Origin of the sequence: Exiguobacterium sp. UBA6309 (assembly GCF_002439205.1) — a bacterium.
Classification (GTDB): domain Bacteria; phylum Bacillota; class Bacilli; order Exiguobacteriales; family Exiguobacteriaceae; genus Exiguobacterium_A.
In genome coordinates this window covers 403,700-444,433 of sequence record NZ_DJTL01000025.1, presented here as the reverse complement: position 1 = coordinate 444,433, position 40,734 = coordinate 403,700, and the positions used below count along the sequence as shown (strand labels likewise).

The window sequence follows — 40,734 nt, the reverse complement described above, 5'->3', positions numbered from 1 at the left end:
GCTGTCAGAGACAAACAAGACCTGATTTCCTGCTTGAATGAAGCAGGAAAACTGGCTTGTGTCTCGCCTGAGGAAAGGGCGTGAAAAGACGCGTCATTCTTTTTTTGAGTCAGCCCCTTTTTTTAGGAAGGAAGTGTTAGGTTGGAACAACAGTTGAATCAACGCATCGTTTATTTAGATGTGTTACGGGGTTTTGCATTATGCGGAATCCTATTCGTCAATATGCCAAGTTTTCTTGGGGATCGATCACATGCGATGATGGGGGAAGCGGACCAATGGATTCGTCTGTTTTTTGATCTCTTCATCCAGACGAAATTCTATACGCTGTTTAGTGTCTTGTTCGGAGCAGGATTCTATTTGTTCATCCAGCGTTTGCGACAAAAAGGATTATCGAAGATGATTTTTGCGCGTCGTCTGGGGATTCTTTTTCTCATTGGACTAGTGCATTTATGCTTGTGGCAGGGCGATATTTTACATACGTATGCGTTGACTGGTTTCATCTTGTTATTATTTACGAAAGCAAAGCCGATTACGAAAATGTTAGTTGCAGTCGTCGGTCAAGTGTATACTTTCCTGATTTACATATCGATTTACCAATATGCTAACGAATTCGGAGATGAATCGAGTATCGAAGAGAATGATTTCTTGCAATCGTTGGTCGCTTCCCGGGATATTGTCGGCTTCATTCACGATGAGATAACCGTTCAACTACCGCAATCCTTTCTGAACACCGGTATCATATGGCCGCAAATCCTGTCGCTGTTCTTAATCGGGGCGTTGTTGATGGAACGTTTCAGCACACGACCGCCGACGAATCGTTTTCTCTGGTGGACGTTCGGAATCAGCCTGTTGCTGACGGTGCCATCATTCGTAGGAATCATTCATTCACATATGGACGTACCAGACGGTTCATCTAATCTCTTTTATGTCTGGTTATCAGGTCGGACGCTTGCTATCACCTATGCTTGTGCTGTCGCATTACTCGTCCGTGCTGGACGGATGCGGTGGTTTGCTGGACTGGGGCGGATGGCATTGACGAACTATTTAATGCACACACTCGTCTTTACATGTTTCATCTTCCTGAGCGGTCAGTTTGAAACGACGCCTTTATGGCAAGGTCTGTTACTTGTATTCCTGCTTTTGATTACGCAAGGTATCGCATCAAACAGATATCTAAAACATCATGCACAAGGTCCTATGGAGAAATTGTGGCGAAAGGGAACATACGGGAAGAAAAATTATTGAAGTTCACGAGAACTTAACAATTTTTATGTAAAATGAAAGATGGAGGTGAAACATGCATCGTTTAATCGAAATCTTTCTAGTGTCGTTTAAGCTCGGATGGACGTCGTTCGGTGGTCCGGTCGCCCATCTCGGGTATTTTTATGAAGAATATGTCAAACGGAAAAAATGGATCGACGAGAAAGCCTATGCTGACTTAGTCGCGCTCTGTCAATTCTTACCCGGTCCAGCCTCGAGTCAGGTTGGAATGGGCATCGGACTGATCCGTGGTGGGGTAGCAGGAGCAATTATTTCCTTCATCGGCTTCACGTTGCCGTCGAGTATCGCCTTGATTCTGTTCGCGCTTCTTGCGACACGGTTCGACGTTGCAGAAGCTGGATTCATTCACGGATTAAAACTGGTTGCGGTCGCGATTGTCGCTGACGCCGTTCTGGGTATGGGAATGAAGCTTGCGACAGGTGCCAAACGCCTGACCTTGATGTTACTGGCGCTCGCAGCCGTGCTCTTGATCGCCCATCCATTGGTGCAAGTCGGAGTCTTACTACTCGCAGGTCTTATTGCTTTCTTCTGGTTCAAAGAAGAGACAGAGACAGGTGGTTCGTTGTCAATTCGCGTACCACGAATGTTTAGCGTCATCGCACTCGTCTTGTTTTTCGTCTTACTCGCTATCACACCGCTTCTCGCTCAAGCGACAACTGGAAACATTCAGCTGACGAGTATCATGTACAGTGCCGGAGCTCTCGTCTTTGGTGGCGGGCACGTCGTCTTGCCGTTTCTTGAGCAATTGCTCGTACCTGGACTCATGAATACGGATACGTTCCTTGCCGGATATGCAGCGGCACAAGCAGTACCGGGACCTCTCTTCACATTCGCGACGTATCTCGGTACGATCGTCTCTGGTATTTCTGGAGGCATCCTTGCGACGCTTGCGATTTTCTTTCCCGGTTTCTTACTCGTCATCGGTGTTTTGCCGTACTGGGATCGCATCCGAAAAAATCAGTCGGTTGGTCGGATGTTGATCGGGGTCAACGCTGCCGTCGTCGGTATCTTACTCGCGGCATTGTACGATCCGATTTTTACATCGAGTATTAAAAGTGGACTCGACTTCTTGATGGCTTTCGGATTATTTTGTCTGTTACGTTTTTACAAGCAGTCACCGCTTCGCATCGTTCTGATCGGTGCAGTGCTTGGGTTTCTTTTCTTCTAAATAACAAAGCATAATAACAAAGCAGCAGCGGACATTTGTCCACTGCTGCTTTGTTATTAGACGTCACATGCGCGTCAAGAAGACGAGTTCAATCTCATCGCGGAATACGCGTCGAACTTCCGTGAAGCCGAAGCGAGCATAAAGAGCGAGCGCGGGAAGATTACGCGCTCCGGTCATGACATGTTTTGCGTGACTGTGTTCGAATAGATGTTGCAACAAGGATTGTGCAATCCCTTGCCGGAAGTATGCCGGATCAACGACGAGACGGGTGATTGTCAGAGCATCAACCGTGACGGCACCAGTGATGTTATCGTCGATAACATAAACAAAACCAGTCGGTGCCTCTATGTTGATGTCATCAATCGTTTCTCGCAATGGCGGGAAATCAGCAGTTTCGAGTAATCGTGCTTCAATCTTGTAAGCGCGGCGCTGAACGTCTAATAGTGACGTATGATCAGTTGGTTGAAGTGACCGAATCATCTGCAGCCTCCGTCATAGTGCCGTCCGTTGTCTCATCAGTCGGTAGATTGAGCTGTTCCTTCAACGTCGTTTTTGCATCCGCAAGTGAAGTCGGATCAAGTTGGTAGTAGTAGACGCCGTTGATTTTCGTATCCGTTCCTTTTAAATCAATCCGGTTGACCGAACCGATTTTTTTGATGAATGGTTGCAATTGGAATGCTTCCGTCAACGACATGTTCGTTTTGAAGTTATCACCGGTCGCATCCATCAGACTGTTCAATTTCGTGATGGAACCGAATGAGGTGGATTGATCGACGATCGCTTCGACGATTTGTTGTTGGCGTTTTGTTCGACCGATATCACCTTCAGGATCTTGATAACGCATTCGGGCATAAGCGAGTGCTTCCTCTCCGTTCAACGTTTGTTTCCCCGGCTCCAATTTGACGCCATTGCGCTTATCGGATGAGTCGAGCGTATCGATCGGTAATTTGACGTCGACATCGATGCCACCTAAGGCGTCAACGATCGCGACGACACCGTTGAAGTTGATCGAGGCATAATAGTCGATTGGGATATCGAGTAACGTCTCGACGGTTTCAATCGTTGAATCGATGCCACCAAAGGCATAAGAGTGATTGATTTTATCTTCGTAACCGACAGAAGGGATCTCGACGAGTGAATCACGGGGGATGCTGACCATATCAACGGTCTGATCGTCCTTGTTGAATGTCGCGACAATCATCGTGTCAGCACGTGAGGAAGTGTCACCAGGTCGTTCATCCGTTCCGACGAGCAGAACGGAAAAGTGATCTTTCGTCAAATCAATGGCAGCTTCTCGTTTCTCGGACTTGTCACCACGAGCTAAATCGAGTTTTGAGTCGTTTGCGGTCTGAAATGTCTTGTACGCGACATACGCGAAGGTCGCCCCTCCGCCAATAAGCACGATAAGAAAACTGATCACGAACACTTTGAACCAAGAACGTTTTTTCTTTATCTTTTTTTTATTGCTTCGGGTTCGCTCTTCCACGTTCATTAACTCCTAACTTTTTCTGAATTTTTGAAAAACTTTAAAATTCTTTATAATCAGTATAGCAGTTCAGGAAATAATGTCACGTTCGAGGTAGCGTGTAGAGCCGCTTGACAACTCAGCTTGACCATTCGTCATATTCGTCATCCAGTCGAGAAAATCCGGAACATCGGCTGTCTTGACGAGGACGTCGATCTGGACTTGATCGAGGTAATGGATCTGATCAATTGGATGGACGCTTGCCCGCAGTTCGTTCTCGAGTTTACCAAGCCATGTATAATCGACATTGACAGAAACGACGGTATGCTCGATCCGTTCGACCACACCGACTGCGTTCAATGCTTCAGAGACACTCGAACCATATGCGCGAATCAATCCACCACCACCGAGCTTGATGCCGCCGAAATACCGTGTCACGACGACGACCGTATCGCGCAAGTCACGCTTTTTCAATACTTCGAGCATCGGAACACCAGCTGTTCCGCTCGGTTCACCGTCATCATTCGCTTTTTGGATCTCATTGCGTTCACCGATGACGTAGGCGGAACAATTATGGTTCGCATCGTGGTGTTTTTTTTTCAGCTCGGAAATGAACGCCTGGGCTTGTTCTTCCGTCGTTGCACGCGCTAAATAGGTGATGAATCGTGACTTTTGGATAATGATTTCGTGGAAACCGTTTTCTTTTACTGTATAATAATTAGATAATGTCATAATCAAAAATGTCCTCCTCGTTAACTAGTTCTCTCTAGCATAACGACGTTCCAAGAGAGAGACAACCGTAGACGACTGGCAAGGAATGGAGGGAGTACCATGACGAATGAGATGAGGGAGCGGCTATCCTTGAATGATATCGTACAGAACATCATCGGCGTCGTAGAAGAGAGTCGGGAAGAAATCGTCCGGATCACGGAAAATTCTCGCGAGCAATATGCCGAAATTCAGCAAGAACTACGCGACCTGAAGATTCGGGTGCACGACTATATAAAAGAAGCAGAACGACTTGAACGGCATATCAAGGATGCGAAGGCGCGACTCGTCGTCGTCAGTAAGAACTTCGACAGCTACTCGGAACAGGATGTCCGGTCGGCCTATGAGACTGCAAACGCGTTGCAGCTCGAATCGTTCATCAATCAACGAGACGAGATGAATTGCCGAAAACGACGTGATGAGCTCGAGCGCCGACTGATTCAGCTCGATGAGACGATAGAACGAGCAGATCAATTGATTGGACGTGTCTCGGTCGTCTTGAACTTCTTGACGGACGATATGCAGATGATGAATGAAAAATATGAAAAGGCGATGCAAAAGCAGGAGATGGGTCTAAAAGTCTTCCAGTCCGCCGAAAATGAACGCCGCCGGCTGTCGCGCGATATGCATGATGGTCCGGCACAGACGCTTGCCCATGTCTTGATCCGAGCAGATTTGATTGAAAAGATTCACCAGCACAATGGGGCAGAGGCAGCTTTTGAAGAAATTCACCGTTTACGGACGTTGATTCGGGATGGGCTTGCTGATATCCGTCGTATCATATACGATTTACGTCCGATGACGCTTGACGATCTCGGATTCGTTCCGACGCTCGAACGTTATCTTCGTCATATTCAAGAAATTTCGAATATTCCGGTTCACTTCAACTATCTTGGAGGCGGTGAACGAATCGATTCGACGTATGAAGTTGCTGTCTTCCGAATCGTGCAAGAAGCCGTCCAAAATGCAGTTAAGCATTCCAAAGCGAGTGACATTCGTATTATCATAGAACAATATCAACATTCCGTACGAATCCATGTAAAGGATAATGGCGTTGGATTTGATTTTGATTCCATCGTCGCGTCGTGTGACGAGTCATTCGGACTCGTCGGTATGCGTGAGCGGATCGAATTGATCGATGGTGAATTCGAAATCGAGACGCAACCCGGAAAAGGTACGGTCATCAAGGTAAAGATTCCGATCGAGGAATCTGAAGCGAGAGGGGAAACACTGTGAACAACGAGCAAGTGAAAGTAGTCATCGTCGACGATCATCAGTTATTCCGCGAAGGCGTTAAACGAATTCTTGATTTCGAAGAAGAGTTCGTCGTCGTAGCGGAGGGGGAAAGCGGAGCGGAAGTCATCTCGCTCGTCGAAACCCACCAACCGGATATCGTCTTAATGGATATCAACATGCCGCAAGTCAATGGTGTCGAAGCAACAAAACGTCTGATGGAAGTCTATCCGGACGTCCGTGTCATCATCTTATCGATTCATGATGATGAGACGTATGTCATGCACGCACTCGGTGCGGGCGCGGTCGGTTATCTCTTAAAAGAAATGGCAACCGATGAGCTCGTCAATGCGATTCGTTCCGTATACCGCGAAGGTGGCTACGTCCATCCGAAGGTCACACCGAACTTGTTACAGGAATATCGTCGTTTGATGAAGATGAAACAAACGATGGCATCACAGCCTGTTGAAAAACGAGTCGCGGAAGCACCGCTCCACGTTCTAACACGTCGCGAATGCGAAGTCTTACAGTTACTGGCGGACGGCTTCTCAAACCGCGCGATCAGCGATACGTTATACATCAGTGAAAAGACGGTCAAGAACCACGTCTCATCGATCCTTCGGAAGATGAATGTACCGGACCGTACTGGTGCCGTCGTCGAATCAATCCGCCGTGGATGGGTCGTCGTCTAATATCTCGAAAGACAGGAGCCGGGGCTCCCGTCTTTCTTTTTTTATCCAAGGAAAAATGCTACACTTAAAAACGATTGTGGCGTGTCACATTCGGCAGCGTCACGACGGAACTATAAAAGCGAGGAAATTCACGGATGAGCCAGATTGTGATCTTAACGGATAGCACAGCCTATCTGCCAACTACCTATTGTGAAGAACATCAAGTGCACGTCGCACCACTTAGTGTCATCTTCGACGGTGACGCCTATCGAGAAGGGTTTGACATCTCAGTAGCTGAATTTTATGAACGCATCCAGACGGGCAGCCTCCCAACGACATCACAACCGAACATCGGTGATTTCGTTGCGTCGTTCGAGCAATTGCCGGAAGGAACGGATATCATCGGTATCACACTATCGAGTGGGATCAGTGGAACGTATCAAGCGTTACATACGATCAACATGATGGTGGAGCATGTCAACGTCCATCCAATCGATTCACGTATTTCCTGTATGCCGCAAGCGTTTCTCGTCCAAGAAGCCGTTCGTTTGCGAGATGCAGGAGCGACGGCAGAGACGATCGTTGATCGTCTGGAGACATTAAAAAAACAGATTCGAGCCTACTTCGTCGTCGACGATCTAGCCCATCTCCAGCGCGGTGGACGTCTGAGTGTCGCACAGGCATTCGTCGGCTCGTTTCTGAAGATAAAACCGGTCCTTCACTTCATCGACGGGAAAATCGTTCCGTTCGAAAAAATCCGGACGTTCAAGCGAGCGGTCAATCGGATCGAGGAAATGATGAAGGATGACATCAAAGGAGACGGAGCAGGATATGTCATCGGTGTCATCCATGCTGAGGATTCTATGAAAGCAGAAGCAGAAATTGCCGAACTAACGGCACTTTTCCCGCAGGCGCGCATCGAGATGAGCTTCTTCGGACCCGTCATCGGGACCCACCTCGGACCTGGTGCAATTGGTATCACATGGTATCATGCAGCGGAATGAACAATATATCCGAGAAAACAGATGAGCAACAGGAATTCTCTTACATTGAGAATACCTGTTGCTTTTGTTTTGTCAAAATCCTCGATTTTCATGAATGATTCTACTTACGACAACTTTTAGAGACATAACATACACTATTTTCTTAATTTGACTGAGGAAAAAAGCGATGGAGCAGGAACGAATGCGGACAAGGAGATACCAGGCATATGCGAGAAAGGAACGTCACAGAAAGGAGAGGTCATGATGATGGATCTTCGAGGACGACTCGTACCTGCTGAATGGATAGATACACCAAACGAAACATATCGATACATTCCAGCCGTGACATGGCGTTGTCAACGGTGTGGCGCACTACCAGTACGAGGTGCCTGTACATGTGGAACAGCCTGTTATTATTGCCGAAAATGTCTCGCTTATGGCAAATTGCGAAGCTGCGGGAGGCTTGTGACGGATTTGGAGGCGCTTGATCCAGTGATCCCGTCGCAACACGGACCATTGTTGTTGACGCCGGCGCAACTGCGCATCGCACAAGCAATCCAGCAGACCGTCTTGCGTCCGAAACGACTTCTTGTCCATGCCGTGTGTGGTGCCGGAAAAACGCCGATGCTCTTTCCAGGAATCGCCGACGCCCTTACAAACGGACGACGTGTTCTTGTCGCAGCACCTCGGGCGGATGTCGTCCGGGAATTGACAGGGCATTTAAAGCGAGCATTCGCAAATACGTCCATTGTCTCTTTATACGGTGGTTCATCGGAGCGTCTCGAGTTAGGTGACATCACGGTCAGTACGACACACCAATTGATTCATTACCGGCATTGTTTCGATGTCGTCTTCTTGGATGAGGTCGATGCCTTCCCTTACCGGATGGACCGGACGTTGCACCGGTACGTCAAACGAGCAATGACGAAAGACGCTGCCTTGATTTTATTAAGCGCCACCCCTTCGTTTTGGCATCGACGCTTTCCGATAGTCCGACTGATGCGGCGCTATCACGGGTATCCGTTACCGGTACCAAAGCTCGTCGTACCTTATACCGAACAGATCGTATTCGATTGGTTGGCGCGTCATGCTGCTGTACCACGGCTCGTGTTCGTCTCGCGTATTGCGGAGCTTGAGCGATGGCAGAACCGATTCGCAGATGCAGGCTATACCGTCGAGACGGTCCATGCCGCGGATTCAGAACGAGTCGAGAAGGTCCGACGCTTTCGACAATCGACAGGAATCTTACTGACAACGACGATTCTAGAGCGGGGTGTGACGATCGAAAACGTCCAGGTTGCGATTCTTGATGCCGATCACGGATTCAGTACGGCAGCCTTGATTCAAATCAGCGGACGTGTCGGACGATCGTCGGCGTATCCGGATGGTGACATTTTATTTTGCGCGAATGACCGAAGTGATGCGATGTATGAAGCGATCCATCACATTAAAAAAGCGAATGCCGTGCAACCATGAATCGATGTTTATTCTGTCAAGAGGTCTATCTACCTAGTTGGGAACTCGGAAATCTCTGGACTAGGCAAGTGACCTGTCCGACCTGTAAAATAAAGTTTGTAAAAAGAGGGGAATGCGTCGATTGTGGAAAGCCGGGTTCGCCATGCTGTTCAGATTGTACGGTGTGGCGGCAACAAGGGCTGCCCCTCCAGACGACACCTCTTTATCTGTACAATGATGCAGCCAAGGAATTCATGCGTCGGTTCAAGTTTCTCGGAGATACTGCGTTGCTTGAGATGTTTACCGATGACTTGAAGAAGGTAAAAATCAAACAAGCTGTTCTTGTTCCGATACCGTTAAGCACCGAGCGTCTCGCAGACCGTCGTTTCAATCAAGCGGAGTTGATCGCACGCCAGATGCGTGGGAAAATCGCGCCGTATTTGAATCGTTTGGAGGGTCCTGCCCAAAGTAAGGCAGGACGACAGGCTCGGCTTGCGCGAAGTAATCCGTTTTGCGTGACAAATGACGTCAAAGGGAAGAACATTGTGCTCGTCGATGACGTCTACACGACAGGTGTGACTCTTCGGCAGGCAATGTTTCGACTGAAGGAGGCAGGCGCAAAAGAAATTTCTGCTGTAACTTTATTTCGAAGTGTTTAAGAAAGCGACAATCCTGCCGATACTCTGTATGAGGTGAAAGAAATGGATGTCATCAATTGTAAATCTTGCGGAAAGTTAGTCGTGCGTCAATCTTCAGAACTGTGTATTGATTGCATACGAAAGGATCATACGGATTTTGAGAAGGTGCGCGAATTTCTGCGAGAACGACGAAAAATCCGGACTTCACCTAAAGATGTCGAGATCGGAACGGGTGTCAGTCGAGATACCGTCTTCCGTTACATCAAGGAAGGGCGCTTATTGATCTCCGAGATTTCCCAAATGGAAATCATGTGTGAGAATTGCGGGAAGCCCTCCCGTGAAGGCACGATTTGTGCCGCATGTCGTGATCGTTTACGACGTGACCTCGCCCAGGCGATGCTTGACTCTTCTGACTCTTCGAAACCAAGGACGTATCGGACTTGAACTAAGAATCTTGTAGTCTAGAAAGCAGGTGTTCACATGCGAATTGATTCTACGAAATGGGTGAACATGCCCAAAACGTACGAAAGAACTCAATCAGTAGAAGGAACAAAAAACCAACGCACGAACCGTCCGGACGAAGTCAGTATCTCAACAGAAGCGCGCGCGCGTTTTAATGAGACACAGACGTCACGGACTGAAAAGATTGAATCCCTCAAGCAGGCGATCCAGGATGGAACCTATAAACCGGACGCGAAAAAAATCGCGGAACGTTTCTTGAACCTGTAAGCGGAACATCGTAGAAAATGGAGGCGACTCGGGGCACGGATGCGCGGGTCGTTTTTTATATGAATGGAACCTTTTTAATTCGGAAGGAGAAACCGAATGCAACTCATCAATCAACTCAACGAGGCGCACGCTCAATTGCTCGCGCTCGCAGAAGAAAAGAAGCACGTCTTGATTGCAAACGACATGCGTCGCTTGTCTGAAATCGTCAAGGAAGAACCGGTACATATCAAGCGGATTGAAGCATTAGAGCAAGAACGACTTGCACTCATGGGTAGCGTGACGATGACCGAATGGATCGAGACGCACCCGGAAGATATCGACTCACTCCGGACATTATTGCAGACGATCGGTCAGTTGCGGCAGCTCAACACACTAAACGCGGAGTTGCTAGAGCAATCGTTGCACTATTTGGATTGGCATCTTCAACTCTTGATTCCAGAAGCAGACGACTTCACATATGGGCAGTCCGCACTGAACCAGACACACTTTAACCGAAACGCGTAAGGAGGAATACGGATGGGATCGACTTTCATGGGGCTTGAGACAGGACGTCGGGCATTAACGACGAACCAGTGGGCCCTGCAATCGACTGGAAATAACATTGCGAACGCCGGTACGGAAGGATTCTCTCGTCAGCGTCTCGTCATGGGAACGACAGAACAGCTTTCGATATCGCTTGGATCTGGCCGAAATGGTCAAGTCGGAACGGGTGTCCGCGGAGAAATGATCGAGCGGATTCGTGACATCATGCTCGATAAGCAATACCGGGATGAAGTGACGAAGGTTTCCTATTACGGCACGAAGGAAGCGGCGTTCGGACGGATGGAAGATATCATCAATGAACCGTCGGATACGGGTCTTGCGAAGGCATTCGACGGATTCTGGGAATCACTTCAGACCTTGTCGACGAACCCGCAGGACTCAGGTGCGCGCAGTGTCGTCCGGCAAAAAGCAGAGACACTCGCACAGACCTTCAACTACATGTCGAAGGCAATCAATCAAGTCAAATCAGACTTAAAAAGTGAAATCGATGTCTCGACGAAAAAAGTCAACGATCTCTTGCAAAAAATCCATAACATCAATACGGAAATCCATGTCGTCGAACCGCTCGGTACCTTGCCGAACGCGCTCTATGATGAACGTGATCGCTACTTTGATGAACTTGCTCAATATGTCGATTTCGAAAAAGTGACGGTAGACGCTCAGGCGATTGAAACAGGGAAGATGGGGAATGCGTTACGCAATGCAGAAGGACGTATTGACGTCAACATCAAGTTTCCGAATGGGGACAAGCTGCTTGCGGTCGACTCCGACTTACCGAAAGCAGGGACACTAACCTTCACGACGAACGATCAAGGACTATACACAGGCTTCAAATCGGAGACACAAACTTACACGTTCGATCAGCTAGGCGGTTTCTCAACAGGTCGTTTGACAGGATTGATCGAGATGTACGGGCAAGACCGAAACGGTCAAGCTGTCGGTGAATACGTCAAGATGGAGAGTCAACTTGATGAGATGGCGAAGACCTTCGCCGATGCGTTCAACGCCGCGCACGCGACGAACTTGAAAAAAGACGGGACAGCGGGATCGAATGCGTTCTTTGCTTCGACAAGTGGCGACATCACGGCAGCAACGATTTCTGTCGGTACGGACATCAAAGCGAGTCTCGATAACATTGCGACGTCGACGGATGGAAACATCGGTGACAGTCAAGGAGCGCTGAAACTAGCGAAAATGAAGACGGCAAGCATTACGTTTACGAAGTCGGACACGACGACGACGATCGGCTCGTTCTATCAAAACGTCATCGGCAACATGGCAGTTTCGACCGAACAAGTCGCGCGCCTCGGGAAGAGTGCCGCTGTCTTGATGGAGAGTGCGGATCAACGCCGTATGTCGATGTCTGCCGTCTCGATCGATGAAGAGATGACGATGATGATTCAGTATCAACACGCTTATAATGCGGCAGCACGAAATATTACGACCGTCGATGAGATGCTCGATAAAATCATCAACGGTATGGGACTCGTAGGACGGTGATGAATAGATGAGAGTAACACAAACGATGTTGACGAAAACGAATATCGGGCACTTATCCTCTAGCTATCAGCGCTTGAGCACGCTTCAAGAGCAATTGATCAGCGGGAAGAAAATTCAGCGTCCATCCGATGATCCGGTCGTCGCGATGCAGGGCGTGCGTTACCGGACGGAAGTACGAGAAGTCGAACAGTTCAAGAAAAATGCCAGTGAAGCAACGGGCTGGATGGACTTGACGGATTCGGCCCTTAACGAAGTCACGTCGGCGATGAGCCGGATTCGTGAGTTGACGACACAGGCGGCGACGGATACGTATGATGCGACACAGCGTAAAGCGATCCAGAGCGAGGTCGGTCAATTGATCGAACACATCGGGACGCTCGCGAATACGAAATACAATGAAAAAGGGATCTTCAACGGGACGAAGACGGATACGGAATTCGTCTCGATGGACGGATTGCGTGATTACTTAGCAAGTGCTTCAGGTCCTGTTGACGGTGTCTTCACGGATGGAGATCCAACAGGTAAGGAGACGGAGTCGATTCAATATGAAGTCTCTTCCGGTATCGAAGTCCAAGTCAACATCTCGCCGCTTAGCGTCTTTGGACCGGGAACGTTCCAAACGTTGAAAAAAGTCTACGATGCCCTAGGGACGAATGCTGACAATAATGGAGCTGCTTTATCCGGTATGTTGAAGGATATCGATGAGATGGTGAACGGCACGGTCGAGACGCGTGCGGATCTCGGGGCACGGGTTAACCGGATGGATTTGAACACGTCACGGCTCGAGGATCAGGAAATCATCGCAAAGACGGTCATGTCGGATAACGAAGACATCGAGGCGGAAAAAGTCATCATGGAACTGAAGTCGTACGAAACATTACACCGAGCGGCTCTCAGCGCCGGAGCACGAATCATTCAACCGACGTTACTCGATTTCCTACGATAAGGGGTGAAGGCAGATGAATCTTCCACATCTTGAAATGCGTCAGACGGCAGCGCGAATCGGAATGAACATCACACGTCCGCAAATCGAGCAGAAGCAGACACCTGCCTCCCTTTCGATCGAACAGCCCCGCGGGGAATTGTCGATTGAAACCGTCGCGGCACGTCTTGAGATCGATTCGACACAAGCCTGGATCGAGATGGGGCGTGTTCCTGCGCTCGAGTCCGTTCGGCAGTACGCTGCTTACGGTCGACAAAAGGGACAGGAAGCGGTCGCGCAGAGAGCTTCGGAAGGGGATCAACTGATGCGGATCGAGCAGGGCGGGGGAACGGTCGCGCGGATTGCAAGAGCTAACGACACACCGCCTGCCGAAGTGACGACACTCGGATTCATCCCGCGGAGTCTCGATCGGGTCAAGACGACCTTTACACCGGCGGAAGTCCGATTGAGCTACACCGCGAATCGTCCGAAGATCGATGTCGAAACGCATCAACCGGAGCTGACCGTAAAAGACGGACAGGTCGAGATTTTCTTACAAGAACAAAATCAATTGAATATGTGGCCGGTTGGTGGCATATTCGACGGGGAAGGATAACGACATGCAAATCGAAACCGATTTTTTTGGAACTATCACGATTGAAGAGACGGAAATCATTACTTTCGCGTCCGAATTACCGGGTTTTCCGGACGCGAAGCGCTTCATCCTGCTCCCGTTCGGAGAGGGCGTACCGTTTTGGTCGTTTCAATCGATTGATCAGCCGGAGTGTGCGTTCGTCGTGACGAACCCGTTCTGGATTGATCCGGAATACGTCTTCGAGTTACCGGACGCAGCAAAAGAGCAGCTCGGGATTGAGGATACGGCGCAAGTCGCTGTCTATACGACGGTCACGTTGCGAGATCCGTTCACGACGTCGACGACGAACTTACGGGCACCCTTCGTCATGGAGACGAAACAACGACTCGCGAAACAAATCATCTTAGACGATACATATACGAATCGTCATCTGATCGGCAGCTTGACGGAAGTAGGTGGTCGCTGATGCTCGTACTCAAACGAAAGACGGGAGAAGCGATTCAAATCGGTGACGACATTGAACTGACGATTCTTGCGATTGAAGGCGATCAAATCAAGCTCGGTATCAAGGCACCGCGACAGGTCGACATCCACCGGAAGGAAGTCTACTTGTCGATCCAAGAAGAGAACACGGAAGCCTCCCGTAGCACAGGGTTGATCGGACAACTCTTGAAACAACAGGAAAAATGATTCCATTTGAATGTCATTGGAACGTATTTTTCTTGTGAACGATACGCTTCAAACGAGGATGAAAAGACTCCCTTTGCCTGAATCTAGCGCAAAGGGAGTCTTTCTTATCATGAAACGAATGCTGAAACGCGTTGAATCGTGTATAGTAATGGAGAGAAAAGAAACCTTTTGAGCCAAAGAGGGAGTTGTCAGGAATGAATGAGACGAAGCAGCTGAAAAAAGACGCGAACCGAGTATTGAAAGCGACGAGTCGCACCTTCTACATCCCGATTAGTCGACTATCGCAAGACTTACAGGAAGCGGTCGGTGCTGCTTATCTATGCATGCGCGCCATCGATGAGATTGAAGACCATGAGGACTTGGCGACGGACGTCAAGACGATGTTGCTCCGGGAGACGGCATTGTTGATGCGGGGCACATTTTCCGCTACCGCCTATCTTGAGTTGATTGCGCCGTATACGGCACACCTACCAGAAGTGACCCTTCGTCTACCGGAGTGGATCGCCTATTGTCCGGCTGCGATTCGTCCGAAAGTGCTCGATTCGACGGCTGAGATGGCAGAAGGCATGGCGGTCTGGGCTGAGCGTGACTGGACGGTCGAGACGGAAGCGGATCTTGATGAGTACACATACTATGTCGCGGGACTTGTCGGTGTCATGTTATCCGACATCTGGTACTGGAAGGCTGGTATCGTCACCGATAAACAGCAAGCGATCGGATTCGGTCGTGGTTTGCAAGCCGTCAACATCCTTCGTAACCAACAGGAAGATGCGGAGCGTGGTGTCGGCTACTTCCCACCTGGTTGGACGACGGATACGATGTTCGCCTATGCGCGTGAGAATCTCGCGGAAGCCGATGCGTACCTTGCGTCCATCCCGAAGGAGACGACGATTTATGAATTCTGTCACATTCCACTTGCACTCGCACATGGAACGCTGGATGCCCTTGCAAAAGGGAAAGAAAAACTAAGTCGTCCAGAAGTCTTGAAGATCGTCGGCGCTGCCGTACTAAAACGATAAGCATAAACGAACAGCCGCCCGGTTCCGTCAAAGAAGTGGGCGGCTGTTTTTAACGTAATAGATAAAATGCGAGTCCAATCAAGGCAGAACCCGTCCAAATCAAAGCGATCGTCCGTCCATAGGGCAAACGATAGCCGGCGCGACGGGAGACGAATAGTCCGATCGTCATTACCGTCAACGCGACGAACCAGGTCAAGAATATAGATAGCTGTTGCATGTGTCTCTCCTTCCATCAATGCAAGTCAGACAGATAGGTCAACACTTTATCTTCATACGCCTTCCGGTCATGCGCGTATGACTGGACGTGTCCGCCGTTTTCCGTCACGTAGAGTTCCGAGCGCGGTGCAGCTTTTTGGATTTTCATGCTTTCCGTGACGGGAATCGCATCATCATCCTTACCGTGAATCAACAGAATCGGGTACTCGATGCGCCGGACCGTTTCGACCGGTTTGACTCGTTCTGGATTAAGACCTGTCAACGGTGGCGTGATCTCAAGGATGATCGGTGTGAACGGGAAGTTCGGTAACCCGCTCCAGACGGGCAGGTTCGTTGCGAGATAATTCTCTAAGTCGCTGAACGGGCTGTCGGCGATGACACCGACGACATCCGCTTTCGGTGCCGTTACGAGTGATGTCGCTGCGCCCATCGAGATACCATAGAGGACGACCGGTTTTGAAGAACGTGACTTCGCGTAACGAACAGCTGTCAGTAGATCATCTTGTTCCTTGGCACCGACCGTAACGCGTTTCCCGTCCGATTCACCCGATCCTCGGAAATCGAACGTCAAGACGTTGTATCCGGCATCGTGAAACTTCTTAAATAGCGGGAAGACAGGAACATCATCTTGTTCCCGGTTCTTGCCATAGCCGTGAGCGAAAACGATCGTCAACTTCGCATCTTCGCTTGGCATCCACCAGCCAGACAAACGTGTCCGGTCTTTATAAGAACGGAAGGTGACATCTTCATAGTCAAGTCCTTCTGCTTTTTTGGGTGTCGTCGTCAAGGCTTCGCGTTCCGGTTGCGTCAACGATGATCCGACATAACCGGAAATCCCGATGACAACGATGACAGCGAGCGTCACGATGACGATCACGCCGCCGATGATTTTCTTACGATGTTTTTTCCACACCCGCGTTCCTTCCCTTCGTTCGGTTAATGGATATCTTTTTTCTTGAAGCGACCGCCATGGACATCATGGATGTTGCCGATCGCGATAAAGGCTTGTTCATCGAAGTCACGAACGATGTCCTTCAGTTTAGATTCTTCGAGCCGGCTGATGACACAAAAAATGACTTTTTTGCCGTCACCGGTAAAGGCACCTTCCCCGTTTAAGTACGTCATGCTTCGACCAAGTCGGTCCATGATCGCAAGACCGATCTCTTCATAATTCTCCGAAATGATCCAGACACTCTTCGATTGATCGAGTCCGTCGATGACGACGTCAATCGTCTTGAAGGCGACGAAATAGGTGATCAACGAGTACATCGCTCGGTCCCAACCGAAAACAAATCCAGCAGCACCGAGAATGAAGACGTTGAAGAACATGACGATCTCACCGACTGAAAACGGTGTCGAGCGGCTGAAAGAGACAGCAAGAATCTCAGTTCCGTCGAGTGATCCACTCGAACGGATGACGATCCCGACGCCGATTCCGAGAATCAAGCCACCGAATACGGTCGCGAGCAGATCAACACTCGTCAATGGACCGATGTGTTCGAGGAGTTTCGTTGCGATCGCCATGACGAAGATCGCATATAACGTTGACAGGGCAAACGTCTTTCCAATCTGCTTATAGCCGAAAAAGATGAACGGGATGTTCAAGAAGAACAGCCACAAAGCGAGCGTCGTATCCGTCACCTTTGAGCCGATGATCGAGATTCCGACGATCCCGCCATCGATGATGTTATTGGGAACAAGGAATCCTTTCAGTCCAAGCGCGAAGATGATGGCGCCGATCGTCAGCATCAGTAATCGTCGAAAAAGCTGAACTTTCGTAGAGCGGCGATGATGTTTCGTAGGTAGTGGTGACTGCATGCCATTCCTCCCTTCCATAGTAAAACGCTTTAGGATTACTATAACAAAAAAGCACGAAGACGTGTGTGAACGTCTTCGTGGAGAGGTCAAGGGCGATAACGTAACGACTGGAAGAAACGCATGATCTGTTCTGCTTCGATCGGATTCGTATATTCACCGATGTATTGATGATCTTGTTGTCCGGTGATCGTCACTGTGCAGGAGACGAGTTGAACGTCTTCACTCAAGCGAATCTCAAACGTTGCGTCCGACAACGGTAACAACGTCTTTGACGAAAAATAGAGTGCCCGCGTACTCGTTTGATGCGCTTCAATGTCTGAGAAGGGCAGTTCGAACGACTGGGCATGATGTGTCAGCATGCGAACTTTCCCAGAGACGGAAAAACGAGGAACGGTATCGCTCGACAAGGAACAGGCTTCGATTGGATACAAAATCTCCCGCAGGAGGAACGATACCATGACATCCGCTGGAACCGGGCGACTGAATAGATATCCTTGGATACTCGGACAATTGAGCGTCCGGAACGTATCGAGCTGACGGAGCTTCTCGATGCCTTCGGCGACGACGGTCAGATTGAACTCACCTGCCATGTAGAGAATGCTTTTGACGATCGCTTGGGCTTTGGCGTCATCCGTGATGTGGGTCGCGAACTGCCGATCAATCTTGATGACGTCGATCGGATAGCGCTGCAGGTAGACCATTGAGGAATAGCCTTTCCCGAAGTCGTCGAGTGCGATCCGAACACCGATCCGGCTGACGTATTCGAGTGTCCGACTCGTCATCGGATCATCCATGATTAAAGCCGCTTCCGTGATCTCAAGTTCGAGTAACTCAGGCGCGAGATCGTACGTCGACAGCATCCGCTCGATATGGTGTTCGAAGCCGGGGATCAAGAATCGTTTCGGTGAGACGTTGACGGAAATTGGAACAAGCTCTGCTCCGGTCGCCTTCCAGTCTTGCATCGAACGGCACGCCGTCTCGACGACCCAGTCTCCGATTGCGACATGTAAGGCACTCTCTTCGGCAAGCGGAATGAAGTCGTTCGGTGGAATCCGTCCCCATTCCGGGTGTTGCCAGCGAATCAGTGCTTCTAAACCGACAATCTTTCCTGTCCAGCTGTCGACTTTTGGCTGATATTCGAGGAACAGTTGATCACGTTCGATCGCGTAATGTAAGTCCTGCTCGAGCCGGTAGCGCCGGTAATAATCGATATCGAGATTCGATGCGTAGTGGTGTATCGTACTGTGATTTTCACGACGCGATCGTCGTAAGGCGGTATAGGAATGCTTTAACAATTCGACGGCGTCCGTACTGTCTTCTGGATAGCGACTGACCCCAACGGAAATACGTGCGAACAAGGCGTATGGTTCGATTGAGATCGGTGTTTCCGATAGATCGAGTAGTGCCTCGGCGCATGCCGTCACGTCCTGTTTATCGCTTGTCGGTACGAGCAAGGCAAACTCATCACCACCAAGATGTCCGAGAAACGTTCCATCTGACTTTGTTTGTTGTAATAAGGCAGCCGTTCCTTGTAGCCACTGATCACCGGAGCCGTGTCCGAAGGCACTATTGATCTCAGCAATCCGGTTGAAGGAGACGGTGAGGACGAAGAAGGGGTGGTCCTTCTGTTGCCACACATCGATCGTCTCAATCAGTGCTTGCCGGTTCGGCAGATGCGTCACAGCGTCACGTAAAGCGAGCTGCCGCAATCGTTCCTCGTACGCTTTTTGAAGCGTGATATCATGCATGATGCTGTTCGTATAGGCAATCGTACCGTCCAGTTGGAAGACAGGGATTTGTTGGTCCTCAATCCATTTGACGCGACCATCCGGGAAGTGAAGGCGGTACTGGATCGTGCCAGCCTGACCGTCGACCAACCGTCTAATGAACTGTTTCATCGTCGCGTGATCGCGGACGTCCAACCGCTCGAACAACCACTCACGACTAAGAATTAAATCCTGCGGTAATTCTTCAAAGATGTGCAGGAACCCTTGTGAGTGAAAGAGGATTCGTCCCGAGAACAAGTCGATTTGTGAGATCGCGGCATTGACGGCTTCGTAGATTTCACGTGCCTGCGCCCGTTCCGTAACGAGTTGACGTCGTGCCTCGTCGACTTCCGATAAATCATAGAGGACGACCGACAGATGGTTTGGATGATATGGACGATGGAAGGCTTTCAAGCGTAACAGCTGATAGGTATCGTCAGCGGTCAGCAGGGAGACTTCCATTTCAAAACGTTCCTTTTCACCCGCAATCAAACGTTCCATCTCGAACCGGAGCGGATCGAAGTCACGTGGATGAATCCGACTGAATAACTGTTCTTGATCAAGCGTCGTCGCGTCGACTTCTGAAAGACCTAAAAAATGCAATAAAGCGGGAGAAAACTCGATCGTTTGCGAGTTGACGTCGAAGTGGAAAACGACGAGTTCTGGTATCTGTTCCGTCAGTTCGAGTTGAGAGCGAATGGACGAGACATCTTCTTCGAGTTGTTTCTCACGTGTGATATCGCGCGCAACACCATAGACACCGATGACTTGTTCGTCTTGTTCGATCGGCATGTTCGTAATTTTTAACGTAACCCGGTGTTGATCGGCATGGAGTCCTTGTGCCGTATAATGAACGGTCTCACCATGTAGCGCACGATTGAAAAAGGATGTCACCGCTTCGACTTGATCAGGTGGATTGAAGACGGCAAAGTGCTCATAGAGCGTCTCAGCGGAATAGCCGAGCATGTCCCGTAACTGTTCGTTGAAATAGATGATCGTGCCAGAGACATCAAATAAAAAAATTGCATCTGTCTGTTGTTGAAAGAAGGCTTCCGCCGTTTCCGGACGGGATACTTCAAGTCCACCGATATAGAGTGGGGCTGTGTCGGATTGACGAATCCGATTCATCGCTTCATGAAAAGCCATCCACGTCACCTCCTTACGATACTAACGTTCTCTCTACTAGTATCGGGTGTAGGAAATGGAATTTGCAACATTCGTTCAAGGAATAGACTTATTTTTCAAAAAAGTGAACCAGTATATGAAATTCATGATTAAAAGACAATTGTCCTAACGTGAACAAAAAAAGCCGAAGCTCTGATGAAAGAGCCTCGGTCTAATCTTTAAATCGCTAAATCGACGGATGTAGCACTCGCATTCGGATCCGCATCCGGTCCTTGATCCGGTGCGCCCGGCATGTCACCATCCGGACCAGGTCCGTATCCTCGACCATCGTGTTCTGGTCCTTTTTTCAAATCAGCGTAGCTTGAAACCGCATCCGCTCGTGACTGGATGTGTTCCTTGATCTGTTTCGCTTGTTTTTCTGTCAGCTTGCCATCTTTGACTTGTTGATCGACGGCAGCGTTTTGCGCTGTTAGGACAGCTTTCTCGAAATCCGCGTAAGCAATCTTGTTCGCTTCCGCGAATTCAGGCAATGCTTGATCCGCTGCTTTGAATTTCGCTTCATCGAGTCCAAGTGCTTTTAGAATCGCTGATGTCGCGTCGCCGAAGACACCACCTGGTCCATGGTCACCGCGCTTATCGTGTTCACCGCGATCCGGAAGATCATCATAGCTCTTCGCGTCCTTGTATTCCTCTGTCAGACGAGACTTGATTTCTGTTGCTTGTTTTTTCGTCATCTTCCCGTCTTTGACGAGTTGATTGAGTTCACTCGTCTGAGCTGCAAGCAACGCTTTTTTGTAGTCAGCGAACTTAATCGATTGTGCCTTCGCATAAGCAGCGAGCGATTGATTCGCGGCATCGAATTTTGACTGACTCAGTCCGAGTGCCTTCAAGACGTCAGCGATCAACGATTCGTTGAAGAAGCCGGGTCCGCCGTGACGACCGATCGGCATCTTGTCTTTGAGTTCAGCGTAACTCTTGACGCCACTGAACCGTTCCGTTTGACGCTTCAGCATGTCGTCTGCTTGCGTTTGTGTTAAGTCGCCTGATTTAACGAGACTTGCCAGTTGTTCCTTTGCTGCTGTGAGTTCTGCTTTTTTGTAATCAGCGAACGAGATGCCTTTTGCTTTTGCGATATCGGCGATTGATTGCCCTTTCTCCCTGGCAGCATCTGCCGCGGCTTGTGTCAGATTCAATTTTTTCAAGAGTAACGTCATGTCGTGTTTTTTCATACCTTCGAAGTGGTGTCCGTGTTTCGCTTGTTTTGTCGTGCTTGAGTCATCGTTCGTCGCAGCGTATGCTGATGCGCCTCCGACGGTTAATGCGCTAATTGTCAATGCAGTGATCCATTGTTTTTTGAATGTCATGGGATGATCACTCCTTTCACCTTTTATGGTAGAGGGTCACGAAAGAGAAGTTGTGAGGAAGTTGCAAAGAAACTGCGAAGAAAGGAAAATCTGGATAAAAAGGCGCTACACTAGGAGTGGAGGGATGACCATGAATGTACTATTGATTGAAGATGAACAAAAATTAGCGCAGGTGACGGCACGCTTCCTGCGTCACCATGCTTATGAGGTAACGATTGCTGGTTCGTTAGCGGAGGCGAAACAATGTCTGACGGCAGCGTTCGATGCTGTCTTAATCGACGTCCGCTTGCCGGACGGTGACGGTTGGTCGCTCGTGCCGAGTATCAAATCACAAGTCCAGCCGCCGGTCGTCTTCATGATGACATCGCGCGGCGAGGCGGATGACCGTGTCTTCGGACTCGAACTCGGTGCCGATGATTATCTCGTCAAACCGGTCGTCCTGAAGGAGTTGACGATCCGGCTCGAACGGGCATTGAAAGTCCGTCCGGTCGCTCGCCATGCGTTCGGTGACTTGACGATCGACGAGAAGGGACGCCAAGTCAAAACAGGTGAGCGGGCAGTCAGTCTCGCGAAGATGGAATTCGAACTGTTGCTCTATTTCATTGAACATCTCGGGGAAGCACTGAGCCGGGATCAGATTCTTGATGACGTCTGGGGGTACGCATTCGGAGGCGATACCCGGACCGTCGACACGCACGTCAAACAATTGCGCGATAAGCTACCCGTCATTAAACAACAATTGAAGACGGTCCACCGGGTCGGCTACCGATTGGAGGCGATCGAATGAAACGACGCCCTTTGATGCGGAAGTTCTTATACGCCGTCATCGGTCCCTTGCTGGTGATGGGCGTCCTCAGTTTCGTCTTGACGGCGTTCCTCGTCAATCGGTTCGCGGAAGGCGAACGGTACGATCAACTCGCGCGGGAAGCGAACATCATCAAACAGGCGATTGAAGCCGACACGCCAATTCCGCGTGACATTCAAGGTTTTTTGACGACCGATGGATTAACGCAACGGATCGGTGCGCGTGGACCAGCGGGACGGTTACCACTTTTAGATGGGCTGAAGAAAGAAGACGTCATCGAAGTGCAAGGCGAACGGTTGCTGACATATCAGCTGACCGTTGACGGAACGCGGATTACGACGGTCCGGCAAGCGCCATTAGCAAGTAGCGCCCTCGACGGTGTTTACATCGCGATCGGACTCGCGTTACTCGTGACGTTGCTGCTCGCATCACTGCTTGCTTACTACATGGGACGACACTTGACACGACCGATCGTGACGCTCCGGTCCGTCGCCCAAAAGATTGGTGCGGGCGAGACAGACGTCGTCCTGCCGGCACGACCGAAGGATGAAGTCGGGGAGTTGATTGAAGCCGTCGATGAGATGCAGACACAACTCAAACAAAAGGATCATCTGCAAAAGACGTTCATCGCCGGTATCACCCATGACTTGCGGACGCCGCTCGCAATCATTCGAAACGAGACCGAGGCGCTCGCGGCAGGTGTCATTCCCGTCGACGAACTGCCCGACGTGACGACGAGCATCATCGAGGAGACGGATCGACTCGGTCATCTGATTGACGAGACGTTACTTTATTCGAAGCTTGCCGGTGGACGGATGCCGCTTGAAAAGACGGATGTGGCACTCGATGAACTCGTGCTTGCGACAGTTGAACGACTCCGTGGAACGTTCATACAGGCAGGACTGACGCTGGCGATGGAGCTGCAACCGATGAGGCAGTCTCTTGATCCACGGATGTTCGAGCGCGTTTTGATCAATTTCCTGATGAACGCCCGTTTTGCTTCACCCGTCGGTGGAACGGTCACCGTTCGTTTAACGCATGACGAATTGACGGTCGAGGATGAAGGAGCGGGTGTCCGAACAGAAGACCGGGCGACGATCTGGGACGTCTACGTCAAACAAGAAGGCAGTGCCGGGCATGGACTCGGTCTTGCGATCAGTCGGATGATTCTCGATAGTCATCAATTCGACTATGGTGTGCGCGACCGAAGTGGTGGCGGAGCGGTGTTCTACGTTCGGTTTTGATGGGATAGAATGTAGAGGATTCTGACGAACGATTCCGTCATCCTTGCTTTCCACAGGCGGGAGTAAGCCGCGGCATCTTGCACTCCGTGCCATCTGCCGGGTCTGACTAATCCCTGACGAAAGTGCTGTTGGCACTTTCTTTTCCTGTAGGAGTCGCGGATGAGCTACTTCGTTCTGGAATAGGCACACGAAAAAGGAGAACAGTTTTCGTATCACACAAAAACTGTTCTCCTATTAATGTTGGTAGAAGTTAAAGATCATTCGCCTTCGTTCGCATGAACAAGACTTGGTTTGACGAGGGTGTAGAATTCATCGCTCATTCCGACACGGCTACCCATCTGGCAAGCGAGTTCGAGTGTTTCCTTATAGAAGTTCGCGACGAGATCATGGTTCTTGATGTGCTCATCTTGCATCGCCTTTTTGACCCCGAGGACGACTTTATCGATTTGCTCATCGGCATCATTTCGGACTGGGACGACGTTTTCCGGAAGATCGACTTCCTTATCGTGTCCATTGAAGCGGAACGATGCCCCGAATCCGAGGTGCTCGAGGAAGAAGTGTGGTAACAGTTTACTAGCGAAGAACTGATGCCATTCCGTCTCTTTCATTGCTTCCATGTCACGCTTGAACGACGTCGTTGCGAGTGCATAACGATCGTGTGTATCCTTCATGAACTTCTCGAGGATCGGAACCTGCATTGCAAACGCATTCTTGAGCAAGTTATCGAGCTGTTCTTGCGTTAATTGTTCTTGTTCAGTCATCGCTTTAACCCCATTTCATTTCGTTATCCTTATCGTAAGAAATTTAGACAATTCCGTCAAATCTTTTTCGAGAATAGAGTTTACCTATTTCACAAAAGGGAATCCATTACTATCAATCATTTTAGGGGGAGTTAGCATGAAACGAATCGCAATGACAGGAGTCTTACTCGGAGCATGTCTGACTCCGGTAACGGGCTTTGCCGCAAGCAACGTGACGTATAGTAAAGGGGTCGTTGAAAATAAGACGTTCGGCTATACCGTCAAGACGACGGACGCGTTAAAAAAGGCAATCCAGCAAGACAAGGTTGATCTCATTAAAAACAAGACGGTCAAATCAAAATACGGTGTCATCACGCGGAGTGGCACGTTCGCGTTGTATTATAAAGTCAAAGGAGCGAATCAGTTACTCGTTAACTTAAACTACGAGCCGAAGAAGCTCTCGAAAAAAAAGTTCGACCGTGAAATCGGATATGGTACATATCTCGGGACGAAAGGTAGTAAAACGTACTACTACGTCTTACCGACGGAAGCCGTCAAAGGCGCTGTCGGCAAGAAAGCGATCGAGAACTTGATTGTTAAGGACGTCCCGCAGATGATGAAGACATTCAAACTGCAATGAGCACTAGCTTTTGCTAGTGCTTCTTTTGTTCGTTCGTTATAGTTGAAAATGAGGTGAATGAATATGGAATGGAACGTCACAGACGTCAAACAAACAACAGATGTATTACAACTCGAAAAATGTGTCAACGATCACGATGGCATTGAATTAAAAGTCGCAGCCGATTGGGTCGGCGAGAACGATTTCGCAATCTATGATGGCGAGCAACTCGTCGGGTACTTACAAGCGTTCGCGTACTTACCGACGGAGTGGGAATTGAACGTCTTCGTTGATCCCGATTACCGGAAACAAGGCATCTTCACGGCACTCGTTGAAGCGGCGCGCGCACGTGCTACGGAAGCAGGCGTCGAAGCATTTACGTTCGTCATTGATGACGCAAGTGAGTCAGGTCAAGCCGTCCTCGAAGGATTAGGGGCAGAGTACCGGATGACCGAGTACAACATGATCTTGAAGAAGGCGCAGCTGTTCTTAAAAGCAGATCCGGATTTCGAATTACGCGAAGCGACAGCGGATGACCGCCCGTTCATCGTCGAGACGCTCGGCAAATCGTTCGGTAACACGGACGAAGAAGCGGAGTCGATCTATCAAGCGATTGAATCCGACGACCGGATCACGTTCATCGGCGTCGCTAATGGCAAACCGGTCGGCGTCATTCGTGCCTATCTCGCTTCCGATACACAAGCAAGCATCCATGCGTTCGCGGTTCGTCCGGAAGCTCAAGGTAATGGTTACGGGAAGAAGATGCTGAAGTTGATGGTCCAAGCGTTGTTCCGGACAGGTCGGACGCAACTGGAACTCGACGTCGAGACGGATAACGACCGGGCACTTGATCTTTACAAAGAGGCAGGATTCGTCGTCCATCGTGGCTATCAGTTCCACGTGTTGGCAGTTTAAAATAATGAGCGATTGACGAATATTCCAGTGCATGCTGGATGCTCAAGTTGCTCCACTCCTACAGGAAAAAGCGCAGTTGCGCTGTCAGAGACAAACAAGACCCGGCTCTTCGCTTGAAGCGAAAGAGTCGCGGCTTGTGTCTCGCCTGAGGAAAGGGAGCAAGACTTGAGTATAGTCGTCGATCGTTTTTTGTTATTTTACAAACTAAACAAAAACGTTGGAACCTTTTCTGCAATCCGTCGTATACTAGACATATGGAAAAAAAGAGGAGGCGACGTCATGGAGAGTCGACAGGATTCATTGCGGACGTTGAAGTGGGTATCAGGTGGAATGGAAGCGGTGCTCGGGATTCCGCTCTTAGGTGGTTCAATCGTCATTTTCTCAGGTTATAATGCCCTGTGGTTGATGCTCGCGTTTCACATCGTCGTCGTCGTATTGACGGCACGTGCCGGAAATGTCTCAAAAGGGAACATCGTCGGGATCGTCGCATCAACGGTCGGTGTCATTCCGGTCGTTGGGATGTTCTTACACATGGCAGCAGCGATCACGATTTTGATCGATGCAGCACTCAGTAACCGCATCGTTACACGAACACATGTCAAGCACGTCGAACCGATTCAACCACGACCGGTCCGTCGGGAGCAAGAAAAACAAGAAGACCATCCGTTCTGAGTTTTTTTCGTTGACAGCGAAAAACAAGCCGTGTAAAGTAAACAACAAGTTAAGCCATATCAATTACATCGACGACGCGGAGTAAGTATCGTCAACACTGCCGACCAAGCGAGTCAGGAATGGTGAGAGCCTGACACGGTAAGCTGAACGAGAATGGACCGCTGAGAGCCTGTTGAACCTTCGAGTAGACAGGACGGTTGCCCCCGTTACCGGGCTAGCTGGTTGTTGGACCAGCGACAAGTGGAGACGATTTTTCGTCTCAATCAGAGGTGGCACCGCGCGGATACAGGCGTCCTCTATGCATTAGCTGTTAGCTATGCGTAGAGGGCGCCTTTTGTTGTACGTCAAGGTATGCCGAATCATCCAACGCTCATCATATTTCTCAGGAGGCACTACACATGAAAAAGACATTGATCGCAGCGGCGAGTACGGCAGTTTTACTCGCAGGATGTGCAACGATAGAACCAGCAGAGGATAAAAAAGCAGATAAGAAGGTCTTGCATACGATGGAGAGCTACGATCTCCTGTCGGTTGACCCGGCAGATGCCATCACGTCAAACATCTTCAATCAAATCTACGAAGGACTCTATCGTTTTGATGAGAAGAACGAACTTGTTCCGGCGGCAGCAAAATCGCATAGCGTATCAGAGGACGGAAAAGTCTACACGTTCAAGCTTGACCCGAATGCGAAATGGTCAGACGGAAAGCCCGTCACAGCGGAGAACTTCCGTTATGCGTTCGAGCGTGTCGTCAAAACGAACTCACCGTTCGCTTACTTGCTTGAACCTGTCGAAAAAACGACAGCAGTCGACGACGAGACACTCCAGATCGAATTAAAACGTCCGACGCCGTACTTCCTCAGCATGACGACGTTCGGCACATATATGCCGGTCCGGGAAGATATCGTCAAAGCAGAAGGCGACCAGTTCGGGACGGATCCAAAGACGAACGTCTACAACGGACCATTTACTTTCAAGAAATATCAAGCCGAGCAAGGCTATACGCTCGCGAAGAACGCCGAATACGCAGACCGGAAAAACGTCAAGATTGACGAAGTCGACGTCAAAATCATCAAAGATCCGATGCTTGCGATCAACCTGTTCGAGTCAGGGGAACTCGATGTCGCACCACTCAACTCAGAGAACGTCGTGACGTACAAGGATCAAAAAGAGTACAACACGTTCAGTGATTCGCGGATGTTCTTCATCCGGATGAACGAAAAGACGGATGCCTTAAAAGATAAACAGACACGCCAAGCAATCGACGCAGCATACGATAAGAAAGCGTTGACGGAGACGTTACTTGGAAACGGATCACTCCCTGCTGACTACATCGTGCCACAAGAACTTGATCCGAAATACGACAGTGCGCGTCAAATCGAATCGTCATATGATGTTACAGCGGCAAACAAAGTGCTGGCGAAGCAAAAGCTTGAGCTGACGATGTTAATCGAAGATGACGACGTCTCGAAAAAAATCGGTGAGTATATCCAAGGGGCGTTGAAGAAACAGAACGTCAACGTCAAACTGTTGTCGCTACCGAAGAAAGAGCGTCTCGCGCGTGAAGGACGAGGGGATTACGATCTGTCACTCGCGAGCTGGGCTCCGGACTATCAGGATGCGACGACATATCTGAACTTGTTCACGACCGATAACCCGTTCAACATGATGGATTATTCGAACAAACAGTATGACCGTCTCTTAAAACAGGCTGAAAGTGAACTCGATCAAGATAAGCGTCTTGCCTTACTCAGTAAAGCGGAAAGTGTATTGCTCGACGATCAAGCGATCTCGCCTGTCTACCAACGGAAGAATGCCTTCCTGCAAAACACAGAAGTCACACATCTTGCCCGCCACAATGTCGGAACGGATATTTCGTATAAGTATGTCGAGATTGAGCGGAAATAATAGTATGGCAACGAGTGATGGATGAAGCGGTCCATCACTCTTTTTGATGCATTTTTGTCATATCGCTGGAAATCACTTTTGAAAATCAGGTCAACTGACTTAAAACGGTTACAAAAGAAACCGATAGAGAGGACGGTGAAAGAAGATACAGGAAAGGAAGTTTCGGTTATGCGTAAATTACGAAGCAACTTGAAGGTACGGTTATTCTTTTGGGTCTTAGCTATCTCGGTCATCACGAGCGGTATTTCAGCCCAGCTTGTGCTTTATCTCCATCGTGGACTTGATGTCGCAGATACGAATGCGATTTGGTTCGGAGCAGGGATTGGTTTATTGTTATCGTTGATTGGAACATCGTTGATTCAGTTGATCTTGCGTCAACCAATCAAAGCAATTGAAAAGGCGACAGAAACAGCACGCGAAGTCGCAAATGGCAACTTCAACGTCGATTTCGAGGAAGCGAAGCGCGGCGATGAAGTCGACCAACTGATGCACGAACTAGAAGTCATGGTCTTACATATCCGCAAACAGGCGACACAGATGGGAAGTTCAAGCGATAAGCTGACAGCATCCGCACAAGAAATCGCAGCAGCAGTTCAAGAAGGCAATGCGTCGGGTGAAAGCATCCGTTCAGCGATGGCAGAGTTGTCCGCGAAGATGAACGAGAATGTCGATCAAGCGTACTTGTCGATGGATGCGCTCGGTGCTGTCAAACGGACGATGGATGAAGTCGCGAAAGAGATGAACGAAGCCTTGAAATCAGCGACGGTCATGCAGACGGAAGCCCAGAACGGGAAGACACTAGCGACAGATTCTGTCGAAGCGATGCATATGATTTCGAAGAAGATGGAACAATCAGCGACGCTGAATGGTCGTCTGACGGATATGACAGGTGAGATCTCACGGATCACAGATGTCATCAGTGACATTTCAGCACAGACGAACTTACTCAGTTTGAATGCATCGATTGAAGCGGCACGAGCTGGCGAAGCAGGACGTGGCTTTGCCGTCGTCGCAGCAGAAGTTAAAAAACTCGCGGAACAGACGGCGACATCCGCAAAAGAAATCACGGATTTGATTTCTGGCGTCAAACGTCTTGTTAATGATACGGCGAACGCAATGACCGATGTTCAAAGTGAAGTCGCGACAGGTGTCGGACTCGTAGAACAAGCAGGATCGTCTTTCGAAGAGATTCATCATTCGACAGAAAATGTTTACTCACGCGTTAAATCGGTTGATCAACTCGTAGTCAAATCGGATCAAGAAATCGATCAAGTTGGCTTAACGACAGCGAATATCCTCGCAATGGTCGAGGAAGCATCGAAGCACGCGGAGCAAGTTTTACAAGCGTCTAGTCATCAAGCAGCATCTCTTGGTGAAGTGAACGGGGCGATGGAAGAGCTTGTAGCAGTAGCAGAACAATTACAAGAAGAGACGGGCGCAACGCGTCTCTAAATTACGGAGAAATCGTACATCCGACATGGATGTACGATTTTTTTGCATTTTTTTGAAGAAAGTTGTTAAACATTTCGAGCCGACGACGATATATAAGGTGGAAGCAGTCATCGACTTCATCCACCGTGTCACTCTTGGGCCGGCCAGGGGGCACATCTCGGAGAAGACGGATCTTCGAAGAGACAAAAAACTTATCCTATGGAGGGAAATTACAATGATTATCAATCACAACGTAACTGCGCTTAACACGCACAACAAACTTTCGAGTGCTACTGCAGCTCAAAGTAAATCAATGGAGAAACTCGCTTCAGGTCTTCGCATCAATAAAGCTGGGGATGATGCAGCTGGTCTTGCAATCTCTGAAAAAATGCGTGCACAAGTTCGAGGTCTTGATCAAGCTGGACGTAACGCACAAGACGGCATCTCACTCATTCAAACAGCTGAAGGTGCTTTGAACGAGACACACGATATTCTTCAACGGATGCGTGAACTTGCTAACCAAGCGGCAAACGATACAAACACAACATCTGACCGTGGAGAGATTCAAAAAGAAATTAACTCTTTGACTTCTGAAATTAACCGTATCGGTAACACGACTGAGTTCAATACTCAGAAATTACTTGATGGTGGTAAAAATGGTGCGGCTGTTGCAGCTGTTACTGGTGTAGCTGGTGAATATGGAGTAACAGTAGGAACGTCGGATATCACTATCGATGGTGAAACATTCACTTATGATGTTGCTGGCAATGGTACAGGTGGCAAATTTAAAGATGCAGCATCTCTTGCGACAGCAATTGAAGCTAATGCAAATATTAAAGACAAATACGCTGCTACTGATAATTCAGGAGCACTGAAATTAGTACAGTCTACAGGTTCTGAATCTTCAACAGCTCCGGTTGTTACTGGCGGAACATTATCGACTACAAAAGCTGGTGTTACTGAAGTTGCAGCAGTTGCAGCAGATCCAACTAAGAGCTTGAAGTTCCAAATTGGCGCAAACGAAAACCAAAGTTTAACTTTAGATATTGCTGATATGCGTGCATCTGCTCTAGGAATTTCTACTACTGGAACAACAGATTCAAAATTAGCGGTTACTGACGGAACGAACAACACTACGACTGAACAAGCATTAGATGTCTCAACACATGCTAACGCAGCAAGTGCAGTTACAAAAATTCAATCAGCAATTGATACAGTTTCTGCTGAGCGTTCAAAACTTGGTGCAAACCAAAACCGTCTTGAGCACACAATTAACAACCTCAAAACATCTTCTGAAAACCTAACAGCGGCTGAATCACGCGTTCGTGACGTTGATATGGCAAAAGAAATGATGAACCAGACTAAAAACTCGATTCTTGCACAAGCTGCACAGGCTATGCTTGCACAAGCGAATCAGCAACCTCAAGGAGTTTTACAATTACTTCGTTAATATTAGTTAAATGATTTTAATGAATGGATAGATTAGATAATAATCTATCCATTTATTAATTTCAGTACATAATTCTTAAAAACTATTTTGTATTGAAATTAATAAATGGAGGGAGAACCTTTCAAATGAATTTAAAAACTAAAAATGAAATATTGACTCCTCAATACATGAAAAAATTCAAATGTATCGGATCATTATGTGAAGATTCATGCTGTTCAGGATGGAAAGTTACAATAGATGAGAAAACCTATCGTAAATATCGAAAATCACAACATATCGAATTAAAACCAAAGTTTAAAAAATATATAAAACGTGAAAGATCTCACTCAACAGAATCTAACTTTGCAAAAATAAAAATGAATGAAAATAATGCATGCTCTTTTTTAGATGAAAAAAGTTTGTGTAGTATACAAACTACCTTAGGAGAAGAATACCTTTCAAATACTTGTAGTACTTATCCAAGAATCGTTAATTCAGTTAATGGAGTTATTGAAAAGGCTGCAACAATCTCTTGTCCAGAAGCGGCAAGATTAATACTACTTAACCCTATCCCCATGCAATTCGATCATTTTTTAGATGAAGATTTATCAGCGAATATAAATAAAGCGGTGCAAACTAAAACTAATAAAGATACTTTACAGTACTATTTTTGGAATATAAGAATTTTTTCTATAGGGCTTATTCAAAATCGAAATTATAATATTGAGTCAAGGTTAATTTTATTAGGTTTATTTTTTCAAAAGCTTCAGAACAAAATCGATATGGGATTATGTAATGAAGTACCAAATTTAATTACTAATTTTTCTAATATGATAAATCAAGGTAATTTTGATGAAGCTTTGGAAAAAATACCTGAGAAACCAAAAGTTAATTTAATGTTATTTAAAGAAATAATCAAGAACAAATTTAGTAAAGGAATTTCTAACAAACGATACTTCGAATGTCTAAACGAAATGATACAAGGACTAAAAGAATCTAGTAATAATGACAGTATTGATAATATTGAACATTATAAAAAAATCTTAAGAGAACATTACAAACCGTTTATAAAAAATAATGAATACATGTTAGAAAATTATCTTGTAAATTATATTTTTAAAAATTTGTATCCTTTAGAGTATAATGAGCCATTTGATGATTATATGATGTTAGTTATTCACTATTCTTTAATTAAAAATCATTTGATAGGAATGTCTGCTTATCATAAAGGTCTTACTCCTGATCTAGTTGTAAAGTTAATTCAATCGTTTGCGAAGTCGATAGAGCATGATCCAATTTATCTATATCGGGTATTGAAATTTGTTAAGGATAATGAATGTAATAATATGGCATATATGTCTGTGTTTATAAAAAGCTAGCTCTATTCAATGACTCTTTACTAAAAGAGTCATTTTTGATAAATAATCATTCTAATATAGGTCTAAAGCTAATAAAAAATTAGTATAGACCGATAAATAAATAGATACTAAAACAAGGAGTGACCGACTATGAATTCCATCAATACGGAAATTCGCCTTCATCTGCCTTCGAACGTCCTGCCGTACGAAGCGACACGGAATGTGTTTGTGGAAGCGAATCAGGAAGCGTTAGCAGAAGAAGGGGTCGTTGTCCTACCGACACCGCAACATATTACGAAACTTGAGACGGCGATGGAGCAGGCGAACGTAAAGCTCGAACTCCAACGAACAGGCTTGAAGTTCGTTAAACACGAACAACTGAACGAATATTACATTCAAGTCGTCGATACGAATAATAACGTCGTCCAGGAAATTCCGAGTAAAAAGGAACTCGATTTCTTTGCGGCATTCATGGAATTTAATCAATTGATCGATAAACGGATTTAACGGAAAGGACTGATTGGATGGCAGGCATTCGAATAAGTGGTCTAGCGAGTGGGATTGATACAGAAACGATGGTTAAACAGTTGATGCAGGCGGAACGGGCGCCGGTCGACCGGTTATCACAAAAGAAACAGACGCTGACGTGGCAACGCGATGCATACCGAGAAATGAACCGAGCGTTGCTCGATTTCCGGACAGCAGCAAGCGATATGCTGTTATCGAAGAACTATCAATCAAAAACCGTCACCAGTTCCAATCCGACGGCGTTGACGGTAACGGCAAGTCCGGGTGCACCAGCCGGAAGTTTGACGATTGACAGCATTGACCAGCTCGCTAGCGCCGCTTCAGTAACGATAGTCGCAACAAGCGGAAAGAAAAGTGATGCAACCCTTGAAGAGAGTGGATTGTTCACGAAAGATGCGAATGGCAAAATCAATGTTCAAATCAATACATTTGATGCAGCAGGTGTAGCGGTGACGGAGACATTGCAGCTTGATGCAACACAAAAGATATCGGACTTAACAGCGGCAATCAACGGTAAAACCAGTCTTGGTATGAACGCGGTCTTCAACGATTTAACAGGAAAACTGGTCTTAACGAAAACGAGTACTGGTAACTTAAATCCCGCAGGAGCTGATATCTCAATCATTGATGCTTCAAATAACACTGCAAAGGTCAGTTCGCAGGACTCAACATTCGGTCGGGAAGGACAGAACGCCAAGTATACGATTGGTGGACAACAACTCGAACAGACGACAAATACATTCACGCAAAACGGGCTGACGATTACATTAAACAACGTCTCGACGACAGCAACGACGATTAATACGACGCTCGATACACAGAAAAACTTCGACTCGATCAAGAACTTCGTTGATAAATACAACGAGGTCATCGATAAGATGAACAAAAAGGTTCGCGAAGAAAAATACCGTGACTACCAACCATTGACGGATGCCCAGCGCAAGGAACTGAGCGAAGATGAAGTCAAGAAGTGGGAAGAAAAGGCGATGAGTGGTGTCCTCAAGAACGATAGCTACTTACAGGACGGACTGAATCAGTTCCGGAGTGCAATCTCATCAAAAATCGATACCGGTTATTCGTACATGTCAGGAACGGATACAATCCAGCTTCAATACATGTCGCAAATCGGGATTACTTCAACGAGTGACTTCCGAGATGGTGGGAAGCTGAAAATCGATGAGACGAAACTGAAGAAAATGCTCGAAGAACAACCGGAAGGCGTCTATAAATTATTTACAGCTGATGCACCGGAACCGACGAAGGACGCGCAAGGCAACACGATTCCAAATCCGAATGGACTTGACGGTTTTGTCCGTCAGATTCAAGGATTTGCGACGACACTCCGCGATAAGATTTCCGGTGTTGCCGGTCGGGACGGAGCGGTTGCGACGACGTATCGACTCGGAAAGTCGCTGGCTGATCTCGATAAGAGCATGCTGTCATGGGAAGACAAGTTGAAACGAAAAGAAGACAGTTACTATCGCCGATTCGCGGCGATGGAACAAGCAATGAATCAAGCAAACAGTCAATCGGCGACGCTTGCCGGTTATCTCGGGCAAGGACAATAAAAAGGAGGAAACGCGATGAACCCTTATGCGACGTATCAGACGAACTCGGTAACGACGGCGTTACCTCAAGATTTAACACTGATGTTATACGAAGGACTGATCAAATTCTCGATGCTCGCGAAACGAGCGATCGAACAGAAGATGATCGAGCAAAAAAATACGAACATCCAAAAGGCACAGGCGATCATCAGTGAGTTGCAATTGACGCTCAATCAATCGATTGCGCTATCGAAAGACTTGAATAGCCTTTATGACTACATGCAAACACGCCTGATTGATGCCAACGTCAAAAATGACCTCGTTGCAATCGACGAAGTGATCGGCTTTGCGGAAGAATTTCGTGAGACGTGGAAAGAAGCGATGAAGCTCGCACGGCAACGATGAGTCCGCTCGATCCGCTTCGCCTAAAGACGAAACGATTGATTGAATTACTTGATCAAACGCCGAATGAAGAGACGTATGACGAATGGATTGAGAAGATTCAAGGGCTGCTGAACGAACGGGAAGCATTCATCGCGGCACACTCGAATCTGCTAGCCGGTGCTAATCAAGCCATCATCCAGGAACTCGTCGCCGATAGTCGGAAAATCGACTTGAAATTATCAGCAGAAACGGCTAAATTAGGGGTACAAATCAGTCAGTTGCGTCAGACGCAAACGAGTCGTAAATCGTACGTTGACCCGTACGAAGAAGTCGATCATAGTTTTTCACCGTATTTTGATTCTCGTCAGTAACTTTCTTGTGTGAGGGAGGGATCTTTCGTGACCAAGCGGGAAGAAAAAAAACGTCCTGTACCACGTCCGTATTTCCAATCGGATGGCTCGTACGATCAGTTCATTGAACCGGACGTTGAATCGGAATCATGGGAAGAGTTCGAACGCGCTGTCTCCGATGCACCGGATGCCTATGAAGAAGAAAAATATCGTCGTGAGTCATAAGCGTACGACAAAAATACCGGTCAGACCTTGGAGCAATTTCTCGTCTGATCGGTATTTTTGTTGTTTTTATAAAAAACATCACTCTTGTTCCTGGACCCATTCCCAGTGGGTTCGTGCGTCTTTTTTGATTTTATCGCTCGCTGTCTTACTTTGGAACAAACGACTGTACCAGAGGCGAGCCGTATCTTTCTCTTTCGTCACAGCATATAGGTCAGCGATCCGCAATAACAGGACGTCTTCCGGAAGCCCGCTCTCTTTAACGGACGTGTAGTTGTCGTAAAGCGAGACATACTTCTCGATCGCTCGGCTCGCCCAAAGTTGTTCTTCCGTTTGTTGACCGGTCAAGCGGTGCAACCAGGACAGACGAACACCGAGCATTGCTTGGATCGCCGCTTTTTGCTCCGTCACTTGAGCCGTATAGAGACAGAGTTTATAGAGCTGGATCGCCTGCCCGATCGTCCGTTCTGTGCCAGCAAATGGCAAGACAGGGAGCGTCGGCAGGATATGATCTTGTAAGGTCGCTCGAACGTCCGGCGATAACTTTCCGAACGACTCGTGGAAGAAAAAACGACAATGGCTGCACTGGACCGGTTCATACAGGTAGACATTGTCGCCTTGATGACGGAAGAAACCATCAAAGTCGGTCGATGCGACACGGATATGTCGCGACAGGACACGTTTCGTCTCTGTCGTTTTCAAGCAGTAGGGGCAGGTGCATTTTTTAAGATATAAGTCTGGCATGTAGGGGAACTCCTCTAATTCTAGATTACACGAAGACGTTGACGAGCATTCCCTTGATCTCGCCAACTTGGTCGAGGATATCGAGCCGGCGCGATTCGCCAGAGATGACCGTATCCGTCAACTGAAGGAGCTTCGCATCGACTTGCTCGACGACTTTATAGATCTTCGTCCGACCACGGCGGTTGAAGCCGCGCTTCTCTTCGAGTTGTTGTGATTGGTCGAGGGCATCTTTTAGGAAGTCCTTGATCTTTTCTTTATAGCTTTCGAGGTGCTCGATCGTCTGACTTTCAGCGAGCAGTTGCCCGTGTTCTTCGACGAGAGCGAGCTTTTGTTGCAGGCGCTCGTAGCCTTTATGGTCGCGTTTCTCCTGCATCAAGGCAGAGAACGTCGTCGACGCTTCGACTTCACGCGGACCGCCTTTTAAGGACTGGAGTCGTTGCGTTTCTTGGATGCGGCGGATATCCATCGGGTCTGCCTCCTTAGTTGAGTAATTGTAAGACGCCTTGCGGTAGGGCGTTCGCTTGAGCGATCATCGCCATCCCCGATTGGTTGAGGATGTTGTACTTCGCATATTCCATCATCTCGCGCGCCATATCGGTGTCACGAATCCGCGACTCTGAAGCCGTCAAGTTCTCGACGCTGACGCTGAGGACGGATGATGTCGCTTCGAATCGGTTCTGGATCGCCCCGAGCTGTGCCCGTTGCTGGGAAATCGTATCGATTGCTTTCGTATACTGGCTGATCGCATCATTCGCATCCGTTGCCGTCATGACGCTAAGGGCATACTCGGGTGCGCTACCGCTCGGGAAATCAAGCGGACGAATCGACGGATTGGTTTGTGTCGTTGAACTGACGCCGATCGCAAGGGCTTGCATGTCGTTAATCGTGATCGAAATCCCTTCGTTTGCCCCAGCATTCGTTTGGATGAACAGCGCACTGTCGGCATCGTTGAACTTACCGCTCAACAACTCTTTGCCATTGAACTGGGTCGTCTTTGCAATCCGTGAGACCTCGTTTGTCAGCTGATTGATTTCTTCCTGGATTGCTGACCGGTCTTCGGTTGCGAGTGTTCCGTTCCCAGCTTGGACGGCGAGTTCACGCATCCGTTGCAAGAGGTTATGTGTCTCACTCAAACCACCTTCAGCCGTTTGAATCATCGAGACTCCGTCAAGAACGTTCTGTTCCGCTTTATCGAGCGCCTTCAAGCGATTGCGCATCTTCTCCGAGATCGCGAGACCAGCTGCATCATCCGCACCCCGGTTGATTTTTTGACCGCTCGATAGTTTATCCATCGTCGTCTTGACGTTCGTCTGGTTGATGCTGAGGTTGCGGTAAGCCTTCAAGGCTTGGACGTTATTCGTGATTCTCATTCGTATTCCATCCCTTCGTATCGTTGATGATATGCGGCGCGCACGAGTGGTCGATCGACGGTCTGTGCCGCTTGCCAGGTGACGCGTAAGTCTTCTACCAGTTCGAGTAGCTCGTCGAGAACGGCTGGTGTCATATAGACCTGTAACGTTTGCTCAGCAAGATAGTGGTAGAGCGCGTCCAGTTGTGCCGTGATGATGCCACCGTCGTCGTGTAACCCCGCCTGCAATTTGTCGAGTAACTGATAGGCTTTTTGTAAGCGTTCGTTGACCTCGTCAAAACGGTTCGTATCACGTGCGAGAATGGCGCGATCGTATTGAAGGACGAGTCCCGTCAACATCACTTCCGTCAGCTGTTGCGGGGTCATCGCGTAGAGTTCTTGTTCTGTCATATCTGCCGTCCTTTCGCGTTGTCGAGTTCTTCGATCAGTAAGAGCAGTTCTGCCATCACGTCGTACAGTTGCGGAGGGATTGCTGTCCCGAGATCAAGATCAAGCAAGTGACCGAGCAAGGACGTATCGTGTTCGATCGCGACGCCGTTTGCTCGTGCTTCTTGCAGGATTCGATCGGCAGCTTGACCGCTAGCCCGAGCGACAACGACCGGTGCTTGACCGGATGCTTCATCGTAGCGGAGGACGGCAGCGGTCTTGCGTCCGGTTAAATCGATTTTCTGATACATAACGGTCTCTCCTTTTTAGATACGGTAGTCGTAGCCACGTGGTGTCTCGTCTTGCTTGACGGTCTCTGTGACTTGCTCGCGCGTGAATGGACGGAACTGGATTCGGACGTCTTGGTAACCGGTTGCTTGCAAGGCGTCCGTCGTCCGGTCAAGGAACGGTGTTGCCAGTTGTTCAAGAACTGGGAAATCATTTTCAATCGTGATCTGCATCTTTCGGTTGACGGTCTCAACGCGGACACCGATTTCACCGAGGCGCGGCGTATTGAGCTGGACATACAACGTATTGTTTTCCCAGTCGATCACTTCGTCCGGACGTTTATTTTGCAAGTGAACGTGGAGTCCTGCCGTCGCTTCGACGAGTTGGACCGGTAACGCCAGGAGAATCTGGTTCAATTGTTGCTGGCTATCCGGTTTATTGACTTGCTGTTGCGCTGCAAGGAATGTCTGCAATTTGGCAGCTTCCGGATTTGCTGCCGGCGTACTCAGTTTCAGTTCCGCCGTCTGGAGCTGAAGCGTCTTTTGGACGGTCTCCTGCAAGAGGCGTGGACTGTTCTGTTGCGGCTCATATGGAACGGCTTTTTGTGCCGTTTGTGACGAAGGAAACGGCGCTTGTGGCGGCAGTCCCTGCATCTCCGGTAAGTAAGTCGGACGGACATTTGCTGGCGCATAGCGGAAGGCTTCAAACGCAACCCGGACTTCTTGTAAGACGGCTTTTGCCTCTGTTCCACGCCCGAGTAACGCCAGTTCCGCACCCCGTTCGAGTTTCGATAAAAAGTGGACTAGCTGTTTTTCATCCTTCATCGAGGTATGTAACAAAGCATCCGTTTGCTGGAAGACTTGTTTTAAGCGTTGCGCCGTACTCTCGATGACGGCGACCATCTGGGCCGGACGTGTCTCGACGAGCGGTTCGATTTGCCGGAGTTGGGAGACGATCGTTCGCTGTTGGCTCTTGAAATCATTCGTAATCTCAGCAAGCCGTGGCGTCACTTCGCGGACAAGCGTCAAGGCAGAGCGGACCGGTGCCTTTTGCCCTGTTGATTCCGGTTGACTTGCCTGTGCCGTCAGACCGATCAGTTGCTCGCGGACACTTGTCTTCGGCTCAAGCGGCGCTTGCGGGAAGTAGGGCGCCAGTTGTTTGCGGACCGTCTCGATCTCGCCTTGTTCGAGCGTTGCGACGAGTGCCGGGCGTTTCTCTGCTGGTATGTGTTCAATGTATTGCCGGATATGCAGGGGTGACGCTGTCTCGACCTCGTGTTGTGTCGGTAGCGTCGCACGGGCGACATCAAGGGCGACGGCTTTTTCGAACGTCGGTTGCTCCGTTAAGGCGTCGCGCTCCGGCAGGACATCTGGATAGTCTTCCGTCGTCGCAAGGAGACTTGCGATCAAGACGTCGGCGTCAACGGGCAGTGCTGTATCCGGTCGCGATACGAGTTCGAGTGCTAAGTCCTTGTACGTTCCTTGCAGTGCCGTCACAAGCTGGGCGACGATTTCCGGCGTCTGTGGCAATTGACCGCTTGCGAGTAACTTCGCGACGGCTTGCTTCAGTTCTGCAGGCACACCTTCAAGCAAAGCGGGATCGACATTTGATGGAACAGACAGGACAGGTGGCGTTTCCGCATCTGGTATCGCTGGTGTTAGTTGTTCAATCAGGTAACCTTCTGCTGTCTGTCCTTTGACCTTGAACTGGAAATCACCTGTCGGAACGTCGCCTGTGAAGGTCATCTCGATCTTATCCCGACCGACCTGGACGAGAGCCGTATGCGGACCAGTCTGCTCAAGGACCGTTCCTTTATAGGTCTTTGTCTCCAAAAGCGGCGTCTGACCAGGGGATTGCGCCGGACGTG

45 protein-coding genes and 1 other annotated feature (1 of these 46 running past the window's edge) are annotated in these 40,734 nt (G+C 48.6%); of the genes, 30 read left to right on the top strand and 15 right to left on the bottom strand.

Annotated elements, in window-relative coordinates; genetic code table 11:
- Nucleotides 1-141: 141 nt before the first annotated feature.
- Nucleotides 142-1,245 carry a DUF418 domain-containing protein gene (locus B3M90_RS08715; protein ID WP_251137786.1) on the top strand — a complete coding sequence of 368 codons (1,104 nt, stop codon included), beginning with the start codon at nt 142-144 and terminating at the stop codon, nt 1,243-1,245.
- A 52-nt stretch (nt 1,246-1,297) separates the two neighbouring features.
- A complete protein-coding gene (gene chrA / locus B3M90_RS08710) occupies nt 1,298-2,449 on the top strand; it encodes a chromate efflux transporter (protein WP_290783409.1) in 1,152 nt (383 codons plus the stop codon).
- A gap of 63 nt (nt 2,450-2,512) precedes the next feature.
- Here the strand turns inward: chrA and B3M90_RS08705 are convergent, their stop codons facing one another.
- The 3 genes from B3M90_RS08705 to B3M90_RS08695 all read right to left on the bottom strand — a co-directional run bounded on the left by B3M90_RS08705 (nt 2,513) and on the right by B3M90_RS08695 (nt 4,646).
- Nucleotides 2,513-2,929, bottom strand: a complete 417-nt coding sequence (locus B3M90_RS08705; protein ID WP_056063092.1) for a GNAT family N-acetyltransferase — start codon at nt 2,927-2,929, stop codon at nt 2,513-2,515.
- A complete protein-coding gene (locus B3M90_RS08700) occupies nt 2,904-3,869 on the bottom strand; it encodes an LCP family protein (protein WP_290783406.1) in 966 nt (321 codons plus the stop codon). The genes B3M90_RS08705 and B3M90_RS08700 overlap by 26 nt, the downstream gene beginning before the upstream one ends.
- Before the next feature lie 135 nt (nt 3,870-4,004).
- Entirely contained in the window at nt 4,005-4,646 is a 642-nt protein-coding gene (locus tag B3M90_RS08695; RefSeq protein ID WP_290756847.1) for a YigZ family protein, read from the bottom strand.
- 99 nt (nt 4,647-4,745) lie between these two features.
- Between B3M90_RS08695 and B3M90_RS08690 the strand changes: the two genes are divergently transcribed.
- From B3M90_RS08690 to B3M90_RS08625, 14 genes are all read left to right on the top strand, one after another.
- Nucleotides 4,746-5,918, top strand: a complete 1,173-nt coding sequence (locus B3M90_RS08690; RefSeq protein ID WP_214852439.1) for a sensor histidine kinase — start codon at nt 4,746-4,748, stop codon at nt 5,916-5,918.
- Complete coding sequence (locus B3M90_RS08685; protein WP_029342537.1) at nt 5,915-6,607, top strand: response regulator; 693 nt, start codon at nt 5,915-5,917, stop codon at nt 6,605-6,607. Before B3M90_RS08690 ends, B3M90_RS08685 begins: the two co-directional genes overlap by 4 nt.
- Nucleotides 6,608-6,741: 134 nt before the next feature.
- A complete protein-coding gene (locus tag B3M90_RS08680) occupies nt 6,742-7,590 on the top strand; it encodes a DegV family protein (protein WP_290783403.1) in 849 nt (282 codons plus the stop codon).
- 243 nt (nt 7,591-7,833) lie between these two features.
- The gene (locus B3M90_RS08675; protein WP_290783401.1) at nt 7,834-9,045 is read left to right on the top strand and encodes a helicase-related protein; all 1,212 of its coding nucleotides are present in this window, start codon (nt 7,834-7,836) and stop codon (nt 9,043-9,045) included.
- A 161-nt stretch (nt 9,046-9,206) separates the two neighbouring features.
- Nucleotides 9,207-9,683 (top strand): ComF family protein, encoded by a 477-nt coding sequence (locus B3M90_RS08670; RefSeq protein WP_290783399.1) that lies wholly within the window; start codon nt 9,207-9,209, stop codon nt 9,681-9,683.
- A 144-nt stretch (nt 9,684-9,827) separates the two neighbouring features.
- Nucleotides 9,828-10,106, top strand: a complete 279-nt coding sequence (locus B3M90_RS08665; RefSeq protein ID WP_155960182.1) for a hypothetical protein — start codon at nt 9,828-9,830, stop codon at nt 10,104-10,106.
- A gap of 36 nt (nt 10,107-10,142) precedes the next feature.
- Nucleotides 10,143-10,391 carry a flagellar biosynthesis anti-sigma factor FlgM gene (gene flgM / locus B3M90_RS08660; RefSeq protein WP_035410118.1) on the top strand — a complete coding sequence of 83 codons (249 nt, stop codon included), beginning with the start codon at nt 10,143-10,145 and terminating at the stop codon, nt 10,389-10,391.
- Between the two features lie 96 nt (nt 10,392-10,487).
- Nucleotides 10,488-10,895, top strand: coding sequence for a flagellar protein FlgN (locus B3M90_RS08655; RefSeq protein ID WP_290783397.1), 408 nt, complete (start codon nt 10,488-10,490; stop codon nt 10,893-10,895).
- 12 nt (nt 10,896-10,907) lie between these two features.
- On the top strand, nt 10,908-12,434 hold the full coding sequence (gene flgK, locus B3M90_RS08650) for a flagellar hook-associated protein FlgK (protein WP_290783395.1): 1,527 nt from the start codon (nt 10,908-10,910) through the stop codon (nt 12,432-12,434).
- Between the two features lie 7 nt (nt 12,435-12,441).
- On the top strand, nt 12,442-13,380 hold the full coding sequence (flgL, locus tag B3M90_RS08645; protein WP_214852452.1) for a flagellar hook-associated protein FlgL: 939 nt from the start codon (nt 12,442-12,444) through the stop codon (nt 13,378-13,380).
- Nucleotides 13,381-13,393: 13 nt separating this feature from the next.
- Nucleotides 13,394-13,972, top strand: coding sequence for a DUF6470 family protein (locus tag B3M90_RS08640; protein ID WP_214852454.1), 579 nt, complete (start codon nt 13,394-13,396; stop codon nt 13,970-13,972).
- A gap of 4 nt (nt 13,973-13,976) precedes the next feature.
- Complete coding sequence (fliW, locus tag B3M90_RS08635; protein WP_290783392.1) at nt 13,977-14,417, top strand: flagellar assembly protein FliW; 441 nt, start codon at nt 13,977-13,979, stop codon at nt 14,415-14,417.
- Nucleotides 14,417-14,641 (top strand): carbon storage regulator CsrA, encoded by a 225-nt coding sequence (gene csrA / locus B3M90_RS08630; protein WP_035410102.1) that lies wholly within the window; start codon nt 14,417-14,419, stop codon nt 14,639-14,641. The genes fliW and csrA overlap by 1 nt, the downstream gene beginning before the upstream one ends.
- Before the next feature lie 194 nt (nt 14,642-14,835).
- Nucleotides 14,836-15,660: a squalene/phytoene synthase family protein gene (locus B3M90_RS08625; RefSeq protein WP_035410098.1), complete on the top strand. Its 825-nt coding sequence runs from the start codon at nt 14,836-14,838 to the stop codon at nt 15,658-15,660.
- 49 nt (nt 15,661-15,709) lie between these two features.
- On the opposite strand, the gene B3M90_RS08620 is transcribed toward B3M90_RS08625, so the two are convergent.
- The 5 genes from B3M90_RS08620 to B3M90_RS08600 all read right to left on the bottom strand — a co-directional run bounded on the left by B3M90_RS08620 (nt 15,710) and on the right by B3M90_RS08600 (nt 21,949).
- Entirely contained in the window at nt 15,710-15,877 is a 168-nt protein-coding gene (locus tag B3M90_RS08620) for a hypothetical protein (RefSeq protein WP_290783390.1), read from the bottom strand.
- 15 nt (nt 15,878-15,892) lie between these two features.
- Nucleotides 15,893-16,789 carry an alpha/beta hydrolase gene (locus B3M90_RS08615; protein WP_214852458.1) on the bottom strand — a complete coding sequence of 299 codons (897 nt, stop codon included), beginning with the start codon at nt 16,787-16,789 and terminating at the stop codon, nt 15,893-15,895.
- Nucleotides 16,790-16,812: 23 nt separating this feature from the next.
- Nucleotides 16,813-17,694, bottom strand: coding sequence for a YitT family protein (locus tag B3M90_RS08610; RefSeq protein ID WP_290783388.1), 882 nt, complete (start codon nt 17,692-17,694; stop codon nt 16,813-16,815).
- 86 nt (nt 17,695-17,780) lie between these two features.
- A complete protein-coding gene (locus B3M90_RS08605) occupies nt 17,781-20,606 on the bottom strand; it encodes a sensor domain-containing protein (protein ID WP_290783386.1) in 2,826 nt (941 codons plus the stop codon).
- Nucleotides 20,607-20,803: 197 nt separating this feature from the next.
- Nucleotides 20,804-21,949 (bottom strand): hypothetical protein, encoded by a 1,146-nt coding sequence (locus B3M90_RS08600; RefSeq protein ID WP_290783384.1) that lies wholly within the window; start codon nt 21,947-21,949, stop codon nt 20,804-20,806.
- A 130-nt stretch (nt 21,950-22,079) separates the two neighbouring features.
- Between B3M90_RS08600 and B3M90_RS08595 the strand changes: the two genes are divergently transcribed.
- Both B3M90_RS08595 and B3M90_RS08590 read left to right on the top strand, forming a co-directional pair.
- The gene (locus tag B3M90_RS08595; protein ID WP_214852466.1) at nt 22,080-22,736 is read left to right on the top strand and encodes a response regulator transcription factor; all 657 of its coding nucleotides are present in this window, start codon (nt 22,080-22,082) and stop codon (nt 22,734-22,736) included.
- Nucleotides 22,733-23,998 carry a HAMP domain-containing sensor histidine kinase gene (locus tag B3M90_RS08590; RefSeq protein ID WP_290783382.1) on the top strand — a complete coding sequence of 422 codons (1,266 nt, stop codon included), beginning with the start codon at nt 22,733-22,735 and terminating at the stop codon, nt 23,996-23,998. Before B3M90_RS08595 ends, B3M90_RS08590 begins: the two co-directional genes overlap by 4 nt.
- A 257-nt stretch (nt 23,999-24,255) precedes the next feature.
- On the opposite strand, the gene B3M90_RS08585 is transcribed toward B3M90_RS08590, so the two are convergent.
- Nucleotides 24,256-24,759, bottom strand: coding sequence for a hypothetical protein (locus B3M90_RS08585; RefSeq protein ID WP_023469278.1), 504 nt, complete (start codon nt 24,757-24,759; stop codon nt 24,256-24,258).
- Nucleotides 24,760-24,895: 136 nt separating this feature from the next.
- Here B3M90_RS08585 and B3M90_RS08580 point away from each other — a divergent pair, with 136 nt between their 5' ends.
- From B3M90_RS08580 to B3M90_RS08525, 12 genes are all read left to right on the top strand, one after another.
- Nucleotides 24,896-25,378: a hypothetical protein gene (locus tag B3M90_RS08580; protein ID WP_290783380.1), complete on the top strand. Its 483-nt coding sequence runs from the start codon at nt 24,896-24,898 to the stop codon at nt 25,376-25,378.
- A 63-nt stretch (nt 25,379-25,441) separates the two neighbouring features.
- A complete protein-coding gene (locus tag B3M90_RS08575; RefSeq protein ID WP_290783378.1) occupies nt 25,442-26,272 on the top strand; it encodes a GNAT family N-acetyltransferase in 831 nt (276 codons plus the stop codon).
- 279 nt (nt 26,273-26,551) lie between these two features.
- Nucleotides 26,552-26,944 (top strand): hypothetical protein, encoded by a 393-nt coding sequence (locus B3M90_RS08570; protein ID WP_290783376.1) that lies wholly within the window; start codon nt 26,552-26,554, stop codon nt 26,942-26,944.
- A gap of 62 nt (nt 26,945-27,006) precedes the next feature.
- Nucleotides 27,007-27,244 (top strand) — a binding site (T-box leader).
- Between the two features lie 98 nt (nt 27,245-27,342).
- Nucleotides 27,343-28,851, top strand: coding sequence for a peptide ABC transporter substrate-binding protein (locus B3M90_RS08565; RefSeq protein WP_290783374.1), 1,509 nt, complete (start codon nt 27,343-27,345; stop codon nt 28,849-28,851).
- A 168-nt stretch (nt 28,852-29,019) separates the two neighbouring features.
- Complete coding sequence (locus B3M90_RS08560) at nt 29,020-30,303, top strand: methyl-accepting chemotaxis protein (protein ID WP_290757420.1); 1,284 nt, start codon at nt 29,020-29,022, stop codon at nt 30,301-30,303.
- Nucleotides 30,304-30,517: 214 nt separating this feature from the next.
- Nucleotides 30,518-31,732 (top strand): flagellin, encoded by a 1,215-nt coding sequence (locus B3M90_RS08555; protein WP_290783372.1) that lies wholly within the window; start codon nt 30,518-30,520, stop codon nt 31,730-31,732.
- 125 nt (nt 31,733-31,857) lie between these two features.
- Nucleotides 31,858-33,090, top strand: a complete 1,233-nt coding sequence (gene fliB, locus B3M90_RS08550; RefSeq protein ID WP_290752437.1) for a flagellin lysine-N-methylase — start codon at nt 31,858-31,860, stop codon at nt 33,088-33,090.
- A gap of 129 nt (nt 33,091-33,219) precedes the next feature.
- Nucleotides 33,220-33,576, top strand: coding sequence for a flagellar protein FlaG (locus tag B3M90_RS08545; RefSeq protein WP_290783370.1), 357 nt, complete (start codon nt 33,220-33,222; stop codon nt 33,574-33,576).
- 17 nt (nt 33,577-33,593) lie between these two features.
- Nucleotides 33,594-35,165: a flagellar filament capping protein FliD gene (fliD, locus tag B3M90_RS08540; protein WP_290783368.1), complete on the top strand. Its 1,572-nt coding sequence runs from the start codon at nt 33,594-33,596 to the stop codon at nt 35,163-35,165.
- Nucleotides 35,166-35,180: 15 nt separating this feature from the next.
- Nucleotides 35,181-35,549 carry a flagellar export chaperone FliS gene (fliS, locus tag B3M90_RS08535; protein WP_035410054.1) on the top strand — a complete coding sequence of 123 codons (369 nt, stop codon included), beginning with the start codon at nt 35,181-35,183 and terminating at the stop codon, nt 35,547-35,549.
- Nucleotides 35,546-35,899: a hypothetical protein gene (locus B3M90_RS08530; RefSeq protein WP_290783366.1), complete on the top strand. Its 354-nt coding sequence runs from the start codon at nt 35,546-35,548 to the stop codon at nt 35,897-35,899. Before fliS (B3M90_RS08535) ends, B3M90_RS08530 begins: the two co-directional genes overlap by 4 nt.
- A 27-nt stretch (nt 35,900-35,926) precedes the next feature.
- The gene (locus tag B3M90_RS08525) at nt 35,927-36,103 is read left to right on the top strand and encodes a hypothetical protein (RefSeq protein ID WP_290783364.1); all 177 of its coding nucleotides are present in this window, start codon (nt 35,927-35,929) and stop codon (nt 36,101-36,103) included.
- A 78-nt stretch (nt 36,104-36,181) separates the two neighbouring features.
- Here B3M90_RS08525 and B3M90_RS08520 read toward each other — a convergent pair whose 3' ends face one another.
- The 6 genes in view from B3M90_RS08520 to B3M90_RS08495 are tightly spaced (at most 25 nt apart) and all read right to left on the bottom strand, a layout consistent with a single transcriptional unit that may run on beyond the window.
- The gene (locus B3M90_RS08520) at nt 36,182-36,844 is read right to left on the bottom strand and encodes a DUF2225 domain-containing protein (protein ID WP_290783362.1); all 663 of its coding nucleotides are present in this window, start codon (nt 36,842-36,844) and stop codon (nt 36,182-36,184) included.
- Nucleotides 36,845-36,869: 25 nt separating this feature from the next.
- Entirely contained in the window at nt 36,870-37,310 is a 441-nt protein-coding gene (locus B3M90_RS08515) for a YaaR family protein (RefSeq protein WP_058705025.1), read from the bottom strand.
- Between the two features lie 13 nt (nt 37,311-37,323).
- The gene (locus tag B3M90_RS08510; RefSeq protein ID WP_290783360.1) at nt 37,324-38,214 is read right to left on the bottom strand and encodes a flagellin; all 891 of its coding nucleotides are present in this window, start codon (nt 38,212-38,214) and stop codon (nt 37,324-37,326) included.
- The gene (gene fliS, locus B3M90_RS08505) at nt 38,211-38,603 is read right to left on the bottom strand and encodes a flagellar export chaperone FliS (RefSeq protein WP_290783358.1); all 393 of its coding nucleotides are present in this window, start codon (nt 38,601-38,603) and stop codon (nt 38,211-38,213) included. Before fliS (B3M90_RS08505) ends, B3M90_RS08510 begins: the two co-directional genes overlap by 4 nt.
- Nucleotides 38,600-38,890: an EscU/YscU/HrcU family type III secretion system export apparatus switch protein gene (locus B3M90_RS08500; RefSeq protein WP_290783356.1), complete on the bottom strand. Its 291-nt coding sequence runs from the start codon at nt 38,888-38,890 to the stop codon at nt 38,600-38,602. The genes fliS (B3M90_RS08505) and B3M90_RS08500 overlap by 4 nt, the downstream gene beginning before the upstream one ends.
- A gap of 15 nt (nt 38,891-38,905) precedes the next feature.
- A protein-coding gene (locus tag B3M90_RS08495; RefSeq protein WP_290783354.1) for a hypothetical protein crosses the window boundary here: on the bottom strand, nt 38,906-40,734 show its 3' portion. The gene runs 22 nt beyond the window's last position; the window shows 1,829 of its 1,851 coding nt (coding positions 23-1,851); the start codon falls outside the window, past its right edge; the stop codon is at nt 38,906-38,908.

Bases quoted from the DNA above. Each gene is read 5' to 3' on its own strand.
- B3M90_RS08515 (WP_058705025.1), bottom strand. From the start codon at position 37,310: ATGGATATCCGCCGCATCCAAGAAACGCAACGACTCCAGTCCTTAAAA.
- B3M90_RS08565 (WP_290783374.1), top strand. From the start codon at position 27,343: ATGAAAAAGACATTGATCGCAGCGGCGAGTACGGCAGTTTTACTCGCA.
- B3M90_RS08520 (WP_290783362.1), bottom strand. From the start codon at position 36,844: ATGCCAGACTTATATCTTAAAAAATGCACCTGCCCCTACTGCTTGAAA.
- B3M90_RS08575 (WP_290783378.1), top strand. From the start codon at position 25,442: ATGGAATGGAACGTCACAGACGTCAAACAAACAACAGATGTATTACAA.
- B3M90_RS08640 (WP_214852454.1), top strand. From the start codon at position 13,394: ATGAATCTTCCACATCTTGAAATGCGTCAGACGGCAGCGCGAATCGGA.
- flgM (WP_035410118.1), top strand. From the start codon at position 10,143: ATGCGAATTGATTCTACGAAATGGGTGAACATGCCCAAAACGTACGAA.
- B3M90_RS08605 (WP_290783386.1), bottom strand. From the start codon at position 20,606: ATGGCTTTTCATGAAGCGATGAATCGGATTCGTCAATCCGACACAGCC.
- fliB (WP_290752437.1), top strand. From the start codon at position 31,858: ATGAATTTAAAAACTAAAAATGAAATATTGACTCCTCAATACATGAAA.
- B3M90_RS08580 (WP_290783380.1), top strand. From the start codon at position 24,896: ATGAAACGAATCGCAATGACAGGAGTCTTACTCGGAGCATGTCTGACT.
- B3M90_RS08595 (WP_214852466.1), top strand. From the start codon at position 22,080: ATGAATGTACTATTGATTGAAGATGAACAAAAATTAGCGCAGGTGACG.
- chrA (WP_290783409.1), top strand. From the start codon at position 1,298: ATGCATCGTTTAATCGAAATCTTTCTAGTGTCGTTTAAGCTCGGATGG.
- B3M90_RS08705 (WP_056063092.1), bottom strand. From the start codon at position 2,929: ATGATTCGGTCACTTCAACCAACTGATCATACGTCACTATTAGACGTT.
- B3M90_RS08585 (WP_023469278.1), bottom strand. From the start codon at position 24,759: ATGACTGAACAAGAACAATTAACGCAAGAACAGCTCGATAACTTGCTC.
- B3M90_RS08530 (WP_290783366.1), top strand. From the start codon at position 35,546: ATGAGTCCGCTCGATCCGCTTCGCCTAAAGACGAAACGATTGATTGAA.
- fliD (WP_290783368.1), top strand. From the start codon at position 33,594: ATGGCAGGCATTCGAATAAGTGGTCTAGCGAGTGGGATTGATACAGAA.
- B3M90_RS08510 (WP_290783360.1), bottom strand. From the start codon at position 38,214: ATGAGAATCACGAATAACGTCCAAGCCTTGAAGGCTTACCGCAACCTC.
- B3M90_RS08680 (WP_290783403.1), top strand. From the start codon at position 6,742: ATGAGCCAGATTGTGATCTTAACGGATAGCACAGCCTATCTGCCAACT.
- B3M90_RS08600 (WP_290783384.1), bottom strand. From the start codon at position 21,949: ATGACATTCAAAAAACAATGGATCACTGCATTGACAATTAGCGCATTA.
- B3M90_RS08560 (WP_290757420.1), top strand. From the start codon at position 29,020: ATGCGTAAATTACGAAGCAACTTGAAGGTACGGTTATTCTTTTGGGTC.
- B3M90_RS08695 (WP_290756847.1), bottom strand. From the start codon at position 4,646: ATGACATTATCTAATTATTATACAGTAAAAGAAAACGGTTTCCACGAA.
- fliS (WP_035410054.1), top strand. From the start codon at position 35,181: ATGAACCCTTATGCGACGTATCAGACGAACTCGGTAACGACGGCGTTA.
- B3M90_RS08675 (WP_290783401.1), top strand. From the start codon at position 7,834: ATGATGGATCTTCGAGGACGACTCGTACCTGCTGAATGGATAGATACA.
- fliW (WP_290783392.1), top strand. From the start codon at position 13,977: ATGCAAATCGAAACCGATTTTTTTGGAACTATCACGATTGAAGAGACG.
- B3M90_RS08590 (WP_290783382.1), top strand. From the start codon at position 22,733: ATGAAACGACGCCCTTTGATGCGGAAGTTCTTATACGCCGTCATCGGT.
- B3M90_RS08570 (WP_290783376.1), top strand. From the start codon at position 26,552: ATGGAGAGTCGACAGGATTCATTGCGGACGTTGAAGTGGGTATCAGGT.
- fliS (WP_290783358.1), bottom strand. From the start codon at position 38,603: ATGACAGAACAAGAACTCTACGCGATGACCCCGCAACAGCTGACGGAA.
- B3M90_RS08625 (WP_035410098.1), top strand. From the start codon at position 14,836: ATGAATGAGACGAAGCAGCTGAAAAAAGACGCGAACCGAGTATTGAAA.
- B3M90_RS08545 (WP_290783370.1), top strand. From the start codon at position 33,220: ATGAATTCCATCAATACGGAAATTCGCCTTCATCTGCCTTCGAACGTC.
- flgL (WP_214852452.1), top strand. From the start codon at position 12,442: ATGAGAGTAACACAAACGATGTTGACGAAAACGAATATCGGGCACTTA.
- B3M90_RS08555 (WP_290783372.1), top strand. From the start codon at position 30,518: ATGATTATCAATCACAACGTAACTGCGCTTAACACGCACAACAAACTT.
- B3M90_RS08620 (WP_290783390.1), bottom strand. From the start codon at position 15,877: ATGCAACAGCTATCTATATTCTTGACCTGGTTCGTCGCGTTGACGGTA.
- B3M90_RS08500 (WP_290783356.1), bottom strand. From the start codon at position 38,890: ATGTATCAGAAAATCGATTTAACCGGACGCAAGACCGCTGCCGTCCTC.
- B3M90_RS08655 (WP_290783397.1), top strand. From the start codon at position 10,488: ATGCAACTCATCAATCAACTCAACGAGGCGCACGCTCAATTGCTCGCG.
- flgK (WP_290783395.1), top strand. From the start codon at position 10,908: ATGGGATCGACTTTCATGGGGCTTGAGACAGGACGTCGGGCATTAACG.
- B3M90_RS08610 (WP_290783388.1), bottom strand. From the start codon at position 17,694: ATGCAGTCACCACTACCTACGAAACATCATCGCCGCTCTACGAAAGTT.
- csrA (WP_035410102.1), top strand. From the start codon at position 14,417: ATGCTCGTACTCAAACGAAAGACGGGAGAAGCGATTCAAATCGGTGAC.
- B3M90_RS08690 (WP_214852439.1), top strand. From the start codon at position 4,746: ATGACGAATGAGATGAGGGAGCGGCTATCCTTGAATGATATCGTACAG.